The organism is Dokdonella koreensis DS-123, from assembly GCF_001632775.1.
Classification (GTDB): Bacteria; Pseudomonadota; Gammaproteobacteria; order Xanthomonadales; family Rhodanobacteraceae; genus Dokdonella; species Dokdonella koreensis.
In genome coordinates this window covers 1,783,104-1,840,774 of sequence record NZ_CP015249.1, presented here as the reverse complement: position 1 = coordinate 1,840,774, position 57,671 = coordinate 1,783,104, and the positions used below count along the sequence as shown (strand labels likewise).

General features: G+C 71.4%; 46 protein-coding genes and 1 tRNA gene (2 of these 47 cut by a window edge). 15 read left to right on the top strand and 32 right to left on the bottom strand.

Annotation, left to right across the window (positions count from 1 at the left end; translation table 11 throughout):
• From I596_RS07330 to pdsR, 8 genes are all read right to left on the bottom strand, one after another.
• Positions 1-435, bottom strand: partial view of a 5'-nucleotidase gene (locus I596_RS07330; RefSeq protein ID WP_067645930.1) — the 5' end (the start) only. Its footprint begins 492 nt before the window's first position; 435 of the gene's 927 nt are visible here — the first part of the coding sequence; its start codon is at positions 433-435; the stop codon falls past the left edge of the window.
• Positions 436-560: 125 nt separating this feature from the next.
• Entirely contained in the window at positions 561-2,060 is a 1,500-nt protein-coding gene (locus I596_RS07325) for a S8 family serine peptidase (RefSeq protein ID WP_067645928.1), read from the bottom strand.
• Between the two features lie 106 nt (positions 2,061-2,166).
• Positions 2,167-3,675 carry a hypothetical protein gene (locus tag I596_RS07320; RefSeq protein ID WP_150132066.1) on the bottom strand — a complete coding sequence of 503 codons (1,509 nt, stop codon included), beginning with the start codon at positions 3,673-3,675 and terminating at the stop codon, positions 2,167-2,169.
• 321 nt (positions 3,676-3,996) lie between these two features.
• Positions 3,997-5,457, bottom strand: a complete 1,461-nt coding sequence (locus I596_RS07315; RefSeq protein WP_150132065.1) for a hypothetical protein — start codon at positions 5,455-5,457, stop codon at positions 3,997-3,999.
• 280 nt (positions 5,458-5,737) lie between these two features.
• Entirely contained in the window at positions 5,738-7,189 is a 1,452-nt protein-coding gene (locus tag I596_RS07310) for a hypothetical protein (protein WP_067645922.1), read from the bottom strand.
• 361 nt (positions 7,190-7,550) lie between these two features.
• Positions 7,551-9,026 (bottom strand): anthranilate synthase component I, encoded by a 1,476-nt coding sequence (gene trpE / locus I596_RS07305; RefSeq protein WP_067645920.1) that lies wholly within the window; start codon positions 9,024-9,026, stop codon positions 7,551-7,553.
• An 87-nt stretch (positions 9,027-9,113) separates the two neighbouring features.
• A complete protein-coding gene (locus I596_RS07300; protein ID WP_067645919.1) occupies positions 9,114-11,135 on the bottom strand; it encodes an ATP-binding protein in 2,022 nt (673 codons plus the stop codon).
• A gap of 70 nt (positions 11,136-11,205) precedes the next feature.
• Positions 11,206-11,895: a proteobacterial dedicated sortase system response regulator gene (pdsR, locus tag I596_RS07295; protein WP_067645917.1), complete on the bottom strand. Its 690-nt coding sequence runs from the start codon at positions 11,893-11,895 to the stop codon at positions 11,206-11,208.
• Between the two features lie 396 nt (positions 11,896-12,291).
• Here pdsR and I596_RS18740 point away from each other — a divergent pair, with 396 nt between their 5' ends.
• Positions 12,292-12,456, top strand: a complete 165-nt coding sequence (locus I596_RS18740; protein ID WP_190279012.1) for a hypothetical protein — start codon at positions 12,292-12,294, stop codon at positions 12,454-12,456.
• A 557-nt stretch (positions 12,457-13,013) separates the two neighbouring features.
• Here the strand turns inward: I596_RS18740 and rpe are convergent.
• Positions 13,014-13,688: a ribulose-phosphate 3-epimerase gene (gene rpe / locus I596_RS07290; RefSeq protein WP_150132064.1), complete on the bottom strand. Its 675-nt coding sequence runs from the start codon at positions 13,686-13,688 to the stop codon at positions 13,014-13,016.
• A 5-nt stretch (positions 13,689-13,693) separates the two neighbouring features.
• On the bottom strand, positions 13,694-14,485 hold the full coding sequence (gene djlA / locus I596_RS07285) for a co-chaperone DjlA (protein ID WP_223303932.1): 792 nt from the start codon (positions 14,483-14,485) through the stop codon (positions 13,694-13,696).
• A 271-nt stretch (positions 14,486-14,756) separates the two neighbouring features.
• Between djlA and I596_RS07280 the strand changes: the two genes are divergently transcribed.
• The gene (locus I596_RS07280) at positions 14,757-15,653 is read left to right on the top strand and encodes a phosphoribosylaminoimidazolesuccinocarboxamide synthase (RefSeq protein WP_067645913.1); all 897 of its coding nucleotides are present in this window, start codon (positions 14,757-14,759) and stop codon (positions 15,651-15,653) included.
• A gap of 243 nt (positions 15,654-15,896) precedes the next feature.
• Complete coding sequence (locus tag I596_RS07275) at positions 15,897-17,582, top strand: electron transfer flavoprotein-ubiquinone oxidoreductase (RefSeq protein WP_067645912.1); 1,686 nt, start codon at positions 15,897-15,899, stop codon at positions 17,580-17,582.
• On the opposite strand, the gene tadA is transcribed toward I596_RS07275, so the two are convergent.
• Positions 17,567-18,031 (bottom strand): tRNA adenosine(34) deaminase TadA, encoded by a 465-nt coding sequence (gene tadA, locus I596_RS07270; RefSeq protein WP_067651596.1) that lies wholly within the window; start codon positions 18,029-18,031, stop codon positions 17,567-17,569. The genes I596_RS07275 and tadA overlap by 16 nt on opposite strands.
• 109 nt (positions 18,032-18,140) lie before the next feature.
• The gene (locus I596_RS07265) at positions 18,141-19,532 is read right to left on the bottom strand and encodes an FAD-binding oxidoreductase (RefSeq protein ID WP_067651591.1); all 1,392 of its coding nucleotides are present in this window, start codon (positions 19,530-19,532) and stop codon (positions 18,141-18,143) included.
• Positions 19,533-19,714: 182 nt separating this feature from the next.
• Here I596_RS07265 and serA point away from each other — a divergent pair, with 182 nt between their 5' ends.
• Positions 19,715-20,950, top strand: a complete 1,236-nt coding sequence (serA, locus tag I596_RS07260; protein ID WP_067645910.1) for a phosphoglycerate dehydrogenase — start codon at positions 19,715-19,717, stop codon at positions 20,948-20,950.
• Between the two features lie 51 nt (positions 20,951-21,001).
• Here serA and folE2 read toward each other — a convergent pair whose 3' ends face one another.
• Both folE2 and I596_RS07250 read right to left on the bottom strand, forming a co-directional pair.
• Positions 21,002-21,952, bottom strand: a complete 951-nt coding sequence (folE2, locus tag I596_RS07255) for a GTP cyclohydrolase FolE2 (protein ID WP_067645908.1) — start codon at positions 21,950-21,952, stop codon at positions 21,002-21,004.
• Between the two features lie 109 nt (positions 21,953-22,061).
• On the bottom strand, positions 22,062-23,249 hold the full coding sequence (locus I596_RS07250) for an OprO/OprP family phosphate-selective porin (protein WP_067645906.1): 1,188 nt from the start codon (positions 23,247-23,249) through the stop codon (positions 22,062-22,064).
• Between the two features lie 251 nt (positions 23,250-23,500).
• On the opposite strand from I596_RS07250, the gene I596_RS07245 reads away from it, so the two are divergent.
• From I596_RS07245 to I596_RS07230, 4 genes are all read left to right on the top strand, one after another.
• Positions 23,501-25,315 (top strand): assimilatory sulfite reductase (NADPH) flavoprotein subunit, encoded by a 1,815-nt coding sequence (locus tag I596_RS07245; RefSeq protein WP_223303931.1) that lies wholly within the window; start codon positions 23,501-23,503, stop codon positions 25,313-25,315.
• Positions 25,315-27,021 carry an assimilatory sulfite reductase (NADPH) hemoprotein subunit gene (gene cysI / locus I596_RS07240; protein WP_067645905.1) on the top strand — a complete coding sequence of 569 codons (1,707 nt, stop codon included), beginning with the start codon at positions 25,315-25,317 and terminating at the stop codon, positions 27,019-27,021. The genes I596_RS07245 and cysI overlap by 1 nt, the downstream gene beginning before the upstream one ends.
• The gene (locus I596_RS07235) at positions 27,018-27,740 is read left to right on the top strand and encodes a phosphoadenylyl-sulfate reductase (protein ID WP_083965439.1); all 723 of its coding nucleotides are present in this window, start codon (positions 27,018-27,020) and stop codon (positions 27,738-27,740) included. Before cysI ends, I596_RS07235 begins: the two co-directional genes overlap by 4 nt.
• A gap of 102 nt (positions 27,741-27,842) precedes the next feature.
• Positions 27,843-29,588 carry a bifunctional sulfate adenylyltransferase/adenylylsulfate kinase gene (locus I596_RS07230; protein WP_067645903.1) on the top strand — a complete coding sequence of 582 codons (1,746 nt, stop codon included), beginning with the start codon at positions 27,843-27,845 and terminating at the stop codon, positions 29,586-29,588.
• 81 nt (positions 29,589-29,669) lie between these two features.
• Here I596_RS07230 and I596_RS07225 read toward each other — a convergent pair whose 3' ends face one another.
• From I596_RS07225 to I596_RS07210, 4 genes are all read right to left on the bottom strand, one after another.
• The gene (locus I596_RS07225) at positions 29,670-30,281 is read right to left on the bottom strand and encodes a glutathione S-transferase family protein (RefSeq protein ID WP_067645900.1); all 612 of its coding nucleotides are present in this window, start codon (positions 30,279-30,281) and stop codon (positions 29,670-29,672) included.
• Positions 30,282-30,317: 36 nt separating this feature from the next.
• Positions 30,318-31,436 (bottom strand): pyridoxal-phosphate-dependent aminotransferase family protein, encoded by a 1,119-nt coding sequence (locus I596_RS07220; RefSeq protein WP_067645898.1) that lies wholly within the window; start codon positions 31,434-31,436, stop codon positions 30,318-30,320.
• 185 nt (positions 31,437-31,621) lie between these two features.
• On the bottom strand, positions 31,622-31,924 hold the full coding sequence (locus I596_RS07215; protein ID WP_067645896.1) for a hypothetical protein: 303 nt from the start codon (positions 31,922-31,924) through the stop codon (positions 31,622-31,624).
• A 157-nt stretch (positions 31,925-32,081) separates the two neighbouring features.
• Positions 32,082-32,474 (bottom strand): DUF6165 family protein, encoded by a 393-nt coding sequence (locus I596_RS07210; RefSeq protein ID WP_067645894.1) that lies wholly within the window; start codon positions 32,472-32,474, stop codon positions 32,082-32,084.
• Between the two features lie 109 nt (positions 32,475-32,583).
• Between I596_RS07210 and I596_RS07205 the strand changes: the two genes are divergently transcribed.
• A tRNA-Ser gene (locus I596_RS07205) sits at positions 32,584-32,673 on the top strand.
• 90 nt (positions 32,674-32,763) lie between these two features.
• Here the strand turns inward: I596_RS07205 and I596_RS07200 are convergent.
• The 13 genes from I596_RS07200 to rimO form a co-directional block, all read right to left on the bottom strand.
• The gene (locus I596_RS07200; RefSeq protein WP_067645892.1) at positions 32,764-35,034 is read right to left on the bottom strand and encodes a M56 family metallopeptidase; all 2,271 of its coding nucleotides are present in this window, start codon (positions 35,032-35,034) and stop codon (positions 32,764-32,766) included.
• Complete coding sequence (locus I596_RS07195) at positions 35,031-35,435, bottom strand: BlaI/MecI/CopY family transcriptional regulator (RefSeq protein WP_223303930.1); 405 nt, start codon at positions 35,433-35,435, stop codon at positions 35,031-35,033. The genes I596_RS07200 and I596_RS07195 overlap by 4 nt, the downstream gene beginning before the upstream one ends.
• A gap of 516 nt (positions 35,436-35,951) precedes the next feature.
• The gene (locus tag I596_RS07190; RefSeq protein ID WP_150132063.1) at positions 35,952-37,058 is read right to left on the bottom strand and encodes a hypothetical protein; all 1,107 of its coding nucleotides are present in this window, start codon (positions 37,056-37,058) and stop codon (positions 35,952-35,954) included.
• Positions 37,059-37,457: 399 nt separating this feature from the next.
• Positions 37,458-39,803, bottom strand: a complete 2,346-nt coding sequence (locus tag I596_RS07185; RefSeq protein ID WP_067645889.1) for a winged helix-turn-helix domain-containing protein — start codon at positions 39,801-39,803, stop codon at positions 37,458-37,460.
• Between the two features lie 104 nt (positions 39,804-39,907).
• Positions 39,908-40,312 (bottom strand): DUF423 domain-containing protein, encoded by a 405-nt coding sequence (locus I596_RS07180; RefSeq protein WP_067645887.1) that lies wholly within the window; start codon positions 40,310-40,312, stop codon positions 39,908-39,910.
• Positions 40,313-40,316: 4 nt separating this feature from the next.
• Positions 40,317-41,504, bottom strand: a complete 1,188-nt coding sequence (locus I596_RS07175) for a DUF4340 domain-containing protein (protein ID WP_067645885.1) — start codon at positions 41,502-41,504, stop codon at positions 40,317-40,319.
• Positions 41,504-43,378: a GldG family protein gene (locus tag I596_RS07170; protein ID WP_067645883.1), complete on the bottom strand. Its 1,875-nt coding sequence runs from the start codon at positions 43,376-43,378 to the stop codon at positions 41,504-41,506. Before I596_RS07170 ends, I596_RS07175 begins: the two co-directional genes overlap by 1 nt.
• Positions 43,379-43,390: 12 nt before the next feature.
• On the bottom strand, positions 43,391-44,125 hold the full coding sequence (locus tag I596_RS07165; RefSeq protein WP_067645882.1) for an ABC transporter permease subunit: 735 nt from the start codon (positions 44,123-44,125) through the stop codon (positions 43,391-43,393).
• Complete coding sequence (locus I596_RS07160; RefSeq protein WP_067645880.1) at positions 44,122-45,069, bottom strand: ABC transporter ATP-binding protein; 948 nt, start codon at positions 45,067-45,069, stop codon at positions 44,122-44,124. The genes I596_RS07165 and I596_RS07160 overlap by 4 nt, the downstream gene beginning before the upstream one ends.
• Positions 45,070-45,351: 282 nt before the next feature.
• On the bottom strand, positions 45,352-46,179 hold the full coding sequence (locus tag I596_RS07155) for an SEL1-like repeat protein (protein WP_150132062.1): 828 nt from the start codon (positions 46,177-46,179) through the stop codon (positions 45,352-45,354).
• A 76-nt stretch (positions 46,180-46,255) separates the two neighbouring features.
• The gene (locus tag I596_RS07150) at positions 46,256-47,131 is read right to left on the bottom strand and encodes a DUF3025 domain-containing protein (protein WP_067645876.1); all 876 of its coding nucleotides are present in this window, start codon (positions 47,129-47,131) and stop codon (positions 46,256-46,258) included.
• Positions 47,124-48,365, bottom strand: a complete 1,242-nt coding sequence (locus tag I596_RS07145; protein ID WP_067645873.1) for a DUF819 family protein — start codon at positions 48,363-48,365, stop codon at positions 47,124-47,126. Before I596_RS07145 ends, I596_RS07150 begins: the two co-directional genes overlap by 8 nt.
• Positions 48,366-48,521: 156 nt before the next feature.
• The gene (gene rimO / locus I596_RS07140) at positions 48,522-49,847 is read right to left on the bottom strand and encodes a 30S ribosomal protein S12 methylthiotransferase RimO (RefSeq protein WP_150132061.1); all 1,326 of its coding nucleotides are present in this window, start codon (positions 49,845-49,847) and stop codon (positions 48,522-48,524) included.
• Positions 49,848-49,950: 103 nt separating this feature from the next.
• Between rimO and I596_RS07135 the strand changes: the two genes are divergently transcribed.
• A complete protein-coding gene (locus tag I596_RS07135; protein ID WP_190279010.1) occupies positions 49,951-52,050 on the top strand; it encodes a diguanylate cyclase domain-containing protein in 2,100 nt (699 codons plus the stop codon).
• Between the two features lie 106 nt (positions 52,051-52,156).
• On the opposite strand, the gene I596_RS07130 is transcribed toward I596_RS07135, so the two are convergent.
• Positions 52,157-53,161: a LysR substrate-binding domain-containing protein gene (locus I596_RS07130; protein WP_067645867.1), complete on the bottom strand. Its 1,005-nt coding sequence runs from the start codon at positions 53,159-53,161 to the stop codon at positions 52,157-52,159.
• Between the two features lie 252 nt (positions 53,162-53,413).
• On the opposite strand from I596_RS07130, the gene cysG reads away from it, so the two are divergent.
• The 5 genes from cysG to I596_RS07105 all read left to right on the top strand — a co-directional run.
• Entirely contained in the window at positions 53,414-54,862 is a 1,449-nt protein-coding gene (cysG, locus tag I596_RS07125) for a siroheme synthase CysG (protein ID WP_067645865.1), read from the top strand.
• Positions 54,863-54,893: 31 nt separating this feature from the next.
• Positions 54,894-55,529: a peroxiredoxin gene (locus I596_RS07120; protein ID WP_067645863.1), complete on the top strand. Its 636-nt coding sequence runs from the start codon at positions 54,894-54,896 to the stop codon at positions 55,527-55,529.
• Between the two features lie 50 nt (positions 55,530-55,579).
• The gene (locus I596_RS07115; protein WP_067651582.1) at positions 55,580-56,602 is read left to right on the top strand and encodes a cysteine synthase A; all 1,023 of its coding nucleotides are present in this window, start codon (positions 55,580-55,582) and stop codon (positions 56,600-56,602) included.
• A 74-nt stretch (positions 56,603-56,676) separates the two neighbouring features.
• The gene (locus tag I596_RS07110) at positions 56,677-57,474 is read left to right on the top strand and encodes an SDR family oxidoreductase (protein WP_067645861.1); all 798 of its coding nucleotides are present in this window, start codon (positions 56,677-56,679) and stop codon (positions 57,472-57,474) included.
• A gap of 71 nt (positions 57,475-57,545) precedes the next feature.
• Positions 57,546-57,671: the beginning of a phospholipase D-like domain-containing protein gene (locus tag I596_RS07105; RefSeq protein ID WP_067645859.1), read on the top strand. The gene runs 1,350 nt beyond the window's last position; only the first 126 of its 1,476 coding nucleotides appear in the window; it begins with the start codon at positions 57,546-57,548; its stop codon lies off the right edge, out of view.

The window sequence follows — 57,671 nt, the reverse complement described above, 5'->3', positions numbered from 1 at the left end:
CTTGAGCGCGCGGCCGACGTCCTCGCTGTTGGCCGACAGGAACAGGCTGGCGCCGAACGGGTGCGCATAGGGCGCGGTCGGCGCGCCGTTGGTGAACGCGGCGCGCACGATGTCCAGGCCGTAGTGCTCGATGGCCTTGAATATCCGCAAGCCGGTATCGGCCGAATTGCGCGACAGCAGGATGACCTCGACACGCGGCGACTCGGGCGCGAGCCGGTTCAGGCGCAACAGCTTCTGCACCAGCGGGAACGCGACGCCCGGCGCCAGCAGTTCGTTCTCGTGGGCGATCTGGTAGTCGGCATAGGCATCGACGCCTTCGCGCTCGAACAACTCGTGGCTCTCGCCGAGATCGAACAGGGCCCGCGAGGAGATGGCGACCACCAGGCGATCGCCCTCGGGTGGGCGGGCGGCGGCGGCGGGCGAATCGATCGACATGCCGACAGTCTATCGCGTACGCCGCGACGGACGCGCATCCGATCGCGACATCCGCTCCTATCGGATCCGCGCATGCCGGCTGCGGTCGTGTCGACGCAGCCGGCTTCGTCCACGACGACGAAGCCTCAGCGCGCGGTCTCGAACCCGTCGGCGAAGACCGTGTCGGCCAGGCGCACCGCCGCCCAGGCGTCGACCTCGCCGAAGCCCTGCACCGGATTGGGGAACGTGGTCGAGGCGATGCCCCCGCAGACCTGGCTGGTCGTCGTCAGCGGGACGGCGGTCGCGCGCAGGATCGCGGCGATGCGATCCGGATGCCCGCGCAGGCCGGGGTTGACCGAAAGCATCAGCGCGGCCACGCCGGCAACGTGCGGCGCCGCCATGCTGGTGCCGGTCATCCAGGTGTAGCCGCCGCCGGGCACGCTGGAGCGCACCGACTCGGCCGGCGCGATGAGGTCCGGCTTGACGACGGCCAGTCCCGGCACCGGACCCCGGCTCGAACCGCCGTACATCCGCCCCGCCTCGTTGCTGCCACCGACGACGAAGCTCGTCGCGTAGATCGCCGGCGGCGCGTCGATCGTCTGGCAGGCCGGGCCGCTGTTGCCGGCGGCGACGACGAAGAACAGCCCGCCCGCCACGGCGTTCTCGACCGATTCGCGCAGGATGTCGGGCGGTACGCAGTCCTCGACCGGCGGACAGCCCCAGGAGTTGTTCACGATGTCCGGCGCGCGATCCGGGTCGGGGTCGTTGCCGGCCAGGTCGGTCGGCGCCAGGAACCACTGCGTGCAGGCGATGTAGGTCGAGGGACGCCCGTTGCCCTGGTCCATGTTGCGGCAGGCGACCCAGTGCGCGTCCGGTGCCACGCCGATCTGATTGGTGCCGCCGTCGTCACCGACCATCGTCCCCATCGTGTGGGTGCCGTGCCCGTGGTCGTCGCAGGGCACCGGCGAGGCGACGCCGCAAGGGCCGGGAGCGCCGCCGATCGCGCTGGCGACGCCGTCGTGCCAGTTGTGGTCGTGCACCACCGTCGTGCCGTTCCAGCCGCGGTACGCCGCGCGCAGCGCCGGGTGATCCCACTGATAGCCGGTATCGGCGCCGCCCACGACCACGCCGGCGCCGCGGATCCCCGCGGCCCAGGCCGCGGGCGCACGCACGCGCTCGATGCCCCATTCGAGGCCGCGCGCGCCGGTCGCCGCGGCTGCGGCCGGCCCGGGCAGCCGGGCCGTGACCGGAAAATCGGCCTGCACGCTCGCCACCTCGTCGCGGGCCGCAATCGCCTCGAGCGTCGCGCGATCGGCGCGGACACGGACGGCGTTGGCGATCCAGAACGGCTGGTGCTCGACACCGTGCGCTTCCAGCCAGGCGACCAGGGCGGCCTGGGCAGCGGCGGCCGTCGCCTGCAAGGCCTGCACCCAGGCCCGCCGGCGCGCCGGCGGTTCCGCGGCCGGATCGAGCAGGGTCGACGGTGCCTTGGCGCGCAGCTCGATCAGCGCATCGATGCGGCCGTCCGCCTGCGGAATGGCGAGCAGCCGCGGATCGATCGGCGCGGGCTCCCGCGCCAGGCCGATGCTGCAGGCCAGCGCCAGCGGCAGGCCGCGCACGAACACCGAACAGGGACAGCGTGCCATTCGCGAGACCTTCGACCGAAGAATCGGCAAATGGTACCCGAGGCCGTGCCGGCACTCGCACATCCCCTGCCGCGCCGTTGCCGCCGGCGCCCGGCAGGCCCCGCGACTACTCGCAGAAGACGGTCTCGTCCTCGGTCACGCAGGTGGCCTGCATGGCGTGTGCGGAGACACCGCTGTAGTTGGACAGCACGCCCTCGGCGACCTGGCCGTTGACGAGGTTGGATGCCCAGAACCCGATCGCCGGCAGGCCGAGGAAGGTCTTGCCCCAATCGCCGGCACCGCCGACGTTCAACGACGTGCGCAGCCGGTGCGGCTCGACATAGGGATCGAGGTCCATCACGGCCCAGCCGTTCTCGAACCGGTCGCGCAGGCTGAAGTCCTCGACCAGCAGCCGCGACCCGAGCACGAAGGAGGCCTCCGGCCGTTCGCCGATCAGGAAACTCGCCACGTTGGTCCCGTAGCACAGCTTCGGATAGCGCGGTGGCGGCATGCCCGGGAAGCCCGAGCCATCGCCCGGGGTGGTCAACTGCTCCCGGTTGAAATAGCGGATCGGTGCCTGGACACAGGAGCGGCCCGGTGCCTCGAAGAGTGCGACGAACGGTTGCACCGCTGCCGAACCGGCAGGCAGCAGCGCCGGATCGGTATAGAAGCGTTTGGTCGGGAACGTGACGACCCAGTCGGAATGGGCCCCGAGCGCCGGATCGACGACGTACTCGTTGTGGATGGCATCGGCCATCAACGCGGCACTGACGGCGTCGATCCGATACTGCGGCGCCGAGGCGTCGTACGACGCGCTGATCGAGCGGTCGCCGGCATGGACATGGGCCGTGACGCGCGTCGCCTGTGCGCCGTCGTTCACCTCGCCGAGCGCATCGGCGATCTCGCCGCTCCGGCTCAGCAGCTCGTGCCGGGTAAAGTCGCGCAGCGCATCGGCGCGGAATGGATAGTAGGTCCCTTCCGCGACGTTGATGACCGCTGCACTGCCGAACAGGCTCCCCGACGGCGTATGCATGTCGTCCACGCCATTGGAGAGATCGCCTGCAACCATATGGCAGCCGCGCGGGCGACCGGATTCGTCCTGGGAGACTGCCGCACGCAACGCACCGGTCAGGTCGGCCAGGGCCACCAGCTCGACATGCCCCTCACGCGTCCGCGCATCGCCTTGCGGGCCGCCATCGGGCGCCGGCCCCAGGGCGAAGCGCACATACGGGTGGCCGTTGAGGGTTCCGTCGGCGACATCGCGCAGGTCGGGCACCGTGCAACTGGCATCGGTGGTCAGAAGAGCGGCACCGGCACCGCCCTCGCCGCCAATGTCCTCCAGCGCGAAGATCGTCCCGGTCCAGACGTCGTACTGCGACAGGAACAAGGCGAACGTGAGGACCGGACGCCCGTTGTAGCCTTCACGAACGCTGACCTGGACCGCTTTTGCGCGGTCGGCGGTATTGACCACCGTCAGATAGGTCTGCTGGTGCGCGTTGACGGTGTAGTACGGATAGAGCAGAACCTGGCCGAAGCCGCGCGGATCGAGGTGCACGGCCGAGGCCACGCCCGCAAATACCAGGCCGAACACGGCCAGTCCGGCCACGAGGCCTGCCTTCTTCGAGACTCCACGCATGGATGCACCTCTCTCCTAGTTGGGTTCGCTTGCGGATACATGCGCAGGGCGGGCGGCGAGACGCGGCACACTGCAAGGCCCACATGCACCGTGCCGGGGAAGTCGCCGCCGTGGAAGCAGCTCGGCAACCGGCGCTCGCGGCGTCGAAGAGTCGCCCCATTTCTTGCAGGGGATACAGCGGCCGGCCGACTCCGGATTCCAATGCCGGGCACCACCACCGCGACACAGCTTCACGCTGCTACCGGCGCCGGAACGTCCCCCTTCCCGAAGGGCGCCGCCTCCCCGGAAGGCGGCGCCCGTCCGCTCATGGCGAACCTGCGATCACCGGCAGCCCGACTCGCCGGCGGTGCACGTCACCCGCGTGGTATGCGGCACGGCGGCGCTGTAGTTGGACATGACGCCATCGGCCACGTTGTTGTTGACCAGGTTCACCGTCCAGAAGCCGATCGCCGGCAGGCCGTGGAACACCTTGCCCGACGAGCCGGCACCGCCGAGCGCGAGCGACGGGCGCAAGGCATGCGGCTCGGCATCCGGATCGAGGCCGAGCCGCGCCCAGCCGGCCTTGAAGGCCGGATCGAGGCCGAAGCCCACGGCGACCAGCCGCGATCCCAGCACCGCGGAGGCGTCCGGTGACGTGTCGGTTCCGAACGTCAGCACGTTCGCGCCATAGCACAGCTGCGGGCGCAGCGGCGCCGGCGGGATGCCGGGGAAGCCGCCGGTGGCTGCCGTCATTTCCTCGCGGTCGTAGTAGGTGATCTGCGTCTGCACGCACGAGGCGCCTTCGTCGAACAGCTCGACGAACGGCGGCAGCGCTGCTGGCCCATCGCCAGCTCCGGCGAACGGATCGGTATAGAAGCGCTTGGTCGGGAACGTGATGACCCAGTCGGAGCTGGCGCCGATCGCAGGCTCCACGAGGTAGTCGTTGTGCAGCGTGTCGGCCATCAGCACCGCGCTGACCGCATCGATGCGCAGGTTCGGCGTGTCGCCGCCGTAGCGTGCCTCGACGATCCCGTCACCGGTGAACACCCGCGCGGTCGCGTTTGTGCTCCCCGCGTCGTTGACCTCGCCCAGCGGATCGACCAGCACGTCCAGTCCGGTGATCAGCGTGCGCGAGGTGAAATCGTCCAGCGCATCGGCGCGGAACGAGAAGTACGTGCCCTGGCCGACGTTGATCACCGCGCCGCTGCCGAGCAGGCCGCCGCCGGGTGCGACCATTTCCGGGGTCGGCGCGTTCAGGTTGGCCACCCGCGCGCAATCGACCGGAACGCCGTTGCGGTGCGTCACCGCGTCGGCGAGCGAACCGGTCAGGTCGGCCAGCGCGACGATCTCGATATGGCCCTCGCGCGTGCGCGCCGATCCCTGCGGGCCACCATCGTCCGCGAAGCTGGAGGAGGTGAAGCGTGCATAGGGGCTGCCGTTGATCATCCCGTGGCCGCCGGTCCAGAAGCTCGGACTGGTGCAGCTGCGGTCGGACGTCAGCACCGCCGCGCCCTCGCCGCCTTCGCCGGCCACGTCCTCGAGCGCGAACACGGTCCCGGCCCAGACGTCGAACGGCGACAGGAAGACCTTGAAGTCCAAGACCGTCCGGCTGTTGCGACCCTCGCGGAAGCTGACCTGGGCGACCTTGGCATTTTCGGTGGTGTTCACCAGCGTGACGTAGGTCTGCTGGTCCTTGTTGACGGTGTAGTACGGATAGAGCAGCACTTGGCCGGTGCCGCGTGGATTGACGTGGACGGCCCCGGCCTGACCGGCGAGCGCCAGCCCCAGGACCATGCCAATCACCGCTGAAACCTTGCTTCCAGCAACGCGATTCATCGTGAACTCGCTCCTCGTATCTGAGAGTCAACCGGGCCCGAAGTATCCGGGCCGGTACGCGCAGATGCAATGCGGCGGAGGCGCTGTCGATCGTGGAAGCAGGTACGTCCTGCGATGGCAGGCGGCAGGAACGCCAGCCGGGACGGGAGCCGCGTCACGGGCGCCCGGGGCGCCCTGTCGGTGTCCCGGCACCGGAAGGCGCGACACGGCGGCAGAGCACCGCCGCGTCGCGCCCGTGCCGCCGGCGTCAGCCGCAGCTCGCCTCGCCGATCGTGCAGGCAACGCGAACCGCATGCGGCACCACGCCGCTGTAGTTGGCGAGCACGCCGTCGGCCACGTGGCCGTTGACCAGGTTCGACGCCCAGAAGCCGATCACCGGCAGGCCATGGAACACATGGCCCGGCACACCCGCCTCCGCGCCCAGCGAGGGCCGCAGCGCGTACGAATAGATGCCGTTGCCGAAGCCGAGCTGGGCCAGCCCGGAGACCGCGCGCGTGCCGTTCATACGCGCCCGCAGGCGCGAGCCGAGCACGTCGGTGTGCGCGGGGAACGGCGGTCCGTCGACGAACGGCAGCACGTTGGTCGCGTAACACAGATTCGGCGTCGTGGACGGCGCGCCGAAGGGCCCACCGGACACGAGGACACCTTCCCGCGTGAACGTGACCAGCCGCGGCATCACGCACGATCCGTCCGCACCGAACGGCTCCGCGAACGGCGCGATCGCCGGAGCGCCCGGTGCGGTGTAGAAGCGCTTGGTCGGAAACGTCATCAGCCAGTCCGAGTTCGCGCCGATCGCCGCGTCGTGCAGGTAGTCGTTGTGGATCTCGTTGGCCGTCAGCGCCGCGCTCACGGCGTCGATCCGGCGATCGGCGGGATAGGCGGCCTGCACCGTGGTCGCGCCGACGCCGACCGTCGCCGTTGCGCCGGCCGCGTCGCCGGCCTCGCCGAGCGGATCGAACGCCGCGACGTGCGGCGCGACCAGCACGCGCGAGGTGAAGTCGTCGAGCGCCGTCGCGCGATACGGGAAGTACGTGCCCTGGCCGACATTGATGACGGCGCCGCTGCCGATCAGGCCGCCGTCCGGTGCGAGCGTTTCGGCGGTCGGTGCTTCCAGGTCGGCCACGACGGCGCAGGCCGACGTACCGCCGGGACCCTGCGTGATCGCGGCGGCAAGGCTGCCGGTCAGGTCGGCCAGCGCGACGACCTCGACATGGCCCTCCCGCGTGCGCGTGGCGTCCTGCGGGCCCGGGTCGCCGGCATAGGCGGTCGTGGAGAAGCGCAGGTACGGCTGCCCGTTGACCGTGCCGTGGGCCTGCGTCGAGAAGCTCGGCGAGGTGCAGCTGCCGTCGCTGCTGAGGAGTGCCGCGCCGTCGCCGGCGCCCGCGACGGCATCGGCGAGCGCGAACACCGTGCCGGTCCACGTGTCGTACGGTGCCAGGTACACGCGCAGGCTCAGCACCGAGCGGCTGTTGTGGCCCTCGCGGAAATCGACCTGCAGGGCCTTGGCGCGGTTGGTCGTGTTGGTCAGGCTGACGTAGGTCTGCTGCGCCACGTTGACCGTGTAGTACGGGTACAGCAGGACCTGGCCGACACCGTGCGGATCGAGGCGGACGGCGCCGGCCTGGCCGGCCAGCACGAGCCCGAGGCCGATGACGGCGGCGCGCCCGAGGCAGGGTATCGGATCGAGAAAGAAAGGCATGAAGCGCTCCTTGTGCGTATGCGGACAGCAAGCCTCCGAGTATCGAAAGCCGCGGCCGCACCGACAACCCCGCATCGGGTGCAATCGCTGCGCGCTAGGGCGTGTCATCAATCCCTCGGTAGGCCGCGCCGTTCTTGCGTGCGTCCGGGACAAGGAAGAGGGAGGAAGTGGACGTCGGTCCACGCCCGAGCGATGACGCAGTCCCGGGCGCACGCAAGAGCGGCCCTACGGGTTGGCCCTGGAAAGCCGCCAGCGTGCGTTGCGCGGCTTGACCTGACGGCCAGTCAGGCGCGGCGCCACACTACACCCCCTGACGACTTTCCAGGGCCAACGCGACCTGCCGGGGGATTGATGACTCGCCCTAGAGCCCGCCGGCCGCCTGCGCCACCGCGCGGAACAGCGCGCGCCCCTTGTTCATGGTTTCCTCCCACTCGCGCGCGGGATCGGAGTCGAACACGATGCCGGCACCGGCCTGCACGTGCAGCCGGCCGTCCTGGATCACGGCGGTGCGGATCGCGATCGCGGTGTCGGCATCGCCCCACCAGCCGATGTAGCCGATCGCCCCGGCATAGATGTTGCGCTTGACCGGCTCCAGCTCGCGGATCACCTCCAGCGCCCGGATCTTCGGCGCGCCACTGACGGTGCCGGCCGGGAACGCCGCCTTCAGCACGTCCATGTAGCCGAGGTTCTCGCCGAGCTCGCCCTCGACCTGGCTGACGATGTGCATGACGTGGGAGTAGCGCTCGACGACGAAGCTGTCGGTGAGGCGCACCGTCCCGGTCTTGCTGACGCGCCCGACGTCGTTGCGGCCCAGGTCGATCAGCATCAGGTGCTCGGCGCGCTCCTTCGGATCGGCCAAAAGTTCCTGTTCCAGTGCCAGGTCCTCCTCGACGGTCGCCCCGCGCGGGCGTGTGCCGGCGATCGGACGCAGCACGACCTTGCCGTGCTGCTGGCGGACGAGGATCTCCGGCGAGGACCCGACGATCTTCGTGGCGCCCAGGTCGATGAAGTACATGTACGGCGAAGGATTCATCGAGCGCAGCGCCCGATAGACGTCGACCGGGCGCGCCCGGAACGGCACGCTCAACCGCTGCGACAGGACGACCTGGAAGATGTCGCCGGCACGGATGTACTCCTGGGCGCGCCGCACCGCCGCCTCGAAGCCTTCCCGCGTGAAGCCCGAGACGAAATCGGCCTCGTCCAGCGGCTTGGGATCGAGCATTTCCGGATAGGCGGCGCCCGCGTGGCGCAATCGGAACGCCAGCTCGTCCAGCCGCCTGCGCGCCCGTGCGTAGGCCTGCGGCTGCGCCGGGTCGGCGTGGACGATCAGGTACAGCCGCCCCTTGAGATTGTCGAAGACCGCCACTTCCTCGCTCAGCATCAGCAGCGCGTCGGGGGTGCCGAGCTGGTCGGGCTTGTCGTCGCCGGCCAGCCGCGGCTCGATCCAGCCGATCGTCTCGAAGCCGAAGTAGCCGACCAGGCCACCGCTGAACGCCGGCAGCCCGGGCAGCTGCGGCACGCGGTACTGCGCGCGCAGCGCCTCGATCTCGGCCAGCGGGTCGGCCAGCTCGCGGGTCTCGACGACCTCGCCCAGGTCCTCCACGTCGAGCCGGTGGCCACGCAGCGAATAGACGCGCCGGCACGGCAGGCCGATGATCGAATGGCGCCCCCAGGTCTCGCCCCCCTCCACGGATTCGAACAGGTAGGCGTACGGGCCGTCCGCCAGCTTCAGATAGACCGAAAGCGGCGTGTCCAGGTCGGACAGGACCTCACGCACCACGGGAATCCGGTTGTAGCCCTGGGCCGCCAACGCATCGAACTGGTCCTGCGAAATCACACGCTTTCCTCGGGGGCGAATGGAAGAAAAGAAACCTGACCGCGCGCGACCATAGCAGGCGCGGCGTGCGACGTCAGGTGATGTTTCTCAGTCGCCAGCAGCCAGCCGCCGGCGCGGCATGCCCTTGAGCCGCAGGACGAACTCGACGCCGTCGCCCTCCGCGCGATTGCGCGCCGAGGCCTGGCCGCGGTGCAGATCGGCGACCAGCCGCACGACGTACAGGCCCAGCCCCAGGTGCGGCGTCTCGCCGGCACCGCGGCTGCTGCGCTCGCGTACGCTGACCAGGGTGTCGAACAGGCGCTCCTGCAACGCTTCGGGCAGGCGCGAGCCGCTGTTGGCGACGGTCAGCACGGCGTCCTCGCCCTCGCGCGCCAGGTACAGGCCGATCCAGCCGTCCTCCGGCGTGAACGAGCGCGCGTTGTCGAACAACTTGTCGAGCGCCTGGGCGATCAGCTCCGGCGCGCCGTGGAACGGGAACGCACCTTCCGGCACCTGCAGGCGGATCGTGCGCGTGCCGGCCAGCGCGCGATAGCCGGCCGCGCACCCGGCGACCAGGCCGTCCAGGTCGAAATCCTCGGCTTCGGCCGAGGCGATCGCACGCTCGATCCGGTGCGACTCGCTCATCGCACGCACGATCGTCCCCAGGCGCTCGGCGCCGTCGCGTGCCCGCGCCAGGTAGGCACGCGCGCCGTCACCGAGCGGATGCTGGTCGAGGTTGTCGAGCGAAGACTTGACGATCGCCAGCGGCGTGTTGAGCTCGTGCGAGAGCTTGGAGGCGAGCGTACGCAGGTAGTCGGTGTATGCATCCACCTCCTGCAGCAGCTTGCCGAAGCTGCGCGCCAGGTCGCCCAGCTCGTCGCGCGAATCGACCAGCGGCAACGGGCCGGCCAGGCGCCCGCCGCTGCCGACGGCCTGCTCGGCGGCGTTGCGCAAGCGCCGGATCCGGAACGAGAGCACCGCGCCGAACAGCACCAGGACGCCGCCGGCCACGGCCAGGGCGATGGCGCTGGCGACCATCAGCTCCGTCAAGGCGCGATTGGCCAGCAGCGGCAGCGCGCGACTGGCCTGCTCCAGTACCAGGACCCCGGTGACGCGGTCGCCCTGCCGGCGCGGCACCGCCGCGGCCAGCACCACCTCGCCCGGGCGCGCGCCGGGCCGCCAGCTCAGGCTCGGCTGGCCGCCGGCAGCGGCGCGCACTTCGGGCACGTCCAGTCGCGGTGCCGCGTCGTCCAAGGCGCGCGAACCGGTCAGTGCCGGCGCGATCAGGCCGCGGTAGATCAATCCGCCGAACCAGCCCTCGTCCTCGCGCGCGTCCGCGGCTTCGGCGACCAGGCCGCCGCCTTCGGCCGTCAGCCAGCCCTCCGGCGTGACCAGGCGCGCCTGCGTCCGGTCCGGCGCCAGTTGCGCGAGCACGCGCGCGGCGTCGGCGTCGTAGCGGACCAGGCGGCGCAACGGCGCGTCCGGCTGGCCGGGTGCCGCCGAATCGTGCATGGCCACGGCGATGCGATCGGGCAGGATCGCGCGCGGCAACCGCAGCTCGACGCGGTACGAAGACCCATCCTCCTGCCACTGCCCGGCGATGTGGTCGGGCAGTTCACGCACCGGCTGCCCGGCGGGCGCGTCGAATTCGCCGGGGGCGGCACTGGCCAGCCGGTAGCGCGCCTGCTCCGGCCCGCGCTGCAGCTCGAGCACGACGTGATCGCTGGTCGCCACGCGCCGGTCGCGAGCGTCCACGCGCGCGCGCGTGCCGTCACGGACCTCGACCAGCAGATGGAGCCAGCCGGCGTCCTCGGCCAGCAGCACCTGGGCCCTCGCCTGCTCGCCGCTGCCGGCCGGCTGCCGATAGGCCAGCAAGCCGTCCCAGTCGTCGGCGTAGCCGTCGACCACCATCGGCTGCCTCGCCCGGAAGACCGGGAACACCGGACCTTCGACCGGAGCGGCGACGCCGAGCGCGTCGACCGCCTTGACCACCGCCTCGGCCGACGCACGCAGGGTCTGTTCCTGGCCTTGCCGCAGCAGCCCTTCGGTCTGGCGCACGAACTGCCAGCCGACCCACGGCAGGACCAGGGTCGACAGCGCGACGATCAGCAGCTTGAAGCGCAGGGACATCGCCGGGCCTTGCAGGATGCGCCGGCCCGCGGCCGATACCGAGCGGCCGGCGCGCGGCGGCGCGCGGACGCTAGCTGCGCCACCGGTAGCCGGCGCCGTGCACGGTGTCGATCGCGTCGAATGCGGGATCGATCGCGACGAACTTCTTGCGGATGCGCTTGATGTGGGACGTGATGGTGGCGTCGTCAACGACGACCTGGGCATCGCGCATCAACTGGTCGCGGCTCTTGACGTGCCCGGGGAAGCGCACGAGCGTGTGCACCATCCAGAACTCGGTGACGGTCAGCGGCACGTCCTGGCCGTTCCAGCTGATGCGCATGCGCTCGGACTCGATCCGCAACGCCCCCTGCTCGAGGATGCTGTCGCTCTCGGCCGGCCGGCGCAGCGCATCCATGCGCCGGAACAGCGCGCTGATGCGCGCGGCGAGCTGGTGGAACGAGACGTCCTTGGCCAGGTAGTCGTCCGCGCCCAGCCGCAGGCCGGAGATCACGTCGAAATCCGAATCGCGGGCGGTCAGGAAGATGATCGGCAGCGTCGGCGAGCGCACGCGCAGCGAGCGGCACAGCTCGAAGCCGCCTTCCGGCTCGTCGCCGAGGCCGATGTCGATGATGACCAGCTCCGGCAGGCGCTGGGCGAAGGCCGTCTCGGCTTCGGGCCGTGATCCGTAGCCGCGCACCTCGTAGCCGATGCGGCCGACCGCCTCGACGTAGTTGGCGCGGATGAGGGGCTCGTCTTCGACGATGGCGACGTGGCGTGGCATGCGGCTTTCCTCCGGTTGCCGGCAGCTTACGCAGGCCGGCGCGCGGCATGCAACGGCGCTGGAGCGACCGCCCGCGAATCGCCATAAAGCGGCCGCCAACCGGCCAGCGCACCGGCGGCTTCCTGCCCGTGCCAGGGGCTTCAATGGCCCCACGCAACCCCGACCCGCAACCGCCATGCACGCGCCATCGCCACTGCCGTTCCACCGACACCGCGGATTCCGCCTGCTCTGCGCCGCCTGGCTCGCCCTGGCATGGCTGACCGCCCTGCCGCTCGGCGTCCCCGGCGCGGATGCCGACCCGGCCTGCCGCACCGACCTCGCCCGATCGCCGGACCAGCCGGGCAGCTGCCGCCAGGCCCTGGCGATCACGGACCACCCAGCCCCGAGGACAGCGCGATGAAGAACGAACACCCCGAGTCCGACAGCGAACTGGACGGCCGCGAGCCGATGCGCATCGCGTTCGCGCTGATCGCCCTGCTGCTGGGCATCGCCGCCTCGATCGGCGCGCCCGAGGCCGGCACCGCCGCGCGCGACGCGGCTACCTCAACGGCCGCGCGATGAAGCGGCCCGCGCCGCCGGATGTCACGCGTCCCTGGCTGCATCCCACCCGGCTGGCGTTCCTCGTGTGGCTGCTCGCCCACGGCGGCGCGCCTGCGGACGCGAAGACCGGCAGCCGGGCGCCGGGACGCGCAGGACCGGCGCCGGCCGGCCGATACCGTGTTCACGTCGCGGACAATCGCTGACCTCAGGTTTTCGTTCCGCAGCCGGTACCGCGCCCTCCGCCGCCGGTACCGCGCTGCGGATTTTTCGGCACGGTGCGCTGCCGGGCGAAGCGAACGGCGCGCCTGGCCCTAGGGCGTGTCATCAATCCCTCGGTAGGCCGCGCCGTTCTTGCGTGCGTCCGTGACAAGGAAGAGGGAGGAAGTGGACGTCGGTCCACGCCCGAGCGATGACGCAGTCCCGGGCGCACGCAAGAGCGGCCCTACGGGTTGGCCCTGGAAAGCCGCCAGCGTGCGTTGCGCGGCTTGACCTGACGGCCAGTCAGGCGCGGCGCCACACTACACCCCCTGACGACTTTCCAGGGCCAACGCGACCTGCCGGGGGATTGATGACACGCCCTAGACCGCGGCGACGGCCTGGCGCATCGCGGCGATGACACCGGCGTAGTCGGCCTGGCCGAAGATCGCCGAACCGGCGACGAAGGTGTCCGCGCCGGCCGCGGCGATCGCCGCGATGTTGTCGGCCTTGACGCCGCCGTCGATCTCCAGCCGGACCGGCCGGCCGCTGCGGTCGATGCGCTCGCGCACGCTGCGCAGCTTGTCCAGCGCCGATGGAATGAAGCTCTGGCCACCGAAGCCGGGGTTGACCGACATGATCAGGACCAGGTCCAGCTGGTCGAGCACGTGGTCCAGATAGGCGAGCGGCGTGGCCGGATTGAAGACCAGGCCGGCCTGGCAGCCGGAGGCCTTGATCAGCTGGATCGTACGGTCGATGTGCTCGCTGGCCTCCGGGTGGAAGCTGATCAGCGTCGCACCGGCCTTGGCGAAATCGGGAATGATGCGGTCGACCGGCTTGACCATCAGGTGCACGTCGATCGGGGCGGTGATGCCGTGCTTGCGCAGCGCCTCGCAGACCAGCGGCCCGATCGTCAGGTTCGGCACGTAGTGGTTGTCCATCACGTCGAAATGCACCCAGTCGGCACCGGCCGCCAGCACGCGATCGACCTCCTCGCCGAGGCGGGCGAAATCGGCCGAGAGGATCGAGGGAGCGATGATGCAGGGTTGCTTTGCCATGGGCGTCATTGACCGCGTTCGTTCTTGATCTGTTCGTAGGCCGCGTTGATCTCGCGCGCGCGCTGCTCGGCGCGCCGCTTGAGCTCGTCCGGCACGGCGCCGAGCTTGTCCGGGTGGTGCTGGCTCATCAGCCGCCGCCAGGCCGTCTTGATCTCGCGGTCGCTCGCGCTGCGCTGCAGCCCGAGGATCGCATACGGATCGCCGCCCTGCGATCGCGGGCGCGCGCCACCGGCGCCGGCGCCGCGGGAACCGGCACCGGGGTCCGCGCCCGGACGGCCGTAGCCCTTCATCGCCGACAGGGCATTGAATTCGTTGTCGCTGATGCCGAGCGCGCTGCCCAGCCGGCGCACCAGCACCAGCTTCGGCGTGGACAGGGGACCGTCGGCGTGGACGATGTCCAGCAGCATGTCCAGCAGCAGGAAACCCAGGTCGCGCCGCCCGCTGGCCCAGGCGCGCAGCTCGGTGATCGCGTACTGGATGTCGAACTGCGGCTGCTTGCCGCGGTTGAAGCTCTCGACCGCCGACTGGCGCTGGTCGTTGTCGAGCTGCATGCGCGTCATCAGTGCCTCGGCGGCGCGGATCTCCGCCTCGGAAACGCGGCCGTCGGACTTGGACACCGCGCCCGCGAAGGCGAACAGCGGATTCAGGAACGAGGCCGTCCGGACCGGCGGGCGCGACCGGAACAGTCCCATGTCCCACAGGTGGCCCAGGAACAGGCCGGCGAGCAATCCCCAGCTGCTGCGGGTGACCAGCAGGCCGATGCAGGCGCCCAGGATCTTGCCGGTGATCTTCATCATGAATAGGTGATGGCGGTGGGACAGTGGTGGCGCATCGCCGGGGCTGAACACGCGGACGGACCGCGGGCGTGCGCATCGGCCCCGCGCTGAGCGGCGCCGGACCGGCGCGCATGGTAGCAAACCCGCCGGAACCGGCGTCCGCCCGCGCTGCCTCGCTGCGTCCCTGCAAGAAGCGGACGGCGACGGCGCACGAACATCGAACGCGGCACGTCGAACGCAGCGAGTTGCCGCTACAATCGCCGCCCACCCACGACCGACCTTCCGGATTTCCGTGCCGACCATCCTGCACCAGTCGAACCTGCCCGAGCTCACCCTGCTCCATCGCGGCAAGGTTCGCGACGTCTACGCCCTGTCGCCCGAAGAACTGCTGATCGTCGCCAGCGACAGGCTGAGTGCGTTCGATGTCGTGCTGCCCGATCCGATTCCCGGCAAGGGCGAGATCCTGACCCAGCTGTCGAACTTCTGGTTCGCCAAGACCGCTGCGCTGATGCCCAACCACCTGACCGGCAAGCCGGTGGCGCCGGTATTGCCGGCGGGCGTGGAGGCGGGCCTCTACGCGAAGCGCAGCGTCATCGCGCGGCGCCTGAAGCCGCTGCCGGTCGAGGCGATCGCGCGCGGCTACCTGATCGGCTCGGGCTGGAAGGACTACCAGGCCGGCGGGACGGTGTGCGGCATCCGCCTGCCGGCGGGCCTGCGCCAGGCCGACCGCCTGCCGGAGCCGATCTTCACCCCGTCGACCAAGGCCAAGCTCGGCGACCACGACGAGAACGTCAGCTTCGATCACATCGTCGCGACCATCGGCGCCGACCTCGCCGAGCAGGTGCGGGCCGCGACCTTGAACCTCTATCGGTATGCGGCCGCCTATGCCGCCGAGCGCGGCATCGTGATCGCCGACACCAAGTTCGAGTTCGGCACCGACGCCGAAGGCCGCCTGTTCGTCATGGACGAGATGCTGACGCCGGACTCCTCGCGCTTCTGGCCGGCCGACCAGTACCAGCCCGGCAGCAGCCCGCCGAGCTACGACAAGCAGTACGTGCGCGACTACCTGGAGACGCTGGACTGGAACAAGCGCGCGCCCGGCCCGATCCTGCCGCGCGCGATCATCGAGGGCACGGCCGCGCGCTACGCCGAAGCACTGCAGAAGCTGGCCGGCGTCGTCCTCGACTGAGCGAAGGGCCGGCCGGCGCGCCGCCGGCGGCGACGCACCACGTGCACGCGCGCGCGGCCGTCGGACCGCCGCGGCGCGATCCGCCCCAGCCCGCCGCCGCGGCCCACCGGGCCGGGCCGCGTCGCCCGCAGCCGGCAGGCATGCGATCATTCACGGTCGAACCCGTCGGTCCAGCCATGGCCTGCGCCCGACGCACCTTGCAGCCAGAGTCGTCCCGGCGCCGCGCCGACGGAACTTGAGCCAATGAACCACGATGATCTGCTAGCGAAGTACGGCCCCCGCGAATCGATGGACTACGACATCGTCGTGGTCGGTGCCGGCCCCGGCGGCCTGGCCTGTGCGATCCGGCTCAAGCAACTGGCCGCCGCGGCCGGGCGCGAGCTGTCGGTCTGCGTACTGGAGAAAGGCTCCGAACCCGGCGCCCACATCCTGTCCGGCGCGATCATGGATCCGCGCGCGCTGACCGAGCTGTTCCCGGACTGGAAGGCGCGCGGCGCGCCGCTGAACCAGCCGGTGACCGAGGACCGGATCCTGTTCCTGGGCCGCCGGCGCGCTGTCGCCACGCCCAAGCCGTTCATCCCCGACAGCCTCGACAACCACGGCAACTACATCGTCAGCCTCGGCAACGTCGTGCGCTGGCTGGCGCGCGAGGCCGAGGCCGCGGGCGTGGAGATCTTCCCGGGCTTCGCCGCCGCCGAGGTGCTCTACGACGGCGACGGCGCCGTCCGCGGCGTCGCCACCGGCAACCTCGGGCTCGGCAAGGACGGCGAGCCGACCGACCAGTTCCAGCTCGGCATGGAGCTCAACGCCAAGTACGTGATCTTCGCCGAAGGCTCGCGCGGCCAGCTCGGCCGCGAACTGATCGCGCGCTTCAAGCTGGACGAGGGGCGTGACCCGCAGAGCTACGGCATCGGCATCAAGGAGCTGTGGCAGGTCGATGCGGCCAAGGCGCAGCCGGGCCTGGTCATCCATACCGCCGGCTGGCCGCTGCGGGCCGATACCTACGGCGGCTCGTTCCTGTACCACATGGAGGACGGCAAGGTCGCCGTCGGCTTCGTCGTCGGCCTGGACTACAAGAATCCCTGGCTGAGCCCGTTCGAGGAATTCCAGCGGTTCAAGACGCATCCGGCGATCCGCAGCCACCTGGAAGGCGGCAAGCGCATCGGCTACGGCGCACGCTCGATCACCGCCGGCGGCATCGTGTCGCTGCCCAGGACGGTGTTCCCGGGCGGCGCGCTGATCGGCTGCGAGGCCGGTTATCTCAACGCCAGCCGGATCAAGGGCAGCCACGCGGCGATCAAGACCGGCATGCTGGCCGCCGAAGCGGCGTTCGAGGCGGTCGCCGCCGGCCGCGCGCAGGACGTGCTGACCGCCTATCCGGCCGCCTTCGAGCGCAGCTGGCTGCATGCCGAGCTGATGGCCTCGAAGAACTTCAAGCAGTGGTTCAAGAAGGGACTGGCGCTGGCCACGCTGATGAACGGCATCGAGCAATGGCTGCTGCCCAAGCTCGGCATCCGCACGCCGCCGTGGACGCTGCGGCGGGACCGGCCCGACCACGCCTGCCTGGAACCGGCCGACCGCCATGCGCGCATCGACTACCCCAAGCCCGACGGCGTGCTGACCTTCGACCGCCTCAGCTCGGTGTTCCTCAGCAGCACCAACCACGAGGAAGACCAGCCGAGCCATCTGACGCTCAAGGACCCCGCCGTCCCGGTGGCGATCAACCTGGCGACCTACGCCGGCCCCGAGGCCCGCTACTGCCCGGCCGCCGTCTACGAGTTCGTCCCCGCCGCCGGCGGCGGCGAGCGGCTGCAGATCAACGCGCAGAACTGCGTCCACTGCAAGACCTGCGACATCAAGGACCCGACGCAGAACATCGTCTGGGTCGCCCCGCAGGGCGGCGGCGGGCCCAACTACTCGGGCATGTAGCCGCACCCGGTGGCGGCCAGCCGGCGCGCGCCGAAGAACGCCCGCAGCAGCGCCGCCGACTCGTCCGCCAAGACGCCGCCGCGTACCGCCACGCGGTGGTTGTGGCGGTCGCTGGTCAGCGTGTCGAATACGCTGCCCGCCGCGCCGGTCTTCGGATCGGTCGCCGCGTAGACGACACGCCCGACACGAGCGTGGATGATCGCGCCCGAGCACATCACGCACGGCTCCAGCGTCACGTACAGCGTGGCGCCCGGCAGGCGGTAGTTGCCGAGCCGCGCACCGGCGGCGCGCAGCGCGACGATCTCGGCGTGCGCGGTGGGGTCGTGGTCGGTGATGCTGCGGTTGCAGCCTTCGCCGATCACCTCGTCCCCGATCACCAGCACGGCACCGACCGGCACCTCGCCCAACCGCTGCTGCGCGTCGCGCGCGCAGGCCAGCGCCTGCTGCATGTAGTGGCGGTCGAGCGCGTCGAGCGCCGCGTCGGGCGGCGCTGGCGCGCCGGAAAGGTCCGGACCGCTCACCGCAGTCGCCGCCGGCCGTCGGCGAAGGGGCGCGCATTCATGGCGTGTCGAACACCTTGCCGGGATTGAGCAGGCCGGCCGGATCGAGCACGCGCTTGATCCCGCGCATGACCTCGATCTCGGCCGGGCTGCGGGTGCCGGCCAGGTACTTCTTCTTGACCAGGCCGATGCCGTGCTCGGCCGAGATGCTGCCGCCGCAGGCCTGGAGCGTCTCGCTGAGCAGCCGCGTGACGTGCTCGCACTGCTCGATGAACGCCGCATCGGCGAGGTCCGCGGGCTTGAGCACGTTGATGTGCAGGTTGCCGTCGCCGATGTGGCCGAACCAGACCACGTCGAAAGCCGGGTACTCGCGCGCGAAGATCGCCTGCATCTGGTGCATGAAAGCCGGAATCGCGCCGATCCGGACCGCGATGTCGTTCTTGTAGGGCCGGTGCGCGGCCAGGCTCTCGGTGATGCCCTCGCGCAGGCGCCACAACGCGGCCGCCTGCGCGGCGCTCTGGCTGATCGCGCCGTCGGTCACCCAGCCGTGCTCCAGGCACTGCTCGAACACCGCCAGCGCCGCCGCCTGCTGCGCCTCGTCGGCCGCGTCGAACTCGGCGACGACGTAGAACGGCGCGGTCTCCTCGAACGGCCGCTGCGCGCCGTGGGCGAGGACGTGGTGCAGCGCGCGGTCGGTGAAGAACTCGAACGCACCGAGCGCCAGCCGGCGCCGACACACGTCGAAGACCTGCATCAGCGCGTCCATCGCCGGCAAGGCCAGCAGCATGACGCTCGACGCCGGCGGCGGGTCGGTCAGCCGCACGCGCGCCTCCACCACCAGCCCCAGCGTGCCTTCCGAGCCGATCATCAGGTGACGCAGGTCGTAGCCGCTGGAGTTCTTGATCAGGCCGCGGTTGAGATCCAGCAGCTCGCCGGTACCGGTGACCACCTTGACGCCGGCGATCCACTCGCGCGTGTTGCCGTAGCGGATCACGCGGATGCCGCCGGCGTTGGTGGCGATGTTGCCGCCGATCGTGCAGGAGCCGCGCGCGGCGAAATCGACCGGATAGAGCAGCCCGTGCCCGGCGGCTGCCTGCTGCAGGCGCTCGAGCGGCAGCCCCGGCTGCACGGTCAGCGTGCGGTCGGCCGGATCGAAGTCCAGCACCCGGTTCATCCGCTCGAAGCTGACCACCAGCTCGCCGTGCGCGGCCACCGCGCCGCCGGAAAGGCCGGTACGGCCGCCCGACGGCACCAGCGCCACGCGCTCGGCCAGCGCCCAGCGGACGATCGCCTGCACCTCGCCGATGTCCGCCGGCCGTGCGATCGCCAGCGGCGCCGGCGTCCAGCGGCGCGTCCAGTCGCGGCCGTAGTGTTCCAGGTCGCCCGGGTCGGTCGACAGGGCGAGCTGCGGCAGGCTGCCGGCAAGGACGGCGAGAGCGGAAGAAGGCATCGGCATCGGCGACGGAACGGGGAGGATCGGCACCCGCGGGTGCAGGCCGCTAGCCTGCCAGCGATGCGGCAAACCGTCCACCGGCGGCGTGCCGCGATGGCCGCCCGCTCATGGCATAGTTCCGGCTCACCCGGGCCGAGCCCTGCCGACCCGGTCATCCCCGCGACCCGCCGACCGGAGCCATGAAGAAGACCTCGTTTCCCAAGCAGGACATCCGCGTGCTGCTGCTCGAAGGCGTCAGCGCGAGCGCGGTGGAGACCTTCAAGGCGGCCGGCTACTCGCAGATCGAGTTCCACGAGAAGTCGCTACCGGACGCGGAACTGCGCCGGCGCATCGCCGATGCGCACCTGGTCGGCATCCGCTCGCGCACCCAGCTCGATGCAGCCACGCTGGAAAGCGCCAAGCGCCTGATCGCGGTCGGCTGCTTCTGCATCGGCACCAACCAGGTCGACCTGGCCGCCGCGCAGGGCCTGGGCGTTCCGGTCTTCAACGCGCCCTATTCCAACACCCGCAGCGTCGCCGAGCTGGTGCTGGCCGAGGCGATCCTGCTGATGCGGCGCATCCCGCAGAAGAACGCCCAGTGCCATCGCGGCGGCTGGTCCAAGTCCGCCGCCGGCAGCTACGAGGTGCGCGGCAAGGTGCTCGGTATCGTCGGCTACGGCCACATCGGCACCCAGGTGGGCCTGCTCGCCGAGGGGCTCGGCATGCGCGTGCTGTTCCACGACGTCGAGTCCAAGCTCACGCTCGGCAACGCGCAGGCCGCCGCCGCCCTGGACGACCTGCTCGAACGCGCCGACGTCGTCACGCTGCACGTCCCGGAGACGCCGCAGACGCGGCTGATGATCGGTGCGGCGCAGCTGGCGCGGATGCGGCCCGGCGCCTGCCTGATCAACGCCTCGCGCGGCACCGTCGTCGACATCGACGCATTGGCCGCGGCGCTGCGCACCGGGCACATCGCCGGCGCCGCGATCGACGTGTTCCCGGTCGAGCCCAAGGGCAACGAGGACGCGTTCGTCTCGCCGCTGGTCGGCATGGACAACGTGATACTGACCCCGCACGTCGGCGGCAGCACGCTGGAGGCGCAGGACAACATCGGCATCGAGGTCGCCGCCAAGCTGGTGCGCTACAGCGACAACGGCTCGACGCTGTCGGCGGTCAACTTCCCCGAGGTGACCCTGCCCGAGCATCCGCACAGCCGCCGGCTGCTGCACATCCACCGCAACACGCCGGGCATGCTGTCGCGCATCAACGAGCTGTTCTCGCGCGAGAACGTCAACATCGACGGCCAGTACCTGCAGACCAGCCCGTCGATCGGCTACGTCGTGATCGACGTGTCCACGTCCGAGCCGCAGGCCGCCGCGCTCAAGGAGGCGCTGGCGCAGATCCCCGGCACGCTGCGCACGCGCGTGCTGTACTGACCACGCGCTAGCCGATCGGCAGGGAGCGCCCCGCGGCCCTCCCCCGGCGCCTCAGGCGTCCGGGCCGTAGCCGTTGCGCACGCCCTTGGTCGCCACGGCGACGGCATCGTGCGGATGCAGGCTCTCGAAGTGGCTGGCGCGGACCCAGAAGTCGCTGATCCGCTCGTCGCCGTCCAGCGCGTGCCGGATGCGGCGCGCCGCATCCTCGCAGAACATCAGGTTCTGGCCGTTGAGCAGGGCGAAGGCCTGCTCGTCCTCGCGCTTGACGGCGGTCTGCACCGGCGTCTGCAGCGCGTCCTCGACGCGGTCGATGATGTCGAGGATCGGGAAATCGAAGCCCGGCGCCAACCGCACGCGCACCTGCGCGCTGCTGCGCTGGCTGTGCGGCGTGGCCACGATGCCCTGCTCGCGCCCCAGCCAGGCCAGCACCGCCTCGCGGGCCAGCGGCTGGTCCGCGGCGAAATCGGCGGCGAACTGCTGCTGGATCAGCTGGCGCGCCAGCGCCGCCGAGCACGGACAGGTGCTCGAGTAGGCGATGTCGCAGCCCAGCTCCAGCGCGAACTGGCCCTCGTCCATCGTCGCCGTCACGGTGATCGGGTAGGACTTCCAGCCGCTGTTGTCGCTGCGCAGCGCCGGGCGGCGGACCATGTGGTCGAAGCGGATGCGGACCTGGGCACGGTCGGACAGGTCCGCGTGCGAGTCGAGGAAGTCGCGCAGCAGCCGGCGCAGCGAGCACGGCGTCAGCGGCTCGGAGGACAGGTGGCGGTCCACGTGCAGGTACAGGCGCGACATGTGGATGCCGCGCGCGTCCTGGCGCTTGAGGTTGACGAACGCCGCCACCCGCGCCGGTGACTGCACGATGCCGCCATCGGCGGTCGCCAGGCGCACCGGCGCCGCGATGTCGTCCATGCCCACCCAGTCCAGCACGCCGGCGGTGGCCGCCTGGGGTTCGGTGGCGATATCGGGCATCGCGCGCAGGGCGCTGCTTTCGTTGACGGTCATCGGACGCGCTCGTTCAGGATTCGGACGGCGGGCCGGCCCGCCGAAGGGCCTATGTTGGGCGCGAATCGGCGCAGGTCAAGTGACCGGCCGGAAACCGGCCGTCACCGCATCAGAAATAGATCTGCGCACGCAGCTGGAACACCTCCGGGTCCAGCCCCAGGCCCTGGCGCCGGCTGGATGCCTTGACGACGTTGGCCTGCAGCTTGAAGTGCGTCGTCAGGAACCAGTTGGCACCGAGCGTCCAGTCGTCCTGGCGGCCGCCACGGATCGCGCCGTCGTTGAGGTCGACGGCGCTGTAGCGCAACAGCAGCTCCAGCGCGCCCCAGCGGCCCTTGGGCTTGATGTTGCCGCTGTTGCCGCCGCTGTAGGGGCGCGATTCGCCGGTGGCCACCCAGCTGCCGAACACGTAGTAGCCCTCGCCGCTGAAGCCCGGCAGGGCCCCGTTGCGCTCGACATCCACCGTCAGGTACTCGCCTTGCAGCGACCACGGCCCCTCGATCCACAGTCCCTCCAGCCCGGCCCGGTCGATCGTGTCGACGTCGGCCAGGTTGCCGGCGTCGACCAGCCGGATCGGCGTCAGGCCGGCCTCCGGGCGGGCGCGCGGCCGGAAACCGGGCAGGTTGCGCCGGCCGAGGCCGTCGGTGGTCGCGTCGGGCGACTCGCGCGAGGCGGACAGGCCGAGGTGCAGCACGTGGCCGGCGTCCTTGAACGGCGTCAGCGCGACACGACCGCCCAGCGTGGTGCCGTCGTTGTCGCCCTGGATGTCCTGGCCGAAGTAGTAGCCGAGGTTGACCAGGTAGCGCGGGCGCTCGAAGGCCCAGTCGATGCCGGTGCGGCGATTCTCGTAGAACGCCTGGATCGGCAGCGCCGTCTCCAGGAAGCTGGTCGCGCGCGAGCTGGTGACGCCCTCGAAGCCGACCGGCGTCTTGGTGTAGCCGATGCGGAACGCGCCGTAGTCGGCGCCGAACAGGGCCTTGGACTGGACGCGGACGTAGGTGTCCAGCCACTGCTTGTTCCAGAAGTCGTAGATCGCCCCGGCGTCGTAGACGCCCTTCTTGCGCACGAAGAAACCGAGCTCCTTGCGGCGGTTGGCGGTGTCGTCCTCGAACCGGCGGCTGCCGTCGGGCAGCACGTCGTTGGAGAAGCGGTTGGTGTCGTACTGGTACTGCCCGCTCAGGCCGAGGTCGGTGCCGTCCGCGAAGACCACGTGCGTGGGCCAGTCCTCGATGTCGTAGGCCAGCGCATTGCCGGCCAGCGCCGCGGCCAGCCCCAGAAGACCCGTTGAAAGCTTGAACATGCCGATCCCCGATGAATGTCGAGTCCACACTATCGCGAGCGCCCGGCGTCGCCCGGAAATGAACGCTGCGAATATCCCAATCACCGCGCGACGCACCGTGGGGCGGCATCCTGCCGCGCCCGGGCCGATATGGCGATCGGCAATGCACCCCCGGCATGTCCCCATAACCAGCCGTTCGTTCCGCACCCGCCCGCGAACCCCTAGCATCCTCGTCATTCGGACGTATGGACGTCCATTCGATGGAGCTACCGGTGTCCGCCCTTCCCGCCCGCCTGCCGCCCGCCCTGCCCCAGGAGAAGCTGGCGCTGCTGTCGCGGCTGACCGAGGGACTGGACCGCGACGCGCTGCACTGGACCGCCGGCTACTTCGCCGGCCTGGCCGCACAGACGATACGCGAACCCGGCAGCGGCCAGCCGGCCCCGGCCGAGGCGGCCGACGGCGCGCCGGCGACCATCGTGTTCGGCTCGCAGACCGGCAACGCCAAGCGCCAGGCCGAAGCGCTGGCTCGCCGGATCGAGGACGCCGGCCTGCCGGTGCGGCTGCTGCGCGCCGACGCCTATCCGCTGCGCGAACTGTCCGCCGAGCGCCTGCTCTACGTCGTGGTCAGCACCCAGGGCGACGGCGACCCGCCCGATGATGCGCGCGCGTTCATCGAGCACCTGAACGGCCGCCGCGCGCCGCGCCTGCCGCAGCTGCGCTACGCGGTCCTCGGCCTCGGCGACTCCAGCTATCCCCGGTTCTGCGCGATCGGAACCCTGATCGACGAGCGCCTCGCGGCGCTGGGCGCCGAGCGGCTGCTGGCGCGCGGCGAAGCCGACGTGGATGTCGAATCGGTCGCCGGGCCGTGGAACGAACAGGCGCTGGCGCGTGCACGCGAGGCCCTCAAGCCGGCACCGGCCTTGGCCACCGTGACGCCGCTGCGCGGCGGCGCGGCCTCGCCCGCGCCGTCGAGCGTGACGCGCGAGCGTCCGTTCGCGGCGCCGCTGCTCGCCAACCAGCGCATCGTCGGGCGCGACAGCGCCAAGGACATCCGCCACATCGAGCTCTCGCTCGAAGGGTCCGGGCTCGACTACCAGCCGGGCGATGCGCTCGGCGTCTGGCCGACCCAGCCGGCGGCGCTGGTGGACGCGGTGATCGACGCCCTCGGCGCGGATCGCGAGCAGCCGGTGACGCTGGCCGGCGAGACGCTGCCGCTCGCCGGCTGGCTGTCCGGACGGCGCGAGCTGACCCGGCTCACGCGACCGTTCGTGACCGCGCATGCCGGGCGGGCCGGCCATGCCGCCCTCGATGCGGCGCTCGCGCCCGACGGTGCCGACCGGCTGCGCGCCCTGCTCGAAAGTCACCAGGTGGTGGACCTGCTGCGCGCATTCCCCGCGCGCTGGGATGCGGGCGATCTCGTCGCCGCGCTGCGGCCCCTGGCGCCGCGCCTGTACTCGATCGCCTCCAGCCGCGCCGCCGTCGGCGAGGAAGTGCACCTGACCGTCGCGGTAGTCGGCTACGAGGCCTTCGGTACGCCGCACGTCGGCAGCGCGTCGCGCTTCCTGGCCGATCGCGGTGAAGCCGGCACGGTGCCGGTCTTCGTCGAGGCCAACGACCGCTTCCGCCTGCCGGCCGACCCGGCCCGCGACATCGTGATGATCGGTCCGGGTACCGGCGTCGCGCCGTTCCGCGCCTTCCTGCAGGAACGCATCGAGACCGGCGCCACCGGCCGCAACTGGCTGTTCTTCGGCAATCCGCACTTCCGTTCGGAGTTCCTCTACCAGGCCGAGTGGCAGCAGGCGCACCGCGACGGCCGCCTGCACCGGATCGACCTGGCGTTCTCGCGCGACCAGCCGGAGAAGGTCTACGTGCAGCACGCCCTGCGGCGGCGCGGCCGCGACCTGTACGACTGGATCGAGAACGGCGGGCACCTGTACGTCTGCGGCGATGCCGCGCGGATGGCGCGTGACGTCGAGGCGGCGCTCGTCGAGATCGCGATCACGCACGGCGGGCACGGGCGCGAATCGGCCGCCGAATGGCTCCACACCCTCGCCGCCCAGCGCCGCTACAGCCGGGACGTCTACTGATGGCCACCCTCACCGATCCGCCGTCCCCGGTCGAGACCATCAAGGCCGCCAGCCGGCGCCTGCGCGGCTCGCTGGCCGAAAGCCTGGACGACGCGCTGACCGGCGCGATCCGCGCCGACGATACCCAGCTGATCAAGTTCCACGGCAGCTACCAGCAGGACGACCGCGACCTGCGCGAGGAGCGCCGCGCGCAGAAGCTGGAGCCGGCCTACAGCTTCATGATCCGCACGCGCACGCCCGGCGGCGTGGTCACGCCGCAGCAATGGCTGGCGCTGGACGCGATCGCGACCACCTACGCCAACGGCACGCTGCGCCTCACCACGCGTCAGGCGTTCCAGTTCCACGGCGTCATCAAGCGCGACCTCAAGGCGACGATCCAGGCGATCAACCGCAGCCTGGTCGACTCGATCGCCGCCTGCGGCGACGTCAACCGCAACGTGATGGTCTCGGCCAATCCGGTCCAGTCGCAGGCGCACGCCGCGGTCTACGACTGGGCGCGCCGGCTGTCCGAGCACCTCAAGCCGCAGACCCGCGCCTACTACGAGATCTGGCTCGACGAGCAGAAGGTCGCCGGCAGCGGCGAGGAGGACGAGCCGATCTACGGGCCGGTCTACCTGCCGCGCAAGTTCAAGACCGCGCTGGCGATCCCGCCGTTCAACGACGTGGACCTGTTCGCCAACGACCTCGGCTTCATCGCGATCATCGACGCGGGCGTGCTGCAGGGCTTCAATGTCGCGGTCGGTGGCGGCCTTGGCGCGGCCCACGGCGATGCACGCACCTACCCGCGGCTGGCCGAGGTCATCGGCTTCGTGCCGCCCGAGCGGCTGCTGGCCGTCGCCGAGGCGGTCGTGACCGCGCAGCGCGACCTCGGCAACCGCAGCGACCGCAAGCTCTCGCGGCTCAAGTACACGATCGACCGGCTCGGGCTGCCCGCGTTCAAGGCCGAGGTCGAGCGCCGCCTGGGCGAGCCGCTGCCGGCGGCGCGGCCCTATGCGTTCGAGCACAGCGGCGATCGCTACGGCTGGGTCGAGGGCCACGACGGCGCCTGGCACCTGGGCCTTCGCATCGAATCGGGCCGTGTCGCCGACCGCGGCGAGCGCCGCCACCTCGCCGGCCTGCGCGCGATCGCCCGCATCCACACCGGCGACTTCCGCCTGACCGGCAACCAGAACCTGGTCATTGCCGGCGTCGCGCCGGCGGCGCGTGCCGCGATCGACCGGCTCGTGGCCGAGCACGGGCTCGACGACCATCGCCGTGCCACGCCGGTGCGCCGCAACGCGCTCGCCTGCGTCGCCCTGCCGACCTGCGCGCTGGCGATGGCCGAGGCGGAACGCTACCTGTCGCCGCTGCTGGCGCGGATCGAAGAACGGCTGGCCGCCCATGCGTTGGCCGATGCGCCGATCGGACTGCGCATTTCCGGCTGCCCGAACGGCTGCTCGCGCCCCTACCTCGGCGAGATCGGCCTGGTCGGCAAGGCGCCCGGCCGCTACAACCTGATGCTCGGCGCCGACGCCCGCGGCCAACGCCTGAACCGGCTGCATCGCGAGAACATCGACGAGCCGCAGATCCTGGCCGAACTGGACGGGCTGTTCGCCCGCTACGCCGACCAGCGCCATCCCGGCGAGGGTTTCGGCGACTTCCTGGTCCGCAGCGGCATCGTCGCCGTGCCCGCCCCGCCTTCCCTGCCCCTGGAGCCCCCGCAGTGAGCCTGCCCGACCTGGTCAGCGTCGCCGAGGACGATCGCGCACGCGCGCGGATGAACGCCTGGCTCGAACGCCTCGACGCCAAGGCGCGCCTCGCCTGGGCGTTGTCCACCCTGCCGGGCGAGCACGTGATGTCGTCGAGCTTCGGTGCGCAATCGGCCGTCCTGCTGCACCTGGTCACGCAGCAGCGTCCGGACGTGCCGGTGATCCTGGTCGATACCGGCTACCTGTTCCCGGAGACCTATCGCTTCGCCGACGCGCTGACCGAGCGCCTGGGCCTCAACCTGCGCGTCTATCGCCCGCAGATCGGCATCGCCTGGATGGAGGCCCGCCATGGCCGCCTCTGGGAAGACGGCGTCGACGGGCTGCGCCGCTACAACCGCATGCGCAAGGTCGAGCCGATGCGGCGGGCGCTGGACGAACTCGGCGCCCGCAGCTGGATCGCCGGCCTCCGGCGCAGCCAGGCCCGTACCCGCGCCGAGGCGCAGGTGCTCGAGCTGCGCGAGGGCCGCTGGAAGGTACATCCGCTGGTCGACTGGAGCGACCGCGACGTCTGGACCTACCTGCGCCAGCACGACCTGCCGTACCACCCGCTGTGGGAGCGCGGCTACGTCTCGATCGGCGACATCCACACCACGCACGCGCTGGCCGACGGCATGGCGCCCGAGGACACGCGCTTCTTCGGCCTCGGCCGCGAGTGCGGGCTGCACTACGACACCTGACCGCAGGGCGCCCGGCGCCGCGGTGCCGTTGCTTCCACCACCACCCGCTGGCTGCAGCCGGTGGTGCCCATCCCAAGAAAAAAGACCCCGAGAGCACCTGCCATGTCCCGTCCTGCCGAAGCGATCGACTTCATCGACGACCCCACGCCGCTGCCGCACGGCGGCGAACTGAAAGACCTCTACTTGGCCGGCGACGCGGCCGCGGCGCTACGCAAGCGCAGCGCCGCGCTGCCGGGCTGGGACCTCGACGCGCGCCAGCTCTGCGACCTGGAGCTGCTGCTCAACGGCGCGTTCTCGCCGCTGGAAGGCTTTCTCGGCCGCGAGGACTACGAGCACGTGCTGAGCGACCTGCGCCTCGCCGACGGCACGCTGTGGCCGATCCCGATCACGCTCGGCGTCACCGAGGCCTTCGCCGCGACGCTCGGCCTCGGCGACGAGATCGCGCTGCGCGACAACCAGGGCGTGCCGCTGGCCGTGCTCACGCTCCAGAGCCTGTACCGGCCCGACCGCGAAACCGAGGCGCGTGCGGTCTTCGGCACGCTCGACCGCAGCCACCCGGGCGTCGCCGACCTGCTCGACCGCACGCACCCGGTCTACCTCGGCGGGCGTTTGCAGGGTATCCAGCCACCGGCCCACTTCGACTTCCGCGCCTTGCGCGAATCGCCGCGCGAGCTGCGCGAGTGGCTGGCCCGGCAGGGCTGGCGCGAGACCGTGGCCTTCCAGACACGCAACCCGATGCACCGTGCGCATCGCGAACTGACCCTGCGCGCCGCCGAGCAGACCGGCGCGCGGCTGCTGATCCAGCCGGTCGTCGGCCGCACCAAGCCCGGCGACGTCGACCACTTCACACGCGTGCGCTGCTACCAGGCGCTGCTGGCGCACTACCCGAAGAACCACGCCAAGCTGTCCCTGCTGCCGCTGGCGATGCGGATGGCCGGCCCGCGCGAGGCGTTGTGGCACGCGATCATCCGCAAGAACTACGGCGCCACGCACTTCATCGTCGGCCGCGACCATGCCGGCCCGGGCCGGGACGCCGCCGGCGTGCCGTTCTACGAGCCGTTCGCCGCGCAGGAGCTGCTGGCACGCCACCAGGACGAGCTCGGCATCCGCATCGTGCCGTTCCCGGCGATGGTCTACGCCGCCAATCGCGACAGCTACCTGCCGGCCACCGACGTCGGCAGCGACGACCGGGTCGAGGATCTCTCCGGCACCGAGCTGCGGCGCCGCCTGCAGACTGGCGAGGAGATCCCGGCCTGGTTCACCTATCCGGAGATCGCGACGATCCTGCGCGAGCGGCACCCGGCCGGTGCCCGGCGCGGCTTCACGCTGTTCTTCACCGGCCTTTCCGGCGCCGGCAAGTCCACCCTCGCCGAGGCCGTGATCGCGCGACTGCTGGAAAGCTCGGCACGCCAGATCACGCTGCTGGACGGTGACGACGTGCGCAAGCACCTCTCGCGCGGCCTCGGCTTCAGCCGCGAGGACCGTTCCGCCAACGTGCGCCGGATCGGCTGGGTGGCGGCCGAGGTGACGCGCCATGGCGGCATCGCCATCTGCGCACCGATCGCACCCTATGCCGACGACCGCGGCGAGGTACGCCGGCTGGTGGAACAGCACGGCAGTTTCGTCGAGGTCCACGTCGCCACGCCGATCGAGGTGTGCGAGGCGCGCGATCGCAAGGGCCTGTATGCGCAGGCGCGCGCCGGCCGTATACCGCAGTTCACCGGCGTCAGCGATCCGTACGAGGCACCCGCCGCACCGGAGCTGCGCCTGGACACCGCCGGCACCACGCCCCATGCGCTGGCCGATGCGGTACTGGCCTTCCTCGCCGAACGCGGCCTGGCCGGCTGAGCGGCTCGCGCACCGGCCTGGCGAGGCGTCCGGGCAGACGGGTGCCTCGCGCTGCCGCTCGCCCGGCGCCGGGCGAGCGCGCTAGGCCCTCGACTGCGCCAGCACCCGCTCGACCGCCGGGTCGGCCTGCATCGCCGTCATGAAGCGAGCCACGTTGGCGTAGTCGCGCCAGGTCTTGGGCAGCCGTTCGGACCAGCGCACCATGACGAAGGCATAGGGATCGGCCACGGTGCGCCGGTCCTGGTAGACGTGTTCGGCGCCGCCGATCAGGCCGTCCAGGTGCGTCAGGACGCGATCGATGCGCGCGTGGGAGGCCTCGCGCACCTCCTTCAGCGCCGCCTCGTCTTCGCGGGTGGTGTAGCGCTGCGGCGAAAAGAACGGCCAGAACGCCGGGTGGAAGTCGCCGGTCAGGAACGCCATCGTCTCGACGAAGGCGAAGCGCTGTTCCGGATCGCCGTCGACACCGAGGTGCCGGTGCGGGTACTTCTCGGCGACGTACTGCAGGATCGCGTCGGCCTGCGTCATCGCACGCGGCCCGCCGATGTCGAGCGCGGGCACCATGCCGAGCGGATTGATGCGCCGGTAGGCCTCCGATTTCGGATCGACCTTCTCGACCGTGTAATCCGCACCGGCCCATTCCAGCGCGATCCAGCAAGCCAGGGCGCAGGTGCCCGGGGCGTAGTAGAGCTTCATGTCGGTCTCCTTCGATGTCGTCGTGACGCGTGGTGATCAGCCGCGCGCAAGCACCTCGCCGAACGCCGCGACCACGCGGTCGACGTTCTCCGGCGTGCTGCCGTGCCCCATCAGGCCGATGCGCCAGATCTTGCCGGCCAGCTCGCCGAGGCCTGCGCCGATCTCGATGCCGTGCCGGTCGAGCAGCGTGCGGCGCACTGCCGCCTCGTCGACACCGGCCGGCACGGCGACCGCATTGAGCTGCGGCAATCGCACCGCGGGAGCCACCGGCAACGACAGGCCGAGCGCCTCCAGGCCATCGCGCAGGCGCAGATGATGGGCGCGGTGGCGCGCCCAGGCCGCTTCCAGGCCTTCCTCGCGCAGTGCCAGCAGCGCCTCGTGCAGCGCGTAGAGCATGTTGATCGGCGCGGTGTGGTGGTAGGCGCGCGCGCCTTCGCCCTGCCAGTAGCCCATCACCAGGGTGAGATCGAGGAACCAGCTCTGCACCGGCGTGCGGCGCGCCTTGATCGCCGCCACCGCCGCCTCGCTGAAGCTGACCGGCGACAGGCCCGGCGGCGCGGACAGGCATTTCTGCGAACCCGAGTAGACCGCGTCGATGCCCCAGCCATCCACCTCCAGCGGACTGCCGCCGAGGCTGGTCACCGCATCGACGATGCTGAGCGCGCCGTGCTCGCGTGCCAGCCGGCACAACGTGGCCGCGTCCGATGCGACGCCGGTCGAGGTCTCCGCATGGACGAACGCCAGCGCCTTGGCGCCGGGATTGGCGCGCAGCGCCGCCTGCACCTTGTCCGGATCGACCGGCTGGCCGAACGGATCGTCCACCATCACCGCATTCGCGCCGATCCGCACGACGTTCTCGCGCATGCGCCCGCCGAACACGCCGTTGCGGCAGACGATCACCGTGTCGCCCGGCTCGACCAGGTTGACGAAGGCCGTCTCCATGCCGGCCGAGCCGGGCGCCGAGACCGGCAGCGTCAGCGCGTGGCCGGTGCGGAACGCCAGCCGCAGCAGTTCCTTGACCTCGTCCATCATCGCAATGAAGCGCGGGTCGAGATGGCCGATCGTCGGCCGCGCCAGTGCGGCCAGCACGCGTGCCGGAACCGGGGACGGCCCCGGCCCCAGCAGCAGGCGATCGGGAGGCAGGAAGCTTTGCATCGGCGGCAGCCTTCGGAAGCAGCGGAACCGTGATTGTATCGTCGCCGCGTCCGGTGTCCGCACGACGGTCCGTGGGCGCGATCGCGGCAAGCCTTCTCCGCGTCCGGCCTGCGCGCGCGCCGCCCGGTGGATCCCGCAGCCGCGGCGCGGTGAGCCGCGCTCGCCGCTGAAACGGAGGACGCCCGCTACGGCGTCAACGGCGCCTCATAGCTGACCTCGCAGCGGGGACAGGCGTGGCCCGGCCCCGTCTTCCACAGAGGCGCCATCCGCATGCCGGCCATCCATGCACTGCCGCCGCAGCGAGGACAGCGGATCGATCGATAGGCCGCCAGCAGGGTAACCGCCACTCCGGCGATTCCGAGGCCCCAGCCGTAGCTGTACGGCGGACCGAGCCTGAAGAACCCGGGGACCGCCGCCATCGCCCAGAACACGAAGAACGCGAGGCGATACCGGCGGCCGCTCCTCAGCAGGTACGCGCGAATCGTCATCGCGGCGGCACCGGCCGATCCGGCTCGCCAGCGGTGCGGGAGCCCGGCGGAACGGCGATCGTCCCGGACGCGCGGCCGGTCGTTTCCATCATTGCCGTTGCGTTCGATGCGGGGCTGCAGGCGATACCGGGCACGGAATCTCCCGTCGCGCCGCGTGTCAGCGATAGTCCTGGTAGGACTTTTCCTCGATCAGCGTCGAGCCGAGCCGAAGGTTGATCTCGCGCTTGAGCGCGGCGCGCTCGTCGTTGCGGATGTAGACCGAACGCGCCAGCTCGATGAACTCGGCGTCGAAGGCCTTGGCCTTTTCCTTCAGGCGGATGCGGTCCTCGATGTCCCAGAGCGCCTCGTTGACCGCCTTGAGGCCGGTCCGCAGGTCCGCGATGTCGACCGTCGAGACCGGGTCGGCCGCCCAGGTGCGGGTCAAGGCACCGAGCTCGTTGCCGACGTTGGCCAGCTTGGCCGGGTCGGTCATGCGCTCGGACTTGATCTCGAGGATGGTGATCTTGTCGATCAGTTCGCCATAGGAAACGGGGGTGGCAATCTGGCTCATCGGAAGGCGCCGAAAACGGAGAGCGGCCAGTTTACCGGACCGGGTTGTCACCGGAGGCCCCGACCCGTATCATCCGCGCCCTTCCCGTGACCATCCGGGCACCGCTTCTGGAGAGGTGGCAGAGTGGTCGAATGTACCTGACTCGAAATCAGGCGTACGTGCAAGCGTACCGTGGGTTCGAATCCCACCCTCTCCGCCACACGAAAAAAAGGCCCTGCTTCGTCAGGGCCTTTTTCGTTGCCGGGACCGCCTCCCGGGCCGGCCGGCGCGGAACCGGCGCGCGATCGCGTCAGTTGACGACGGCGAACCGGTCCAGCGCCTTCTCCGCCTGGCCACGCTCGAAGTCACCGAGACCGCGCGCCACGCCGCGGTAGCGCTCGATCAACCCGGCGTCCTCCGGCATCACGCGGGCGAGCCTGACCAGCACTTCGCGGGCTTCGAAATCCGAGCCCATCGTCGCCACCGCGGCGAGCACGTTCTGTGCCGTGGCGGCATCGACCGCCGGGCCGTCGAGCAGCGCGACCAGGGCCTGGCGGCGCTCGAAGTCCGAGCCGATACCGGCCGCCAGGCGCAGGTAGGCAGCGCGCACCTCCGGCGAATCGCCGCGGCGGGCGGCCACCGCTTCGAGCACCGAGCGCTTCTCGAAATCGCTGCCGATGCTGTCGGCGCCGTCGAGCGCGCGGACCAGGACATCCGGCGTGACCGCAGCCTGCTTCAGCAGCGCCTCGATGACGCGGCGGCGCTCGAAATCCGAACCGATGCCGTTCAATGCCGTGCTCCACGCATCCAGCACCTCGCCCTGCACCGGCATGCGCCCAGCCACCGAGACCAGCAGTTCGGCACGCTCGAAGTCCGAATCGATACCGGCGGCCGCCTTCAACAGCAGCACCTGCAAGGCCGGCGACAGCGACGGCTGGCCGAGCGCGGCCTGCAGGACGTTGCGCTTCTCGAACGCCGAATCGATCGCCTCGACCAGGGCCAGCGCACGCGCCTGCTGCTCGGGCGACAACGGGGCATCGGCGAACAGCACGCGCAGGTAGCCGGCCCGCGCATGATCGGCCTGGATCAGGTCGATCTCGGCCAGCAGCGCAGCCGCACCACCACGCGCCAGCAGACGCCGGCTGCGCGCCTCGGCCTGGACGCCGGTCTCGCGCAACATGCGCGGCACCAAGGCGGCGATCCAGGCGCGGCCTTCGGCGTCGAGCGCACACTCGGTACCGTCGACGCGGTAGCGCCGGTCGACGCCGCTCGCAGTACCCTTGAAGCGGATCTCGCGCGTCACGCCGGACGTGGTCTCGCTGATGTCCAGGTAGGCGCCGTCTGCCAGCCCGGCGACATCGCTCTCGTCGGCGTTGAACTCGATCTTCCCCTTCTGATCGACGTCGAGCGCGTAGCCGCTGCGGCGATCGCTGAAGCGGACGGATTCCTTGCCGTTCGAGCTGCGTATCTCGACGCTCTGGCTGGTGCCGCCGACGGCAAGGGTGGTCACGGCGACGCCGGGCAGCGCGACCAGCACGAACAGGCCGCAGACGAACGCGCCACGACGCAGCAGCGCGGATGAAGGAGAGGTGGACATGGTGGATTCCTCGAGCAGGCGGTGGACGCGGCGCACGACCGGACTGGCATCGTGGGCCATCGCGGCGGCGAAGGCGGGGACCCGCGGGCCGCCGCGGGCATGGGACAGACAGGTGGCAAGGCATTCGGCCAATGGCCTGCCGCTGCCCAGCAGCGCGGCAGCGGTGGCATCGCAGGCATCCTCGGCCAGCGATTCCAGCCGCCGCCGCGCATGCCAGGCGAGCGGATGAAAGAACAGCGGCAGCAGCGCCGCATGCTGGGCGATACGCCAGTACGGATCGCAGCGCTGCTGGTGGGCCAGCTCGTGGGCCAGCAACGCGCGCTGCTGTCCGGCGGCCAGGTCGCCGCTCCAGCGCGGCAGCAGCAGCACCGCGCGCGGCAGCATCATCGGGCTGGCGATGTCGGCCAGCACGCGCACGGCCGGCGTGCGCAGGCGCATCTGCCCGGCCAGCCGGGCGGTCTGGTCATGCAGCGCTGCCGATGCGGACTCGCCCTGGCCCAGACCGCGCCGCCACAGGTACAGCAGGCTGCGGCTGCGACGCACGAACACCGCCATCGCGACCGCGAGCCCGGCCAGCCACAGCGCGACCGCGCCCTGGGCGACGGCCGGAGGAAGCACCAGCGCCGGCGGTGTCTTAGGCGCGGCCACCTCGGCGGACTGCGGCGCGACCGGCCGGGTCGCCGCGCCGGTGCCGGCGGGCCGCCGGGCATCCGCCGCCGGCGGTGGCGCTACGGTCGCGAGGCGCGGACGCGCGTCGGCCGACTCCGGTCGCTGCGGGCCGGTAACCGGCAGCGCGGACGGCAGCAGCGACACCGTGCTCGACAGCAGCGCGCCAAACAAGGCGAAGCGCCAGGCCAGCTCCAGCGCCTGCGTGCTGCGCAGCAGACGCAACCGCTCCGCCAGCCAGGCGATCGCGAGCAACACGGTCGCGTGGACGGCCAGCGTCGCCAGGGCGGACGCGGACCATTCGATGAGGGCGATCATGTCCGCCTCCTTCCCTTCGGTGCGCCGGCATCGGCTTCGAGCAGCGCGCGCACCCGCTCCAGGTCACCGGGGGCGACGTCGTTCTCGCTGACCAGATGCGCGAGCAGCGCCTGGGAGTCACCGCGGAACAGGCTCTGGATCAGGCCGCTGACCATCGAGCGGCGTACCTGCGATTCGCTGACACGGGCGTGGTAGAGCAACTGGCGGCCTTCGCGGCGGAACGCCACGGCGCCGCGCTTCTCGAGCCGCGTCAGCAAGGTGGCGACGGTGGTGTGCGCCAGGCCACGCGAGGCCGCCAGGGCTGCCACGACGTCGGCCACGGTCGCCTCGCCGCGCCAGAGTACGCGCATGACATCCAGCTGCAGCTCGCTCAGTGCGATGTCCTCGGACATGCGGTTCATGACTCCGTTCTACGCCTGTAGTACTACATTTGTAGAACAAGCCCCTGCCGGTGTAAACAGGCCGAAAGTCACGGGGGTCGCCGATCGCCACCCGGCGCGGGGCACCGCACCGCTGGTGCCCGCGGTGCCGCGGCGCCGGAAGCGTCGCGGAAGGCCGTCCACGGGTGTCGATCCGGCGTGGCCGCCGCTGGCGACGGCCGTCCACAGCGGCCGGATGTTGCCTGGACGCCGGCGCGGAGGTCCGGTCAGCGGCCCGGCCCGGCCGGGTTGCGAAGATCGCCGTTACGGGACTACGCGCATCGCCTCCGGTGACCGGCCGTCGTCCGGCGGCGAGACGGTGGTCTCCGGTGGATTCGGGCCGGCGTCTGCCACTCCGCTGCCGAACTACCGGGCGGCGTCCGTGCTGCGTGTGCGACGGCGCGGGAATCGCCAGCGCCGTCGCGCCATCGGGACTTCGACGCAACGGCCGGCGGCCGGCACGGCGCGCGGCCGGCCGGTCGATACGGCGTGAACGCGCTACGGCTGCTCGAAGCCGTCGGCGAAGATCGGGTCAGCGAAGACCGGCACGGCGACATAGCTCACCACGGTGAAGTCCGGGCCGCGGGCGGTGCCGGCCATCCGGCCGTTCTCGCTGACGGCCACGGCGTTGAGCAGGTACTCGTAGAGCGTGCCGTTGTCGGCCTGCGCGGCGATGTCGTAGGAAACACCGTCCACGTGGACGAAGGCCTTGAACTGGAGCGTGGCGAAGTCGTACGCGCGCCCGACGATGGTCCCGCGCGCGTTGACGTCGAAGGCGATGCCCTGCTCGAGCCCGAGCAAGGCGCCGGGCACCGCCGTGGCCACGCCGTCGACGAAGGTCACGGGCACCACCTTGCCGGTGGCGGCAAGGTCCATCTCGCCGACGGCGACACCTGCTTCGTTGATCGCGTGCGCCTTGCTGGCCACCTCGTCGACGCCGGTGGCGATCGGACCGATGCCGGCCACACCGACCTGGCCGACCGTCGCATGCGAAGGCGTGCCCGGGAAGTACCAGCCGCCGACCTTGACGCCGGCGGTGTTGATGCCGGCCCAGTAAGCCTGGGTGCCAGGCCCGTGCGGCGGCACGCCGTCGTCGACGAAACCGCCGGTGGCGGTCCACTCGAACGCATTGAACTGCCCGTCGGTCGCCGCCAGGCCGACGACGACACCGAGGTCGTTGATGTCGTCCGGATTGAGCTTGGTCCCCTCCGGCCCCGTCATCGTCTCGAAGCCGGTCAGGTCGGTCGCGTCCCAGAGCAGGCCGGTGGTGACCGCGCCGTCCTTGAGGATCGTCGTGGCGTAGCCGACGATCTGGCCGAGGTTGTTGATGCCGGTGGCGGTGCCCTCCTCCCGGTCGGCCGGAATCGGCAGCGTATGCGCCTGGCTGCCGTCCCAGAGGAAGGCCCGGTTGGCGAAGGTCTTCGCGTCGGTGTAGTAACCGACCGCCTGCCCGGCGTCGTTCATGTCCGCGACGTAGACGTTCTCGGCGCCGGCGATCTGGATCGGCACCAGGTGGTACTGCGGCGCTGCGGCGGCCGCCGGGCCGGACACGAGCGCCAGGCCGGCGAGCACGGCGGCGGACCGGGACGATTTCGCGATGTTCATGAACGGCATCTTCCTCATGCAGGGACGGGGACGGCAGGCGTCCGGGCTATCGTCCCGGATCGCCGCGCCGACCGCGATTCGAGGCCTGTTCGGATCGTGTTCGGATCGCGTTATTCCTTGCCGCGCAACGATCTAGGGCGTGTCATCAATCTCCCGGCAGGTCGCGTTGGCCCTGGAAAGTCGTCAGGGGGTGTTGTGTGGCGCCGCGCCTGACTGGCCGTCAGGTCAAGCCGCGCAACGCACGCTGGCGGCTTTCCAGGGCCAACCCGGAGGGCCGCTCTTGCGTGCGCCCGGGACTGCGTCATCGCTCGGGCGTGGACCGACGTCCACTTCCTCCCTCTTCCTTGGCCCGGACGCACGCAAGAACGGCGCGGCCTACCGAGGGATTGATGACACGCCCTAGCGCGCGGCCACCGGCGCGGTGACCAGCGCGGCAGGCAGCCTGCGCTCGCCGGCGAGCCGGCGGGCCTGGTCGAGCGCGGCCTGCCAGGCGTCGGTGCGGCCCTGCGCATGGGCCAGGCGCAGGCGCGTCAGCGCGCAGCCGTAGTCCTGCTCGGCCCAGAGCGCGACGCGGCCGGCGATCGCCGCCGCTTCGCGGACGCGGCCGGCGTCGAGCAGGAACCGCGTGTAGTCGGCGACGACGGCGGCGATGGTCTCGGCCACGCCCTGCGCGTCGGCCAGTGACAGCGCCGCCTGGAACCGCCGCTCGGCCTCGTCCGCGCGACCGGCGGTCCAGGCCCGGTTGGCGGCGGCCAGACCGCGCAGCGGCATCCGCGGATGCGTGCGGTCGCCCGCCGGAAGCACGTCCCCACCGGTGCCGGGACCGCCCGGCGGGCGACCCAGCGCCTGTTCCAGCCGCGAGCGCAGCACGGCGACGGCCACGCGGATGATGTCGCTGTCGGCGGAGGCCAGCTCGTCCTCGGGCACCGGCTCGAGCAGTGCCAGCGCCTCGGCCGGATGCCCGCGGTCCCAGGCCAGCTCGGCGCGCAGCAGACGCAGCCGCTCGTTCTCGAACGGATCGGCCGGGGTGCGGTCGTTGGCCGGATCGTCGAGCAGGGCGAAGGCCTCGCCGTGGCGGCCGGCGCGCAGCAGGCCCTGGATGCGATAGAGCCGCACCGACAGCAGCGAGTCCGGATTGACCATGCGCTCGCGCATCGCCCAGGCACGATCGATCGTCGCCATCGCCTGCGCGTTCTTGAGCTGCTGGCGGCGGGCGACGTACAGCGTCTGCAGGTTGCTGATCGGCTCCTGCACCACGCCGAGCGCCTGGAACTGCGCGATCGCCGCTTCCAGGTACGGCTCGGCCTGCGCCGGATGGCCGCGCAGCGTCTCCAGCGCACCGATGTTGCCGTCGACGCGGGCGACGCTGGCGATGTCGCCGGCGCGCAGGAATTCCTCGCGGGCGATGCCGTTGTCGATCAGCGCGCCCGAATGGTCCTGCAGCGAGATGCGGCTGACGCCGCGCGTCAGGTGCAGGCGCCCGACCAGGATCGCGTCACCGTCGTCGGCATGCAGGTCGATCCCCTCGGAGGCGTAGCGTCCGGCCTCGGCGAACGCGCCGGACCGGATCGCCACCGTCGCCCGCGCGGCCAGCAGCTCGGCACGGAACACCGAAACCTGGCCTTCGGTATCGGCCAGCAAGGCGTCGAGGGCGGCGCGCGCGTCGTCGACGCGACCGGTCCGGATGTCGACCTCGGCCAGGTGCTGGCGCAGCTTCGGCTCGTCGCGGACCAGGTCGGCATCGGCGCGCAGGATCGCGCGTGCGGCCTCGGGCTCGTTGGCCAGCATCGCGGCGCGCGCGCGCTGCAGGGTCTCGGAGACGCCGGCCGCCTCCGCCGACACGGCCGGTACGTGCCCGAGCACCGCGCTCAACCGATCCGCCGCGGCGTGCAGCGCGACCACCGGCGAGGCGTCCTCGAACTCGCTGCGCACGGTGGATGCGTCGGCTGCGGTCGCGGTCATGGCCACCCGCCAGCGGCCCGCCTCGCGCGTCACCACCGTCTGCACCAGGATCGCCGCACCGGACAGGCGCTGCAGCGCCGCCCGCACCGGCGGGGCCGCGGCGGCCGCGGTGTCGGCGCCGAGACTGCGCAGCAGGCTGACGGTGGCATCGCTGGACACGACGGCGATGCCGCTGCGCCGCAGCCGGTCGCCGACCAGGTCCATGCCGCCCAGCCGCAACCACGGCTCGTCGTCGGCGGCCGCGACGATCGGCAGCACCACGATGCGCTCGCCGGCTGCGGATGGCGGCGGTACCGGGCGTGGCGCGCGCTGCAGCCAGGCGATGCCTGCGGCCGCCGTCGCTGCCAGCAGCACGGCCAGCGCGATCAGCAGGCCGGTCCGCGGCCGCCGCGCCGGCGGGAGCGCGGCCGTCGCTGCGGGCACAGCGGCGGTGTCGCCATCCGCCGGTGCGGCCGCGGCGGCCGCCTCGATCACGGTCGGCGCCACCCAGCGGTAGCCGAAGCCGGCCACCGTGCGAATCGCGTGCTGGGTCTGCCCGTCGTCGTCGATCGCGCGGCGGCATTGCAGGATCAGCTGGCCGAGCTGGACGTCCGAAGCGACGCCGCGCGGCCACAGCGCCTCGATCAGCTCTTCGCGCCCGACGGCGCGCGCACGCTGCTCGACCAGCAGGACCAGGCAGGAGAATGCGCGCGGCGGCAGCGTGACGCGCCCGCCGTCCTTCCAGAGCTCGCGTGCTGCGGGAATCAGTCGATAGGCGCCGAAGCGGAACGCGGGTGGCTGCATTCGTATGCTGGGAAACGGTTCGGCCGCGCGATCGCGCGGCCGTTCGCCTCGGATTCTACCTGCTCCGGTCTAGCGGCTCCGGCCGGCTTCGGCCGTGCTGCCGCTCAGGGCGGGCCGCCGTCGCCGGTATGCGGCGTGCGCCACGCGGCCCAGGCCAGTCCGGCCCAGCCGCCGATCAGCGCGAGGCCGCCGATCGGCGTCAGCGGACCGAGGCCGCGCGGCGCGCCGAGCGCGAGCAGATAGAGGGAGCCGCAGAACAGCACGATGCCGGCGGCGAACGCCCAGGCGATCCCACGCACCGCGCGCGCCGGCAGCGCCGGCGCCAGGGCCGCCAGGCCGAGCAGCGCCAATGCGTGCCAGAGCTGGTACTGCACCGCGGTGCCCCAGACGGCCAGCGCATCGGCGCCGAGCAGGCCCTTCAGCGCATGCGCGCCGAACGCGCCGGCGACCACGCCGCTGCCGCCGAAACCGGCCGCCAGCAGGGTGGACATCCGGCGCGGATCGGCCACGCCGCTACTTCTTCTTGGCCGGCGCCGCCGGCTTGGCTTCGACCGGCTTGGACAGGTCGTCGATCGACTTGTCGAGGCTGGCGTACTTGTGCGCCGGCAGCTCGAACGTCCAGCCGGCGAAACGCCGGTCGAGATCGCCGACCTGCTTCTTCAGCTCGGCCAGACGGTCTTCGCGGTCCTTGCCCGGATCGGCGACCGCCGGCGGTGGCGCCGCGGCGGCATTGGCGTCGCCCGCCGCGGCCTTGGCGGCGGCGGCCTCGTGCTCGGCCTTCGCCGTGTCCTGGGCAGCCTGGATGTGCGCACCGGCGCGCGCCTCGTCCAGCGACGCGGTGAACTGGCCGTAGTGCTTGCCGCCCTGCTCCCAGGCCGTGACGTCCACCTGCCGTCCGTCGAACGCGACGAAACGCGCCTTGAGCGCCTGCTCCGGCGCCGCGCCGGCATCCGCCTTCTGCACGCCGTCGATGCGCAGGCCCGCCAGGCCCGAGGCCGGTGCATTCGCGACGGCGTCCGAGCTGGGCTCGCGTCCTTTCGGCAGGTCGGCGATGCGGAAGTTCGGATCGCTCGCGTTCTCCTTGTAGACCCGCAGCGTCTTGCCGCCCTTGTCGATCGTGACCTCGGCGATCTGTGCCGCCGGAATGTCGGCCAGGTCGCGGCTCAGCCAGTCGCCGGCGTTCTTGTCGGGGGTCAGCGTGCCGCTCGCCAGCCAGCTCTGCGCCTCGTCGGCGCCCCGCACGAACGTCCCGCCGCCGCCCTGCCCGTTGTAGTTGCCGACGATCAGGTGCACCGGCGTCTTCGGGCCTTCGATCTGCACCAGGATGCCCTTGGCGTCGGCGGCGGTCACGTCCTCGACACCGAGCGTCGCGTAACGGTCCTTGTTGGCGGTCTTGGGCTCGAGCACGGTGGCGTCGGCCAGCTTCAGCACGAATTCGCGCAGCTTGCCGCTGTCGGCCGGATAGCCGTCGCGGCTGGCGACGACCCAGCCGGCGTCCCGGCGCTCGAGCACGGCGATCGGCTGGTTGCCGGCGCCGGTCAGCGTCACCTTGCTGATCGCGTTGATCTCCTCCTTGAGGCCGGGCACGAGCTGGCTGGTGCGCAGCTCGGTGGCGGGCTTGCGCGAATGGTTCAGGCCCACCGCGGCCGCCAGTGCGGCCAGCGTCACCGCGGCGATGATGCCGAGCGTCTTTGCGTTCATCACAGGCCTCCCTGGACGGCGGCGCGCCGCCGGCTGCGGCGCCAGAACACGAAGCCGAGCGCGGCGAGCGTCACCAGCAACGGCATCAGGACGATGTTGATGAGCTTCAGGCGCGTGCCGAGGCCTTCGATGTCGGCGTCGAGCTCACGGCGCACGCTGCGCAGCTCCTTGCGGATCTCGAGCTTGCGCTCGGCGAAGTTCTTGAGCTCGGCCTGCTGCTCCGGCGACAGGATCATCGCCTGGTCGCCGCTCTTGGCGCGCTGCAGTTCGGCCAGCTTGCGCTCGGTGTCCTGCAGCTCGCGCTGGAGCTCCTGCTCCTTGGCACGGAAGCGCTCGTCGGCGTGGCGCTTGAGCGCCTCGACCGTCGTGAACGGGCGCAGCGAGGTCGCGCGGCTGCGGATCGAGATCAGGTCGCCCGAGCCGCTCAGGTTGTCGACCGTGTTGACGACGAAGTCACCGTTGTTGGCGAACGCGTTCATGATGCGCTGGCCGAAGAACTGCTGGACCTGCACCCACATGCGGTCGCCCAGCAGGTCGGTGTCGGCGACCAGCACGATCTGGGCGTCTTCCTTCGATTCGGCCAGGTGCCCCGCCTCGCTGCGCTCGGGGAACGCGGTCGCCAGCTTGCCGCCCAGGCGCGCCGCGATCACGAACGGCTGGCCGGCCGGCTGGTAGCCCTCGAACAGCACGCCGGGATCCTGCATGAAGCGGATCTTGTCGGTGTCCACCGAGGCCGCTTCGCTCGAACTCTGGATCAGCGGCGTCAGCGTGGTCTTGGCGCCTTCGGCCAGCGTGAAGAAGCCGGCCGTGGACACGTTGATCGCCTCCAGGCCCGAGGTCACGACGTCGTCACGGCTGAAGTCGCCGGCGGTGAGGCCGAGGATCGCCGGATGGCGCACCGCCTGCTGGCCGGGGCCGCGGCTGATCGCCAGCGCGCGCAGCCGGTCGATCACGACCTTGCCGGCGTCGTAGCCGACGCCCCAGGCCTTGAACAGCTTGCCCAGGTCCGAGGACTTGTCGGCGAACATCGCCGCCTGCGGGTTCTCCGGATCCTGGCCGGACTGGTCGGCTTCGGCGTTGGGATCGACGAAGACCAGCAGGTGGCCGCCGCGCAGCACGAACTGGTCCAGCGCGTACTGGGCGTCGTCCGACAGCTGCTTGGGATGGACCAGCACGACGGTGCCGATCTCGGCGTCGATCGCCTTGAGGCCTTCCGGATTGAGCGTGCGCAGCTCCGAGAGCTGCTCGAGCTGCTGGGCGACCGCCCAGGGCTCGCGCATCTGGCGCGTGGCGGGGTCGAAGCCGGCGCTGATCGGCAGGCTCGACAGCAGGCCCACCACCGGCTTCTTGGCGGCGCTCAGCTCGTGGATCAGCTTGGCGACGTCGTACTCGAGGAACGATTCCTTGTCCGGCTGGAAGAACGGGATCGTCGCGCGGCCGTTGGTCGAGTTGGTGCCGGCCAGGCCGAAGAAGATCGTTTCCCCGCCGGGGCCGGCCGGGATGCCCTGCAGCCCGAACGCCGAGGCGCGGTCCTCATCCTCCGAGAACGGCAGCGGGTCGACCACGTCGAGCGCGATCTTGCCGCCGGAACGCGCCGCCATCTCCTCGAGCATCTCGCGCACGCGCAGGTAGTAGGTGCGCAGCGGGGCGAGGTTCTGCGTGCCCTTGTCCGAATAGAACAGGTACAGGTGGATCGGCTCCTCGATCGTGCCGAGGATGTTGCGGGTGCCGTCCGACAAGGTGTAGAGCCGGCTTTCGGTCAGGTCCACGCGTGCGCCGCGGAACAGCGTGTTGACGATCAGCAGCACGGCGACGAGCAGGATGGCCAGCACCACCAGGGCGCCGCCGGAAAGGGTCTTGCGATGGAGCGTCATGTCGTCGGTCCCTCAATCGGCTTTCTTCATCTCGATGACCAGCGCGCTGGCATAGAGCCAGAAGCCGATCATGAGCAGGAAATACAGGAGGTCGCGCAGGTCGATCACGCCCTTGCTGACCGCCGCGAAATGGGTCAGGAAGCTCAGGCCCGCGATCGCGTCCACCACGCCCTGCGGCGCGAACGCGCGCACCGCGTCGAGCACCAGCGGGAAGCCGGCGAGCAGCAGCCCGAAGCACACGACCACGGTCAGGATGAAGGCCACGACCTGGTTGCGCGTGGAGGCCGACAGGCACGAACCGATCGCCAGGAACGCACCGGCCATCAGCAGCGAGCCCAGGTAGCTGGCGAAGATGACGCCGTTGTCGGGCGAGCCGAGGTAGTTGACGGTCAGCCAGATCGGGAACGTCAGCACCAGCGCGATGGCGATGAACGCCCAGGCCGCCAGGAACTTGCCGAGCACCGCCTGCCAGGTGGTGACCGGCAGCGTCAGCAGCAGCTCGATCGTGCCGCTCTTGCGTTCCTCGGCCCACATCCGCATCGACACCGCCGGCACCAGGAACAGGTACAGCCACGGGTGGAACGTGAAGAACGGCCGCAGGTCCGCCTGGCCGCTCTCGTAGAAGCCGCCGAGGTAGAACGTGAACGCGCCGGACAGCACCAGGAAGATCACGATGAACACGTACGCCACGGGCGTGGCGAAGTAGCTGCGCAGCTCGCGCTTGAACAGGGTCGTCACGCCGCTCATGCCTGCGTCCTCCGCTCGCCGGTGGCGACACCGCCGGTGATCGTGCGGAACACCTCGTCCAGCCGCCCGCCTTCCAGCGCCAGCTCGCGCACGACGATGTTCTGCGCCTTCAGCACGTCGCTGACCTCGGTGAAGATCGCGCGCCCCGGCTTCGGGAACGCCGTGACCCGGCCGTCCTGCGGGTCGACCTCGATCGCGGCCACGTCGGCGACCCGCGCCAGCGCCTCGCGCGCGGCGTTGACGTCCACCGCGGTCAGCGAGACCGCCTGGTGGTAGCGCGAACGCGCCTCCAGCTCGGCCGGCTTGGCGTCGGCCAGCACCTTGCCGGCGGCGATGATCACGGCCCGGTCGCAGACGGCGTGGACCTCTTCGAGGATGTGGGTCGAGACGATGATCGTCTTGTCGCGCGCCATGTCGTTGATCAGGCCGCGCACCTCGTGCTTCTGGTTGGGATCCAGGCCGTCGGTCGGCTCGTCGAGGATCAGCACCTTCGGATCGTGCAGGATCGCCTGGGCGATGCCGACGCGGCGCTTGAAGCCCTTGGACAGCGTCTCGATCGGCTGCTCGACGACCCGCTCCAGGTGCAGGCGCCCGATCACGTCGTCGAGCCGGCGGTGGCGCAGCTCGCCCTTGAGCGCGCGCACGTCGGCGATGAAGGCGAGGAACTCGCGTACCGTCATCTCGCCGTAGCTCGGTGCGCCTTCGGGCAGGTAGCCCAGCGCACGGCGCGCCTCGAGCGGCTGCTTCTCGACGTCGAATCCGCAGACACTGGCACTGCCGGAGGTGGGTGCGAGGAAGCCGGCGATCATCTTCATCGTGGTCGACTTGCCGGCGCCGTTGGGCCCCAGGAAGCCGAGCACCTGGCCGGGCTCGACGGTGAAACTGATGCCGTCCACGGCGACCAGGTCGCCGTAGCGCTTGGAGAGTTGTCGGGTTTCTATCATGGTCTGATCGCTCGCTCCGTTCGTAGGGCGTCCCGCCCGTCGCAGCGCTGCAGGGCGCAGCGGACGGCAGTGACCGGCATCCGGCACTGGCCGGAATGGACCGGCCGCCGACGAGCGGCGTGCTTCGGATGCGGACAGCAGAGCGGTGCCCCGCCCGGGCACCTCCTGCGGGCGCCGGAAATGTACAGCAAACGCTCGGGAAAGTTCCCGATTCCGCGCGTGGACCTGCGCCCGCGGCGGTCGGTCGGCGGCGCCGCGGCGCGCGCCCGTTCGATCCGTGCGTCAGTCGCCCGCCGGCTTCCCGGCCGGGGCGACCGGCGCCGATTCGTCGACCGCCTGCAGCGGCCCCACCGTGGCGGTGCCCTTCCACTGCGCGTCGCGCAGCGCGAAATAGGCCTTGGGATCGGTCGGGTTGACGTCGTCGAGGCCACGGACGGCCTGGCCGCAGCCGGACTCGCCGATCACGATGTTGCCGATCACGATGCCGCCGATGCCCATGCAGTTGCCGCCGCCGTTGCTGGCGGTGCTGCTGGCGCTGCGGACGCTGAGGTCGTCGTAGCCGGTGCGCGAGCCGGTCGTGTTGAGACGCACCGAGCCCAGCTCGCCGGCGACGCGGCGCTTGGCGACCGCATCGCCGTATTCGGCCGCCAGGGTCGCGCGGATGCCGTCGGCGCGGGCGCGCTCCTCGGCGGTCAATTGCGCCGCGACGCGATCGCGCGTGGTGACGAAATCCGGATAGTCGCGTTCGGCGGCCAGGTCCATCCAGGCGTAGGCGGTGGCCGCATCCCGGGCGACGCCCTCGCCGTTGAGGTACATCAGGCCGATGCTGAGCTGAGAAGGCTTGTCGGCGAAGCGCGCGCCGAGCAGGAAGAACTTCATCGCATCGTCGTAGCGGCGCTTGGCGTAGGCGCTCATGCCGTGCGCGAAGCCGGTCAGGTCGCTGTAGCCGCGCACCGGGTTGACCCGGCCGAGCTTGGCGACGGTCCGCTCGTACTCGCGCTGGCTGACCGTGACGGTCTGCGATTCATCCGTCTCGCCACGCGCCGCCAGCGGCGTCCAGACGAGCACGGCCGCGATCAGGCCGATCCCGAGAGGCATTCGATGGGTCACGCAGCGGCTCCGTAGGGCAAACGATGGCCGCATGATGCGACCGTGCGCGGCCATCCGCAATGGCGCCACCGTGTCGCTATGCGGCGGCCTCCACGCCGCTGCCGCACGCCCGTTCGCCGTCGAACGGCGGCGGATAGCGGCGGCCGGGGCGCAGCGGCCGGAAGCACGGCGCTTCACGGAAGAACGCCGGCGACGGCGGCGCATCGTGCCAGCCCGGAATGCCTGCCAGCGGCAGCGGCCGCAGGTCCTGCGGATCGGCCAGCAGCCGTCCGTCGGCGATCGCCGCCGCCAGCAGCGCCTCTGCCTCGGGCCAGCCGCGCACGATCGCGCCGGTGGCGGGACGCTGCGCCGCGATACGCTCGGCCGGCATCCGTACCGCCAGCGCCTTGGCGGTCGGCCGATGCGCGTGGCACACGGCATGCTCGAACAGCGCATGGCCGAACACCGTCACGCCGATGCGCCGTCCCCAATCCGGGGCATGCCGGTGGAACAGGCCGGCCCAGTCGTGGCGGTCCCAACAGGCCAGCAGATCGTCCCCGGCGATCCAGACCACCACGCCGGCCTCGTCGAAATGCGTCAGCGCGCATTGCCCGCGCGTGCGCTGGCGCGGACCGACCTGCGCGATGTCGGCGACCTGCCGCGCATTGAGCGCCCACTTGAGCGCCGGATGGCGCCACCAGGCCAGGACGTTGAACAGGTCGTGCACGCAGTCCGGCCGTGTCGCCAGCGTATCGTGCCGGGCGATGCGCTCCTCGTAGTGCAAGCCGTCCGCGAGCAAGGCCGGCGTCTGCTCGCGAACCGCCGGGCGCGCATGGCCATCGCGCGAGCAGGCCTCGCGCAGGAGCCGGTCGAGCGCGGCGACCGGCGTGCGCGGCGGCGGCAGTTCGCCGCCCCAGGCGGCCAGCGGCGGACCGGCGATCGCCTCGCCCCAGCCGGCGCAGGACTCAGGCACCGGCCAGCCAGCGCAGGACCTGGCCGACCACCCAGGCCAGGTAGGTACCGGTCGCGTAGCCGACGACGCCGAGCAGGACGCCGACCGGTGCCAGCGCCGGATGGAAGGCCGCGGCGACCACCGGCGCGGAGGCCGCGGCGCCGATGTTGCCCTGCGAGCCGATCGCGAAATAGAACAGCGGCGCCTTGATCAGCCGGCCGACGATCAGCAGCAGTCCGCCGTGCACCAGCATCCAGATCGCGCCGAGCGCGAACAGCCCGGGGCGATCGAGGATCGCGCGCAGGTCCATCTGCATGCCGATGCTGGCGATCAGCACGTAGAGCAGGACCGAGCCGAACTTCGACGCGCCGACGCCCTCCAGGCGGCTGGCGCGCGTGAAGCTCAGCATCACGCCGATCGTGGTGGTCAGCATGACGATCCAGAAGAACTTCGACGTCAGGCTGAGCCGCGCCAGCTCGGGCGCCTCGGCGGCGATCCAGGCCGAGACCGGTCCGCCGATGGCGTGGGCCAGGCCGGTGGCCGCGAAACCGGTGCCGAGCACCACCATCATGTCGGCCAGCGTGGGGTTGCGCGCGTGCTGGGCGTGCCAGTGCTCGATGCGCCGCTTGAGGTCGTCGATCGCGCGGGTATCGGCACCGGTGCGCGCGTCGATGCGCGCCGCGCGCCCCGACAGGAACAGCAGGAAGGCCATCCACAGGCTCGCCACCAGCACGTCGACGGCGGCGAACTGGCCGAAGGTGGTGGCGTCGACCTGGAAGATCTCGCGCATCGCGACCATGTTCGCGCCGCCGCCGATCCAGCTGCCCGCCAGTGCCGCCATGCCGGCCCAGGTGTCGCCGGCGACGGTATCCGGATCGAACCAGCCGACCACCAGGAACGCCAGCGGCGCACCGATCATCACGCCGACCGTGCCGGTCACGAACATGATGAGCAGCTTGGGCCCGAGGCCGATCAATCCCTTGATGTCGATCGACAGCGTCAGCAGCACCAGGGCCGTCGGCAGCAGGTAGTCGCGCGCCACCGGATAGAGCGCGGCGGCATGGCCGTCGATGATGCCGAGCGTGTTGAACAGCGCCGGGATGCAGTAGCACAGCATCAGCGCCGGCACGACCGAATAGAAGCGCTTCCAAAACGGTGCCGGACTGGACGAGGTCCAGAACACCAATGCGAGGATCGCCGCCACCAGGCCCAGGACGACGCCGTCGTCGGTGATCAAGGCGGCATCGGACGGCATCGGCGGCTCCGGGGGCGACGGGAAAACCGAAGCCTAACCGGATCGGCGTCCGCGGGGCACCCCGAGGGCGTGGACCGGCGTCCACGGCCTCGCTCTTCCTTGTCCCGGCCGCACGCTAGAAAACGGCGCGGCCTGCCGGGGGATGGATGACACGCCCTAGACCAGATCGGCTTCCAGGTCGTGTTCGGAGGCGGCGCGCACGCGCACGCGCGCGAACTGGCCGGGACGCAGCCCGCCGGCGCCGTGGACGTGCACGACGCCGTCGATCTCCGGCGCGTCGGCCGAGGAGCGCGCGATCGCGCGGCCCTGCGACACCTCGTCGACGATGACGTCGAGCTCGCGACCGACCTTGGCCGCGAGCCGTGCGGCGCTGATCCGCGCCTGCATCGTCATGAAGCGCTCGAGCCGCTCCTGCTTGACCGCTTCGGGCACCGGATCGGGCAGGTCGTTGGCCTTGGCGCCGTCGACCGGCGAATAGGCGAAGCAGCCCACGCGATCGAGCTGTGCCGCCTCGATGAAGTCCAGCAGCTCGCCGAACTCCGCCTCGGTCTCGCCGGGAAACCCGACGATGAAGGTGCTGCGCAGCGTCAGGTCCGGGCAGGCCGCGCGCCAGGCCTGGATGCGCTGGAGCACCTTGTCCACCGCGCCGGGCCGCTTCATCAGCTTGAGGATGCGCGGACTGGCGTGCTGCAGCGGGATGTCCAGGTACGGCAGGATCCGGCCCTCGGCCATCAGCGGGATCACTTCGTCCACGTGCGGGTACGGGTAGACGTAGTGCAGGCGCACCCAGGCGCCGAGTTCGCCGAGGGCGGCGCACAGCTCGGTCATCCGCGTGCGGCGCGGGCTGCCGCGCCAGGTCCGTTCGGCGTAGCGCAGGTCGACGCCGTACGCACTGGTGTCCTGCGAGATCACCAGCAGCTCCTTGACGCCGCCCCGCACCAGCTTCTCGGCCTCGACCAGCACCTCGTCCACCGGCCGCGAGACCAGGTCGCCGCGCATCGAGGGAATGATGCAGAACGTGCAGCGGTGATTGCAGCCCTCGGAGATCTTGAGATAGGCGTAGTGCTTGGGCGTGAGCTTGATGCCGACACCGTCGTCCGGCACCGGCAGCAGGTCCGTGAAGCGGTCGCGCTTGGGCGGCAGCGCCGCGTGGACGGCCGCCAGCACGCTCGAATAGTCCTGCGGCCCGCTGATCGCCAGCACGTCCGGGTGGGTGTCGCGGATCAGCTCGGCGCGCTTGCCGAGGCAGCCGGTGACGATGACGCGGCCGTTCTCCTCCAGCGCCTCGCCGATCGCGTCGAGCGATTCCTCGACCGCGGCGTCGATGAAGCCGCAGGTATTGACGACGACGACGTCGGCGGCGTCGTAACTCGGGACGATCGCATAGCCTTCCACCCGCAACTGGGTCAGGATGCGCTCGGAGTCCACCAGGGCCTTGGGGCATCCCAGGCTGACGAAGCCGACTTTCGGTGCGTTCTGCACGGTTCCATTCACATTTCTCGAGGGCGCGAAGTTTACACTCGGCGTCGGCCGCGCGGCAGCGTGCACCGAGCCCGCCGGCAACCGTCACCCGTACCGGATGGCCATGCAACGCGCGAGATTCGTGACCGGCTGCTGCATCGCATTCGCACTGCCGCTGGCGGCGGGATCGCAGGCCGCCCCCTCCGTGGCCCCCGACTTCCCCAGCGCCCGCGTGGCGGCCGGCTCGCACCGGATCGCCGAGGACCTGGACGACCTGCTGCAATTCGCCGCGGCCGCATCCGGCGCCACGCTCACCCCCGCCGGCCGCCTGCAGACCGCCTATGCAGCCGCCTACCTGGCGCTGCTGTTCGAGTCGCGTGCGATCGGCGACCGGCGCTGGGCCCAGGTGCAGGCGCTCGCCGAGCGCAGCGGCGACCCACGCCGGGTCGCCGAAGCCCTGCAGAACCGCGCCGAGATCGCCCTGCAGGCCGGCGACTACCGGCGGTGCGAAGAACTGGTCGGCCGGCTCTCGGGCCTGGCATCGCCCGGCGCCGAGGCCACCGCCGAGCTGTTCCGGGCGGTCCTCGAACGCCGGCAGGGCCGGCTCGGCGGGGCACTGCGGCACGGCGAACGCGCGCTGGACCTGTATCGCCGGCTGGGTGACCGCCTGGGCGAGGCGCAGGCGCTGGCGAACCTGGGCACCGCCATGCGCGACCGTGGCGACTACGCCAAGGCGCTGGACCTGCAGCTCGAAGCACTGGCGATCCGCGAGCGCTACGACGAACAGACCGAGACCTCCTATCGCAACATCGCCCTGATCTACCGCGCGATCGAGGACAGCGACGCGGCCGCCGCCTACTTCACCCAGGCCCTGGACGCGGCGCGCCGGCGCGGGGCGCCGTCGCTGCTGGCACCGATCCTGGGCAGCTACGCCGGCCTGCTCAACGACCTGGAACGCTACGAGGAAGCGTTGGCGGCGGCGCGCGAGGCCCTCGCCATCGACCAGGCCATCGGCAGCCGCCCGTCGCAGGGGCTCGAGCGCCTGGAAGCCGGCCGCGCGCTGGCCGCCCTGGGGCGCCGCGCCGAGGCCGAGGCCGAACTCGAGCAGACGCTGGCGCTGGGCCGCGAGCTGGGGCAGCGCGAGATCGTCGCGACCGCGCTGCTGAACCTGGCACGCGTCGCGCTGGACCAGCGCGACCGCCTGCGCGCACGCGCGCTGCTGGACGAGGCCCTGGCCGGCCTGGAGACCAGCCAGCTCAAGCCGCAGCTCGCGCAGGCCTACGAGCTGCGCGAGCAACTGGCGACGGCCGAGCACGACACCACCGCTGCCCTGCGCTACCTCGGCCGCCGATCGGCGCTGCGTGAGGAAATGCTCGGCGCCCGCACCAGCCGCCAGCTCGCCGCGCTGCAGGTACGCCACGCGCGCCACGAAGCCGAGCAACGCAACGCGCTGCTGACCAAGGAAAACGAGCTGCAGGCCACCCGGCTGCACAACCAGCGGCTCGAGCGCCAGTTCGGCCTGCTCGGCATCGGTACGCTGCTGGTCGTGCTCGGTCTGGTCTCGTGGCGCTACGTGAGCGTCAAGCAGCGCAACCGCCTGCTGGCCGAAAACGCCGGCGAGCTGGAGCGCCAGCGGCAGGTGCTGAGCGACGCCAACGTCCAGCTCGAGCGCCAGGCCGCCGAGCTCTACCACGCCGCCGTCACCGACCCGCTGACCGGCACCCACAATCGCGGCCACCTGCTGCGCGAGCTGAACGAGCGCATCCTCGACGCGCAGACGCGGGAACGCGACCTCAGCCTCCTGCTGATCGACTTCGACCATTTCAAGCAGCTCAACGACCTGCGCGGCCACCTGTTCGGCGACCGCGCACTGGTCGTGGGGGTCCAGGCGATGCGCCAGTGGCTGGAGCCCGGCGACCTGCTCGGCCGCTTCGGCGGCGAGGAATTCCTGATCGTGCTGACCCGCAGCGATGCCGCCGCCGCACTGGAGGTGGCCGAGCGCATCTGCGAGAAGGTCGGCGACGCGCTGCGCGCGCTCGACCCGGACGGTCCGGCGTGCACGATCAGCATCGGCATCGCCAGTCTCGCCCTGGTCGGCAGCTACCGCCTGGAGGCGCTGATCGACGCCGCCGACCAGGCGCTGTACGCCGCCAAGGCCTCGGGCCGCAACCGGGTCATCCGGTATCCGTCACCGACACCGCTGGCGAAGGGCTCGGCGGCCTGAAGACGGCCGCAGGCGCGCTGCCGTGGACCGCGGACCGCCACGCCGCCCATCGTGGCGACCGGACGCTTGACCGGGGCCGGCGTGCTGGCGTTGCCGGCAGGGGCGATCAGGCGACCAGGGCGGCCGGCAGGAAACCGGCATTCGGCAGTTCACGCCAGTACGGCGGCTGCGGCCAGGCCGCCGGCTCCTCGCCGTTCAACGCGCGCTGCAGGTCGCGCGGATCGAGCTGCGGGGCGATCAGGCCGGCCAGCGCGGCCGCGTACGCGCGCAGCACGCGGTCGCGCCGCAGGACCAGCCAGGTCGTGCATTCGGGGAACAGGCTGCCGGCTTCGAGCGCCTTGAGATCGCGTGCGTCCTCTTCGGCCAGCGCCATCTCGGCGAAGATGCCGACGCCGAGGCCCGCGCGCACATAGGTCTTGATCAGGTCCGCGTCGCGCGAGGTGCAGGCGAAGTTCGGCACCGCGCCGGCTTCCTCGAAGGTGCGCCGCAGCGAGGATTCGGGCCGCAGCGAGGATTCGTAGCTGACCAGCGGCTGGCCGACCAGGTCCTCGATCCGCAGCGGCCGCTGCAGGCCGGCCAACGCGTGGCCGCGCGGCACGACGACGACGCGCCGCCAGCGGAACAGCGGCACCGCCACGCCGTCGCCGGGCGCCGCCCCGGTGGTGCTGATGATCGCCAGGTCCGCTTCCCCGCGCTCGAACAGGCCCATCACCTGCGCATCGCCGTGCGGCTTGAGGTGCACGCCGATGGCCGGGTACAGGCGCTTGAGCTCGGCGATCGCGGCCGGCAGCACGAAGCGCGCCTGGGTGTGTGTCGTGGTGATCGCCAGCTCGCCCTGGTGGTCGCCGCGCAGGTTGGCGGCGATGGCGCGGATGTTGCGCGCCTCGGCCAGGATGATGCGCGCGCGGTCGATCACCTGCTGGCCGGCCGGCGTCACGTTGGCCAGGCTCTTGCCCTTGCGCGCGAACAGCTGGAAGCCCAGCTCGTCCTCGAGCTGCTTGAGCTGCTTGCTGAGGCCCGGCTGGGTGGCGTGCACGTGCTCGGCCGCCTGGGTGATGTTGAGGCCCGCGTCGGAGATCGCGACCAGGTAGCGCAACTGGGTGAGTGTCATGGACGGTCCCCTTCGATGAAGGCGCGGCTGCGGTGGGGCGGCCCCCGCGCGAGGAAACGCGGCAGGACAGCCACAGGCTGCGCCGCGGCCCGCCGCGTACTCGCGAAGCCAACGCGGCCGATCATATCCAAAAGTTATTTGGACGTCCATCCGTCCGAACCGAAGTGCTCATCCGCACTCATTACCAGCGGCGATATGGGTCGTCGGCGCGGTCATTTCCTCGCGCCGGCACGCACGACTAAGGTCCTCGCCATGCAGACCGGTGCGCCCTCCACGCTCTATCCGATGTTCGCCGACCTCGCCGGCCGGACGGTGCTGGTCGTCGGTGGCGGCACGGTGGCCGAGCGCAAGATCGCCGCGCTGGCCAAGGCCGGCGCGGCGATCCGCGTCGGCGCGCCGGCGCTCGACGCGGCGATCGCACGGCGTGTCGCACAGGGCGAGATCGCCTACCGGCCGGGCCGCTTCGAGCCGGGCTGGCTCGACGACGCCTGGCTGGTGGTCGCCGCGACCGACGATCCGGCGCTCAACGCCGACGTCGCGGCGGCCGCGGCGCAGCGCCGCATCTTCGCCAACGTGGTGGACGATGCCGAGCGCTCGAGCTTCCAGGTGCCGGCGGTGATCGACCGGGCGCCGCTGCAGGTGGCGGTCTCCTCGGGCGGCAGCGCACCGATGCTCGCCCGCGCGATCCGGGAGCGGCTGGAGACCCTGCTCGATCCCGCGCTCGGCCGCATCGCCGCCCTGCTGGCGCGCAAGCGCCGCGCGATCCGGCAGGGCCGGCCCACGCTGGCCGCGCGACGGCGCTTCTACGAATTCGCATTGACGGGCGAGATCGCTCGCCTGGTCCGCAGCGGCCGCGAGCACGACGCCGGGCGTGAGGTCGACGCCGCCCTGGCGCGACCGGCGCCGACACCGGCCGGAAGCGTGGTTCTGGTCGGTGCCGGCCCCGGCGACCCCGGCCTGCTGACGCTGCGCGCGCTGCGTGCGCTCAACGAAGCCGACGTGATCCTGTACGACCACCTGGTCGGCAGCGAGGTGCTCGAACTGGCTCGCCGCGACGCCGAGCGCATCGCGGTCGGCAAGCAGGCGAGCCGGCATTCGGTCAGCCAGGACCGCATCCACCAGTTGCTGCTCGAGCATGCGCGTGCCGGCCGCCGCGTGGTCCGCCTCAAGGGCGGCGACCCGTTCGTCTTCGGGCGCGGCGGCGAGGAGCTGGAGTTCCTGCGCGCGCATGCCGTGCCCTACGAGGTCGTCCCCGGCATCACCGCCGCGCTGGCCTGCGCGGCCCATGCCGGCATACCGCTGACCCATCGCGACCACGCGCAGTCGGTGCGGCTGCTGACGGCGCACTGCCAGCGCTCGATCGACACGCTGGACTGGCACGTGCTGGCCGACGACCGTCAGACCCTGGCGATCTACATGGCCGGCGGCACGCTGGAGGCGCTGCGCGACCGCCTGCTCGCCCATGGCCGGTCCGGCGATACGCCGTTCGCCCTGGTCGAGAACGGCAGCCGCCCCGACCAGCGCGTGATCTGCGGGCGCCTCGCGGCATTGCCCGAGATCGCCGCGCGACACGGCCTGCGCTCGCCGAGCCTGCTGATCCTCGGGACGGTCGCCTCGCTCGCGCCGGCACTGGCCTGGCACGGCCTGCCGGTGATCGACGGCGACGCCTGCCCGCATCCCCCGCTCGACGCGGCCGCCTGACCCCTCTTCCCCCAACCGCAAGGAGATTCCCATGTCGCTCAAACTCGGAGAGACCGCTCCGGACTTCACCGCCGAATCGACCGACGGCCCCATCCGCTTCCACGACTACATCGGCAGCGGCTGGGTGGTGTTCTTCTCGCATCCGGCCGATTTCACGCCGGTCTGCACCACCGAGCTCGGCGCGTTCGCCCGCCGCAAGGCGGAGTTCGCCGCACGCAACACGCAGTTGCTCGGCCTCTCGGTCGACCCGCTGGACTCGCACCAGCGCTGGATCAAGGACGTGGAGGAAGTCGGCAACACCACGTTCAACTACCCGCTGCTGGCCGATCCGGACCGCAGCGTCGCCGAGCTCTACGGCATGATCCATCCGGCGGCCGATCCCAAGGTCACGGTGCGCTCGGTCTTCATCATCGACCCCAACAAGAAGGTGCGCCTCACCCTCACCTACCCGCCCAGCGCCGGCCGCAACGTCGACGAGATCCTGCGCGTGCTCGACTCGCTGCAGCTGACCGAGGGGCGCAAGCTGACGACGCCGGTGGACTGGAAGCCCGGCGACGACGTCATCATCGCGCCGTCGGTTTCCGACGAGGATGCGCGTAAACTGCATCCGGACGGCTGGAAGACGCTCAAGCCGTACCTGCGCACGGTTCCGGCGCCTCGCGCATGACGCTGGCGCGGCGGGTGATCGGCGCCACCGCGGCGTCGACGGGAGGCAGTCTGGATACGCGCGAAGACCTCGCCGCCGCGATCGGCCGTACGCCGCTGATCCGCCTGCGCCACGCCTCGGACCTGACCGGCTGCCGCATCTACGGCAAGGCGGAGTTCGCCAACCCCGGGGGATCGATCAAGGACCGCACCGCGCTCGGCCTGCTGCTGGATGCCGAGCGCAGCGGGGCGCTGCGCCCCGGCGGCACGATCGTGGAGGGCACCGCCGGCAACACCGGCATCGGCCTGGCCCTGCTCGGCGCCAGCCGCGGCTACCGCACGATCATCACGATGCCCGCCACGCAGAGCCGCGAGAAGATCGATGCGCTGCGCGTGACCGGTGCCGAGGTGCATCTGGTGCCGGCGGTGGCCTACGCCGATCCGGGCCACTACGCCCACACCGCCCGGCGCCTGGCCGAGGCGATGAACGCACGCGAACCGGGCAGCGCCTGGTTCGCGAACCAGTTCGACAATACCGCCAACCGCGACTTCCACGAGGCGACGACCGGCCCGGAGATCTGGGAACAGCTCGGTGGCGAGGTCGACGGCTTCGTCTGCGCGAGCGGCACCGGCGGCACGCTGGCCGGCGTCGGTCGCGCGCTGAAGGCACGCAATCCCAAGGTCCGCATCGCCCTCGCCGACCCGGCCGGGTCGGCGCTGGCCGCCTACGTGGCGACCGGCGAGCTCAAGGCCGAGGGCAGTTCGATCAGCGAAGGCATCGGTTCCAGCCGCGTGACCGCGAACTTCGCCGATGCGCCGATCGACCTGGCCTGGTCGATCCCCGATACCGAGTCGGTGCCGCTGGTGCACGCGCTGATCGCCGCCGAAGGCCTCAACGTCGGCGGATCGAGCGGCGTCAACCTCGCCGGCGCGATCCGCCTCGCGCAGGCGCTGGGCCGCGGCCACACGATCGTCACCGTGCTGGCGGACGCCGGCACCCGCTACCAGGCCAAGCTGTTCAATCCGGCCTTCCTGCGCGGCAAGGGCCTGCCGGTGCCGGACTGGCTGGACCGCGCGTTCCCGCAGGACGCCTGAGCTTTGCCAGCGGCCCCGCTTGCTGGCAGGCTGCGCCCAGGCGGGCCCTGCGCCCGAGACCGCAGGGGGAAACGATGACGCAGCTCGCGGGCAAGGTGGTCTGGATCACCGGGGCATCCGGCGGCATCGGCGAGGCGCTGGCGCTGGCAGCCGCGGCACGCGGTGCGCGGCTGGTACTGACCGCGCGCCGCAGCGCCGAACTCGAACGCGTGCGCGCCGCCTGTCCGCAGCCGGACCAGGTCGCCCTGCTGCCGGCGGACCTGGAACGGATCGAGGATGCCCAGGTGCTGGCGGCACGTGCACAGGCGTTCTTCGGGCCGGTCGACATCCTCGTCAACAATGCCGGCCTGTCCCAGCGCACCACGACACTGGAGACCTCGATCGAGGCCTACCGGCGGCTGCTGGAAATCGACTTCTTCGCGCCGGTCGCGCTGACCCACGCGCTGCTGCCGGAGATGGTCGCCCGCGGCAGCGGCCACGTCGTGGTGGTGAGCAGCGTGTTCGGCAAGATCGCGATGGCGCGCCGCACCGGCTACGCCGCCGCCAAGCATGCGCTGCACGGCTTCTTCGATTGCGCGCGGATCGAGCTGGGCGACCGCGGCATCCGCTTCACGCTCGCCTGCCCCGGCTTCGTCCGCACCGGCATCTCGGTCAACGCACTGGGGCCGGACGGGCGCGCCTGGGGAACGGTCGACGCCGACATCGGCCAGGGCATGCTGCCGGCCACCTGCGCCGAGCGCCTCTGGCGGGCGGTCGAGCGCGACCGCTACGAGGTCGTCATCGCCGGCCGCGAGCGTATCGCGGTCTGGTTCAAGCGCTTCCTTCCGCTGCGCTGGTACACCGCCTTCGCGCGACGGCTGAAGGTTTCCTGACGAACGGCTTCACGCCGGCCGCAACGCCCGGCAGCGCCGGCGCGGGCATCGGTTCCCGGTAGACTGGCGCCATGGTCCGCGCCTCGTCGCACCCCTCCCCCGACACCCCGCTGCGGCACGTCGCCGAGCGCGCGTTCTGCCGCGCCGCCGGCGCACCGCTGGTCGGCGGCAACGCGGTCGATCTGCTGATCGACGGC

Coding starts and splice junctions, on each gene's coding strand:
- I596_RS07325 (WP_067645928.1), bottom strand. CDS start 2,060: ATGGCACGCTGTCCCTGTTCGGTGTTCGTGCGCGGCCTGCCGCTGGCG.
- I596_RS07320 (WP_150132066.1), bottom strand. CDS start 3,675: ATGCGTGGAGTCTCGAAGAAGGCAGGCCTCGTGGCCGGACTGGCCGTG.
- I596_RS07310 (WP_067645922.1), bottom strand. CDS start 7,189: ATGCCTTTCTTTCTCGATCCGATACCCTGCCTCGGGCGCGCCGCCGTC.
- I596_RS07300 (WP_067645919.1), bottom strand. CDS start 11,135: ATGTCCCTGCGCTTCAAGCTGCTGATCGTCGCGCTGTCGACCCTGGTC.
- pdsR (WP_067645917.1), bottom strand. CDS start 11,895: ATGCCACGCCACGTCGCCATCGTCGAAGACGAGCCCCTCATCCGCGCC.
- I596_RS18740 (WP_190279012.1), top strand. CDS start 12,292: ATGAAGAACGAACACCCCGAGTCCGACAGCGAACTGGACGGCCGCGAG.
- rpe (WP_150132064.1), bottom strand. CDS start 13,688: ATGGCAAAGCAACCCTGCATCATCGCTCCCTCGATCCTCTCGGCCGAT.
- djlA (WP_223303932.1), bottom strand. CDS start 14,485: ATGATGAAGATCACCGGCAAGATCCTGGGCGCCTGCATCGGCCTGCTG.
- I596_RS07275 (WP_067645912.1), top strand. CDS start 15,897: ATGAACCACGATGATCTGCTAGCGAAGTACGGCCCCCGCGAATCGATG.
- tadA (WP_067651596.1), bottom strand. CDS start 18,031: ATGCAGCAGGCGCTGGCCTGCGCGCGCGACGCGCAGCAGCGGTTGGGC.
- I596_RS07265 (WP_067651591.1), bottom strand. CDS start 19,532: ATGCCTTCTTCCGCTCTCGCCGTCCTTGCCGGCAGCCTGCCGCAGCTC.
- serA (WP_067645910.1), top strand. CDS start 19,715: ATGAAGAAGACCTCGTTTCCCAAGCAGGACATCCGCGTGCTGCTGCTC.
- folE2 (WP_067645908.1), bottom strand. CDS start 21,952: ATGACCGTCAACGAAAGCAGCGCCCTGCGCGCGATGCCCGATATCGCC.
- I596_RS07250 (WP_067645906.1), bottom strand. CDS start 23,249: ATGTTCAAGCTTTCAACGGGTCTTCTGGGGCTGGCCGCGGCGCTGGCC.
- cysI (WP_067645905.1), top strand. CDS start 25,315: ATGGCCACCCTCACCGATCCGCCGTCCCCGGTCGAGACCATCAAGGCC.
- I596_RS07230 (WP_067645903.1), top strand. CDS start 27,843: ATGTCCCGTCCTGCCGAAGCGATCGACTTCATCGACGACCCCACGCCG.
- I596_RS07225 (WP_067645900.1), bottom strand. CDS start 30,281: ATGAAGCTCTACTACGCCCCGGGCACCTGCGCCCTGGCTTGCTGGATC.
- I596_RS07220 (WP_067645898.1), bottom strand. CDS start 31,436: ATGCAAAGCTTCCTGCCTCCCGATCGCCTGCTGCTGGGGCCGGGGCCG.
- I596_RS07215 (WP_067645896.1), bottom strand. CDS start 31,924: ATGACGATTCGCGCGTACCTGCTGAGGAGCGGCCGCCGGTATCGCCTC.
- I596_RS07210 (WP_067645894.1), bottom strand. CDS start 32,474: ATGAGCCAGATTGCCACCCCCGTTTCCTATGGCGAACTGATCGACAAG.
- I596_RS07200 (WP_067645892.1), bottom strand. CDS start 35,034: ATGATCGCCCTCATCGAATGGTCCGCGTCCGCCCTGGCGACGCTGGCC.
- I596_RS07195 (WP_223303930.1), bottom strand. CDS start 35,435: ATGAACCGCATGTCCGAGGACATCGCACTGAGCGAGCTGCAGCTGGAT.
- I596_RS07190 (WP_150132063.1), bottom strand. CDS start 37,058: ATGAACATCGCGAAATCGTCCCGGTCCGCCGCCGTGCTCGCCGGCCTG.
- I596_RS07185 (WP_067645889.1), bottom strand. CDS start 39,803: ATGCAGCCACCCGCGTTCCGCTTCGGCGCCTATCGACTGATTCCCGCA.
- I596_RS07175 (WP_067645885.1), bottom strand. CDS start 41,504: ATGAACGCAAAGACGCTCGGCATCATCGCCGCGGTGACGCTGGCCGCA.
- I596_RS07170 (WP_067645883.1), bottom strand. CDS start 43,378: ATGACGCTCCATCGCAAGACCCTTTCCGGCGGCGCCCTGGTGGTGCTG.
- I596_RS07165 (WP_067645882.1), bottom strand. CDS start 44,125: ATGAGCGGCGTGACGACCCTGTTCAAGCGCGAGCTGCGCAGCTACTTC.
- I596_RS07160 (WP_067645880.1), bottom strand. CDS start 45,069: ATGATAGAAACCCGACAACTCTCCAAGCGCTACGGCGACCTGGTCGCC.
- I596_RS07145 (WP_067645873.1), bottom strand. CDS start 48,365: ATGCCGTCCGATGCCGCCTTGATCACCGACGACGGCGTCGTCCTGGGC.
- I596_RS07135 (WP_190279010.1), top strand. CDS start 49,951: ATGCAACGCGCGAGATTCGTGACCGGCTGCTGCATCGCATTCGCACTG.
- I596_RS07130 (WP_067645867.1), bottom strand. CDS start 53,161: ATGACACTCACCCAGTTGCGCTACCTGGTCGCGATCTCCGACGCGGGC.
- cysG (WP_067645865.1), top strand. CDS start 53,414: ATGCAGACCGGTGCGCCCTCCACGCTCTATCCGATGTTCGCCGACCTC.
- I596_RS07120 (WP_067645863.1), top strand. CDS start 54,894: ATGTCGCTCAAACTCGGAGAGACCGCTCCGGACTTCACCGCCGAATCG.
- I596_RS07110 (WP_067645861.1), top strand. CDS start 56,677: ATGACGCAGCTCGCGGGCAAGGTGGTCTGGATCACCGGGGCATCCGGC.